Here is a 54,571-nt window from a genome sequence, read left to right as displayed (position 1 = left end):
AGTGGGCTGCAACTCACAGTATGACAGTACAAGATTATGTGGATGCATTCATGTGGGCCAAAAATGGACAAAGCTTTGAACACTTTCCTGAAAGCGGGCGTTGGACAGTGGCGGAAGAACTTTTTAACCAGGAAGATAAAGACTTCGCAAAACTGTTTTACAACTTTGGCACGGAAGTTGAACCTAAAATCGTTAATCCATTTTGGAAAGAAATAGGAACCGACCTTGTTAAGGAGATTAAGGAAGGAAAAGCGTTCCAGGGAACAGCGTTTAAAGAAATGGACTTTAATACCCCTCCGTTAAGCGAGCAAAAACAAGATCTGGTGAATCAAGCCACTTTTATTATTGCCAATCCCGATGACGTGGAAATTGAAGCGAAAGTAAGGAAATTGTTTACTGATTATTTAGAGCTCATGCCTGGAATGAAACTTGATATAGAAGAAGACCAAGAGCAACGATACAGAGTATATGCGCGCAGTATTCCCGTTCTAAAAAAAGGTTATGTGCAAGATGCGGTCAGTGATTGGGATCAGCCACTTTATAAATCAAGCAACACCGCATTGCTGGATAAAGAGGCTTCAAAATTCCTCGCTTTGGAACGCGGGAAAAATATTGGTGGCGGCAAAGCGATGATGTTGCATGACGAGCCCGGCACAAAACTGATAGAATCGCCTAATGCTGTTCTCTATAAGATGATGAAAGCTGAAAAAAGCAGCAACAATAGAGAGGTTTACAAAATTGGCAAGGCATACCTTGATAAAAATCCTCAAACAGCCTTTGCTGATCCATTTTCAGCATCCCTTATTGAAAGAATAGAAATAATGACAAAATCACATGCGCCCAAGTCTGCACGCAAACCAATGTGGGCCATATTGTCTGATATTGGTGGTTTCAAGCCAGGAACTGTTGCTGCTCCTATATTTAGAGTAGCCGATCAACTTGAAAAGTTAAGTAAAACAAACCCAAGACAGGCAATTAAATCTGGAGAAGATTATTTGGAATGGAAAGGACACAAAAAAGATACAGAATATGTTCGCAGAATACAGAGTTTTGTTGATAAATTAAAATCAGAACAATCCTTAAAATCAATAAAAGGTGATTTGCATAAATTTAAGGAAGATCAAATTCCGAAAAATGAAGAGAGCCAATATAAGGCTAAGTAGTAGCGAGTCAAACCAGGTCTAATACCACCCATTTTTCAGTATAGCTGTCAGACCTGGTTTGAACTGCTTCTTGAACCCCTCCCACTATAGGCCTAGATGCGGTTATGTTCATTATCCTCTGAAACTCATCCACCTCTTTTTAAGCTGCTCAATCTGAGCTTTAAAGTTTAAAGTCATCAAGTTAAGTTATTTTGGACATCGGTATCATTTTTTATGATTACAGGGGCTATGGCTTGCGCCAGTTAAAATACATCATGATGTGAGTCAATTTTTTTATGGGCGTTTGCAAACAAATATGGAGATGTTTCTTTGAAACAGCACTTGCAAAAGTCATCAATATCACAGAATATTTCTACTAAAGTCGCTAACATCTTGCTTACAAAATTGAGGGGATGAATTTTAAACTGGCATAATGTATCTGACAAAGGTATTTTCAATCATTTCATCAACATACGCTCAGCCTTATGTCGAGTTGAAATAAAAAAAATTTGCATCCAAGGAGGGTTTAATATAGTTTCTCCATGAGCACAGAAAAACAACCATTCATCATTGGAATTAATTTAGGATATGGAATGAAACAGATAATTAAATTTGGATTTATTTTAAGCTTTCTAAGCAATAGTGCTTTTAGTGCAGAGCCCGTGCAAGGGTTTTACTTTGGTTTATTGGGTCAAATTAGCCATGCGCCTAATCCAGATCTTACTTTTACGATTAACAACGTGCCTTATACTGGACAAGTAACCTTGGGGCCTGTTGGTGGAGGAGTAGGTACCTCTATTGGTTATAAAATACACAACTTCAGGCTTGAAGCGGAGTTCCTCTATAATATAAACAATTATGGGGAGCTGCAAGTAGGTACGTGTACCCTCATTAGCCCTACTGTCGTTGGGCCTGAAGGAGTATGTCCTGCGTACATTCAAGATAATGGGCTAGGCTTTAACGGTAACACCATGGGTTTTTATGGATTGTTCAATGCATTTTATGATTTTACGTCCTCTAATCCGGATGTTAATTTTGTTCCTTATTTAGGATTAGGTCTTGGGGCTGCGCTCATCAGAAATCAAGGCAATATCGAATCCACGGAGTATTCTGGAATTGTTCCTGCAATCCAATTCACCTCCAATAACTCGCAGGGTGGTTTTGCCCTACAAGGAATAGTAGGCTTTAATTATTACCTGGATGACTTTACAACCATGGGTCTTGATTTTAGATACGTTTCAACCATGATGAGTAACAATAACAATAATAGCAGCAGTAGTAGTTCTCAATTTGGCATAAGTACCATCAATCTCGTATTCAATTTTGCCCTTGAGAAAGGAGATAGTTGAGTTGCAGAATGCAGCTCAACCTTTTCCTCAGCAACAAGCAGTTTGCCGCAGATTTTAGCTCTTTTCACCAAAATCACAATCAAGTTAACTCTCTTTGCCATCCTAAACAAAGCATTTCCAATTCTCTTAAGTATCTGTTGATAGGACATCGACATACCGTAGCCTGTGCACTCCATCCAATAATCAGCTCAAGAGACGTGTATCGATTTACCACAGACGACAGGATAAGGTAGAAAATTACATGAAGAAAAAAAACGATTGTTGTAAATTATTTATTCATATGTTAGGATTTTTAAAAGATCATATCCTTTTGGAATTGCAATAGAGTTCTTCATGACAAATGCAAACAGCACTACAAAGTTATTTTGTACCAGTAACAACTGGTGTGCTGTGATGTCTCTTATTTTCCCCTCTTCTTTTAAAAGAATTATTCAAATTATTAACATTATTCGCCTGTCTTAACGGTGAGCGAATAAGACCATAAGCCCGTTAAGACAGGGTCTCTCCAAGGCCACGCCCGCTCAGTGAGTCTTCCATTCAGCGCACACTTTAACCTATTTGAAGAGAGATAATTATGTTAATGTCTATAGAAAAAAACAATACAAGGCCTGTTTTAGTCTATCCTATTATTGTTATCAGTTTAGCTGCTTGCTTTCTTTTTTATAAATATGTGTTACAAATTTTTCCCAGTATCATCACCGCCCCTTTAATGAAACAATTTGATTTGACAGGCGCAGGACTTGGAAACCTGGCTGCTACTTTTTATTATTCTTATATGATTACTCAATTATTTGTCGGTATTTTGCTTGATAAGTACGGTACTCGTCGCTTTACATCAGCCGCTATTTTTTGCAGTGCCCTAGGAGTGCTTTTATTTTCAAACGCAGAGACCTTATATGTAGCAATTACAGCCCGTGCATTGATGGGCGTTGGGGTTGCCTTTGCGACAGTCGCTTATATGAAACTCGCAGCAGACTGGTTTTCTCCAAAACAATATGCCTTCGTGAGCGGGCTTTTAGCTACAGCGGCCATGGCTGGTGCAGTTTTTGGTCAAGCTCCTTTGGCTTGGCTTATTGATCATTTTGGGTGGCGTCACTGCCTATTCAGTGTAGGGGCTTCTGGGGTTATCCTATCTTGTTTGTTTTTTATAGTAGTACGCGATCGTTCATGCTCTTTAAACAGGATGACAACCACCAAAACAACCATTTCATTTCAAGATGTAGTTGGGGTGCTTAAGAGCAAACAAAATTGGCTGCTCACTTTATACAGTGGGCTTGCTTTCTCACCTGTTGCCGTATTTGGCGGACTTTGGGGAAACCCATTCTTAGCGGAAGCGTATCACTTAAGTAAAACCCAATCAGCCTCTCTGTTATCACTGGTTTTTATAGGTTTAGGTCTAGGAAGTCCTATTTTGGGGATGTTATCCGATCGTTTAGGTAATCGACGTTATGTCATGTTTTTTAGTACCCTGGCATCAACTGCAGCGCTTATCTTAGTTCTATATTGCCAAGTATTATCCACTGTAACTTTAAGTGTATTGTTATTTATATTTGGTTTTGGGCTTGGAGCATTTATGTTGGTTTTTGCTATGGGAAAAGAAATTAACTCCGTAGCATTGACAGCAACGGTTATAGCCATGATCAATACCAGTGATGCGGTTTTTGATGCCTTAACAGAACCCCTTATTGGAAAATTATTGGATATGGGATGGGAGGGCCATATCGTAAATGGTGTGCACCAGTTTTCTCTCTCTAGCTATCAGATGGCTCTATCGCTATTGCCTATTTATTTAATAGCAGGTTCTCTTTTATTGCTTTGGGTTAAGGAGCCTGCTCAAAAAGCATAGAATCTTAGGCAGTAATTGATGTATTTAAGAATGGTTTTTAATCTGTATAGTTCGATATAATCTTTCTTATATCGAACTACTTTGCATTGATGTTTTCAGCGAACAGATTCATTGATATTGGTTAATGCGTTGTTTTTTCTTGAGCCTCACCCATTAGCCAATCCATACTTACTTCAAGTTCATTAGCGATTTTTTGCATAGACTCAGAATCTAAAACGACAACTCCATTTAACAGAGCTTCGATTTTAAATTTTGGAACTTGGAACAGTGTAGAACATACTTGAACTCGCTCTGTCATTAAGACAGGGACACCAAGCTCATCTAGCTCATTGTTCAAACGTTCAGTTAGTTTTTTGTTTGACATTGTAGTCTCCTCTTGGCTTTTTTTCAGTTTAAGTCAATAAAGCTTAAGGATTAATTAACAAATTAAATCTTTACAGAAAAATTACGAATTTAAAAATAATCAAGGCATCTATTTGAATTTAAAGGAAAATTAAAATAAGTCATTTCTTATAAAAAATGACAAATACGTCAATTTTTCTCTTTCGATTTTAGTTTGTAAACAAAATCAAACTTAAAAATAGGTTTAAACCGATTTTTTGGCGAGCCGATTGAAAATATATTTGGGCAATAATAACCAATATTGACCTTCATTCTTCATATGTTCGCCTAAAAATGTGGCAAGCTTTCCTGAACCCCAATAAATGTCGCCTCGCATGAAACCACGAATTGCCCCACCTGTATCTTGAGCAATCATGAGGCGTTGTAATTGCTTTTCATCTTCTTGATTTTTATCGGGCCGAGTTGTATCTAACCAAAGTGGAGCACCAAGCGGAATCCATTTTTTATCCACAGCTAAAGAATAACCCGGGGTAAGAGCCATACCTTGAGCACCAAGAGCCATAGGTTTTTTTACATCCTCAAAAAAAACGAAGGACTTGTTTTTATGGAGAATATCTTTAGCCTTTTTAGGGTGCTCCTCCAAATAGCGTATAATAGCTGCTTTAGATGCTGTATCTCGACTCATAATTCCCTGGTTTATCATAACCTTGGCAATAGAAGTATAAGGAGCCCCATTCTCACCTGCATATCCCAAATAGATATTCTCGCCATTAGGCAGCTGAATAACACCGGCACCTTCGATTTCTAAAAAAAGACGCTCGGCAGGACTATGAATCCAGGCAATCACTGGCGCTTTCTTCTTAAGAGCACCATTGTCTATTTGTGCACGAGTATATGAAGTGGTAAATCCACCTTTAGGCATCCCATAAATTGGTGTATTGTACTTAGGACTTTTCTTTAGGTTGCCCTTTATTTGTGGCATATAATAGCCAGTAAATAAACTTTGAGAAGGGTTTCGTTGTTTTAACTCAATAGGGTGGAACCATTTTTCGAAAAAGATTTTTGCTGAATCTTCCGAAGTAGAATCAAGAGCCAAAGCTGCCTTACAAACTGGATACCAATCTCGAGCTTTTAGGTTGATATGTCGAGTACCAATTGGGCGGGATGGTTCCTGCTTTAAAAAAACCTTGCATGAAGTTTGAAATGCCAATAATGATTTTTTGACATCTGCCTGATCCCACCCAGGTAACTCTTCAAAAGATACTTTTGTTAGGGCTATATTTTTTCTTCTTATAACCACTTTCTTCGAAGCAACTGTTTGGGGGGTGGTTTTTTCTGCACTAACTTTTTTTGAATCAATCTTTTCTGCACTAACCTTTTTTAAGGTGTGCCCATACGGAGTGCTTTCAACAATTTGTTTAGCACTCTTAAGTGCATTATCTTCCACCGCAGCTGTCTTTACAGGCCCGGTTTTAATAATCACTTTCTTAGTATTCTGCGGTTTCTCTTGAACTTGAAGCCCATTATGCTTATAAAGCGACAGTCCAACGAAACTTATCGTAAGACAACTAATACCGCATATTGTGTAAATTAATTTCCTACTCATAGGGGCACAAGGTTTACATAAGATGGGATCTAAATCAACAAATTTTCATCATTTTTTCACAAAACCAATCTATTATTTGCTCTTTTTTGCAAATTTTAACACTACTTGAAATAAAATCACCCAAATTTGCAGTAGATTTATACTTTCACCCAGTATAGATGACCAGCAAAAAAAACATCAATTTGAACAAAAAAAGATTTGACTGTGTGGATTATTCGACTTTTTTTAAAAAAATCCATCTTTCATTAGGAGGACAAAAAAGAAAGATCATCGCTATTTGATTTGAGATATAATCTTATTTTCAACAATTAATCCACTATTCAATTTTTATTTATTGATATAAGGAAATACTATGCCACATTCAACTGCAAAAATAGTCCGTTTTCATGAAACGGGTAATCCTGAAGTATTAAAATTAGAAGAAATGGCCTTACCAGAGCCTGACAATGGAGAAGTACGATTACGAGTACATGCGATTGGTTTAAATCGAGCAGAAGTTATGTTTCGCCGTGGACACTACCTGGTAGCACCTAAATTTCCCTCTAAAATTGGTTATGAAGCATCAGGGATTGTTGAGGCTGTAGGACCTGGCGTTGATCAAAAAATTCTGGGCATGAAATTGAGCTCTGTACCCTGCTTTGATTTAGGGAAATATGGTGTTTATGGTGAAGTAGCTATTTTACCTGCTTATGCGCTTGCCGCCTATCCTGAAAAACTATCTTTCGTCGAGGCAACTTCTATTTGGATGCAATACATGACCGCATATGGTGCGCTTGTTCACTATGGCAAGGTATCAAAAGGAGACTATGTTTTAATCACAGCAGCCAGTAGTAGCGTTGGCATAGCTGCAATTGAGATTACACGAGCCCAGGGAGCAATAAGTATTGCAACAACTAGAACCCAGGCGAAGAAAGAAGAATTACTCAAGCTTGGGGCAGATCATGTGATTGTTACAAATGATGAAAATTTACCAACTCGTATAAAAGAGATCACTAAAGGTCAAGGGGCACGAATCATTTTCGATCCTGTTGCAGGGAAGGATATCGAAAAGCTTGCAGAAGCAGCCGCAGACAAGGGAATTATTTTTGTTTATGGTAATTTAGCCAACGAACCCATGCCTTACCCACTTTTTACCGCTTTAAGCAAAGGCCTTACAATACGTGGTTATACTTTATTTGAACTCAGTACCGACCTTAATTTAAGGAAAGAAGCAGAAAAGTATATTTTCGATCATATTACACAAGGAGATTTTAAACCACGTATTGCACGTATTTTTTCTTTGGATCAAATTGTTGCGGCTCATCAATACATGGAGTCTAATGAGCAAATCGGAAAAATCGTAGTAAAAGTATAACGTCATCCATCAAGCTTCAAACTAGATGCAAGTCAGGGGAAGTGCACCCAAGTAAATGAACTGAACGAACTTGCAACAATGTATAAAAATTCATGAACTTGTCAAACAGTACCTAATGCATTAGCTACTGTTTCTAATTCATATTGTTCAGTAAAAGCAACTATTTATCCTGAGTGATCCTCAAGAATGATATTACTGCAGATTCCCTATAAATAAGGATCTCACATGAAAATTTCAAAAAAATGGACCATAATAAAATTACATATTGAATATACTTTATGCAATTATGGGATAATTACATGCGAGGGGAAACTAATAGTGAATTAAGAATAATAATTATTGATGATAACTCAGCAATTCATAGAGACTTCAAAAAAATACTAACCTTTGAACCGCCTAATTCTAAATTAGAAAAGTTGAATGGGATGTTGTTTGGTGACGACTGTAAAAAAACACAAACTAAACTCCCCGCATTCAGAATTGATATTGCCTCTCAAGGAAAGGAAGGTGTTAAAAGAATTCAAGAAGCGCAGGCTCGAGGCACCCCATATGCACTTGCGTTTGTCGATATCCGTATGCCACCTGGATGGGATGGTATTGAAACCATCAAACATATCTGGGGATTGGATAAAGATATTCAAATTGTAATCTGTACCGCTTATTCAGATTATTCCTGGGAAGAAACAATAGAAAAATTAGGTATGACTGACAGTTTGTTAATTCTAAAAAAACCATTTGATTCAGTAGCGGTACGACAATTGACTTATGCTCTCACCAAGAAATGGGAATTAATGCAAAATATTAAAGCCAACATAAATGTCCTTGAAAAAACAGTTAAAGATCGCACCATTATGCTAGAAAAATCACTTTCATTAACACGAGCTACGTTGGAATCTTCCATCAATGGGATTGTAGTAGTCAACAATGAAAATAAAGTTGTAGATTGGAATCAAAACTTCATCGATATGTGGTCATTATCTCACGAACTCATTGATGGTAAAGACTATGATAAGATCCAAATATATATTCAGGATAAATTACTTGACGCAAATAAGTTTCACGAACAAATTCAAAAAATACAACTAAATCCAGAAACCACTGAAATAACCACCTTACAATTAAAAGATGGCCGATTTTTTGAATGCTATTCACAACTCCAAAAAATGAATAAAAAAATAGTGGGACGAGTTTGGTCTTTTCAAGACATCAGTGAAAGAATCAGTTTGACAGCGAAGTTGGAGTTCCAGGCTACCCATGATGCGTTAACTGAATTACCCAATCGGATACTGCTTTTTGACAGAATTCACCATGCTATTACGCATGCACAACGAATAAATAGCTTATTCGCCGTAATATTTATTGATTTAGATCGATTTAAACTAATAAATGATAGTTTTAGTCATGCAGCTGGAGATTCATTACTCAAGGAAATTTCTTCACGATTAAAAAAAATTATGCGCGAAGAAGATACGATCGCACGCTTAAGTGGTGATGAATTTATTTTCATCTTATTATCTGAATCATTAAAAAAGCCTGAAGATATCATGGCAATATGTGACAAGATATTAGCTGCTATTACAAAAGCAATTACGATAAGCAAAAGAGAGATTTTGATTACTGCAAGTATGGGTATCAGTATTTATCCACAAGATGGTTCGAATGTAGATGAGTTAATTCGCAATGCCGATTTAGCGATGTATAATGCAAAAGCCTTAGGAGGCAATCAATACCAATTTTATTCTGCAAAGCTTAATCAGCAATCTCTCGAGAGGTTAGATAAAGAATCTGCATTACGAAAAGCATTACTTTCCAATGAACTTTATTTGGAATATCAACCTCAATATGATGTTAAAACAGAACAGCTAATTGCTGTCGAAGCTTTAATCCGCTGGAAACATCCCAAAAAGGGAATATTGCTCCCTATGGATTTTATTCCCTTAGCTGAGGAAACTGGCTTAATTGTTCCTATTGGAGAATGGGTGTTAAGAACAGCTTGTATTCAAAATAAGGCATGGCAAGACAAAGGATTTCCTCCATTTTCTGTAGCAGTAAATGTCGCAACCAAACAATTCATGCAACCAGATTTTGTTCAAATGGTAAAAAGAGTCCTAAATGAATCCGGACTTTTACCAGAATATCTGGAAATTGAAGTCACTGAAAATATCCTTATCAGAAATATTGCGGTAACCGAATCGATTAAAGAACTCAAAAATTTAGGCATTAGAATTGTATTAGATGATTTTGGGACTGGAAACTCCTGTTTAAGTTATTTACGTGCACTGCCAATTGACCAATTAAAAATTGACCAATCATTTATACATGATATTGAGGAAAACAACAGCGATGCCCTTGTAGTTAAAGCGATCATTTCTCTTGCAAACAGCTTATCATTTGATGTAGTAGCCGAAGGAGTTGAGAACCTTCTTCAGGTAGATTTTTTAAAAAACCAACATTGCGATAAACTCCAGGGATATTATTTTAGTCAGCCTGTCAGTGCTGAAGAATTGGAATCCTTGATTAAAAATAATAAATTCTAAACATGCAGGGGTATTTCTATAACAAAAATTAAACCTTGATTGATTCTGGCACTTCGAGCAGAGGAAATTTGCCCTATATACACCTATGGCTCAGGGCATGACCTTATTTTCCTGTAAGTATCCTGTGCTTTATTGTTTTTCAGGGTTTGGGCAATCCAATCCATCAGTACGTAGGTTTTGGTCATTTTGAACATAGTCGCTGCACTGTCTTTGTACACCCCCACAATAAAAGCAAAAAGTTCATCAATATGCGTATTCCTGAGCTTTGTTACATCGCATCCAGCGGCAAGAATTCATCTTATCTAACAAAGCCCCATACTTTTTCCCAATTTAATGTAACTGATGAGTAGGGACTTCTTCATGTTCCTCTGCTGCAGCTTCACCTTGATTCATATGCATGATAAACATCTGTAACAATATTTGAGTTGGCTCTCCTTCGTCATCAACTGACTGCGGTATCATATGGAATACTGCAAGAGCAGGAATAAGTTCACCAAGACGTTGCTCTTCCTGAGGTGCATTATTTGCACGGACTTCTCGAAGCAATAGAGGACGGTAGAAAAAAGTATGGGGAATTGCACCCTCTTGTCTTAGTAAATCCCGCATTGTCTGTTCAGCCCATTCATTTTTTAATTCTTCTTTAATGGCATCATTAAATAAATTTGGCTTTAACTTGGTAGGATCAAAATCAAAAAATTTTATAACTTGTTCTAGTGACAAAGGTTTTGTAGTTAGTTTATCGCCTTCAAAAAGAATCTGGTTCTCTAAAAGCCCCATTAGCGTTTTTATTGGAACAGGCCAATACTCAGTTGCTTGAGTCGTTGGATCACCAGGTAGTTTTTCTAATCCTGACGAAATTGCTTTAATACTAAAAGTATTATCACTGAGCTTCACCAAATAAACGCAGGTGCTTTCTTCCAATAAGATATCATCTTGCATAATCGGATCGAAATAAGTTGGCATAATATTATTCCTTTAGTTATTATTTGACCTAAAATGTAATTTATACGATCAAATTGGTGCGCGCAATACTTTTGTGACAGAATAAAATCAAAAAGTATTTATTATGAAATATATTGATATTAAAACTCTTGCCCAAATAGCTTATAAGTTCATAACTTATTTACCGTAAATGGAGTATGCTTAAGGGTGTAATGCAACTAATGGGAAATATAAAAGAAGCGATATGGAAACAAATTGGTTCACCCTACTTATGGTAGGCCGATATCATTTAACGTGGTTATTATAAATGCGATCAAACACCCCAAGAAATATTAAAATTTGACCTTTTAGTTTATTTTTTGATATATTCGTCCCTTTTACAGAGAGCAGGGATCCTTTCTATGTTTGAATTTTTTTCTGGAGCCATTAAAGCAGGGCTTAACACAGCAGAAGCACTTATCTTAGGCCCGTCCAAAACACGGGATGAGATGTATGCTGCACAAAAAAGTCGTTATTATGCATTCGCTGATTTTGCATCAACCCTTCACTATAAACCCCATCAAATTTTAGCAAGAAAACAGTACTGGTGCAGTCAAATTTACTTCCTGGGGCAATTAATTAAAAACAATTCGGAAAAGATTAAGGAGATGACCCAATTCACTGCTTCCGTTGCATCTGAACCAAACTTGCTTGAGACAATCAATCAATTGATCTCTGCCTTAGATGATACAAACAATGTAATCAAATTTTTGAATCTTCTGAAATACGACATTGAGGTCATCGAATCGACCCTTGTTCAAACAAATACATACGAATCCTCCTTTCAATCCGGGGTGCAATTGTTTCATGGGGATGTTATTCAGTTAATCCAACATTTGCATGATAAAGGGAGCATTGTGGTGGCTGATAATGCACCAAACTCACACAGGGATGGAGCCGCAAAATATTCAAGTGGTTCTGTAGAGGAATTATTTTCTCGATATACTGATTCTGCTTTAAAAATGGCACTACAATTTTGCAATGTCCATCAACGTAACATTGAAAGCAATCAATATGCATTTTCGGATGTTCCGCACCCTGTTGATGTTGTCGATTACCAAAAGCGATACTTAAAAATGGTACTTACAATTTGTGCCAAATGGGTCGAAAAAAAAGAAGCCTATCTTGAGTCAGAAGAATTCTTCAAAGATTTATTTAAATCTTATCCCAATCCACACAATGGGCTACCTATCTACTTTGATATGCAAAATAATGTCTACGAAGTACCTGTTGTTGGGGATTCTATTTCACATTGGTTCACCGATACAACTGAATTAACTACTATAGAAAAAACAGTAAAAAAGTTGCAAAAAAATGAAAGGACGCCAATGACTCTCGTGGGCTATGCGGCTCCTGATTTGCGCAAAGTGGAAACCTCCCCCTTAGATGCCCGCGCTACGTCCAATAAAGTATTACAACATCCTGAAGCAGAAGGGACACTAGGTATCTTATTGACTTCAGGAATCGCTGTTCAATGTCAAACAGCAATTAAGCGAGCAAAATACTTTAAAGAGCAAGGAATCAACCAAGCTGTAGCGGCTGTTTTTGTCATGCCCGGATGTGGTGCTTTTAATAACCCCGAAAAGCAAAGCGCAGCTCAATTTATCAGTGCCATCAAATATTATTATCCCGAGTTAGAAAAGCTGGGAATCCACTGCTACATCGCTGAATACAATCAAAAAGTCTATAAAGCACTTGAAGAGGCAAATGATTTTTTCAATTCAGAATTAGGCCAACTTAATGAAACCATCACCAAAATGACTCAGCCGGAACTTCGTGCCAAAGCCATTGCCGTTAAAGAAAAAATTCTTGACCTTTATGCAAAAGGGGAAAAATCAGAAATATTGATCAAACATATTCTGCAAACCACGCAACTATTAACAATGTCTCCAGGCCCCAGGCGTCATGCACTTGCACTTGAATATCAAAAAAATGCTCATCTTCTTTCCAAAAATAATAATCCATTTTTGCAATCTTTAGGTTTTGCAATGATGATTTTGGGTATGGCAGTGATAATGACAGGAGTTTCTTTTGCATTAACGGGAGTGGGTCTTTTAGCATTTGGAGCGACTACAGCGGGAGGTTTGGGATTTTTAGTGACTGGCGCAGGTTTGTTTTCTAATGAAAAAAAGAAAAATATTGCTACTTTATCCGAAGATTTAAAACTTTCTTGTGTCTAGTACATGATATGATCCATCCGCATTTTATATCGAGCTAAAGTATGAAAACGAAACGTATTATAATTGGTATCACTGGTGCTTCAGGAATTATTTATGGGATACGGCTCCTTGAGTTGTTGGCCCAGACCGAATATGAAACGCACCTTATTATTTCAAAAGCGGCTCAACAAACCCGTGCGTGTGAAACCGAGCTTTCTGCAGCCGAACTTAGCAAACTTGCTGATAAACATTACCCAATTTACGATATTTCCGCATGTATTTCGAGTGGCTCCTACCTCACTGCAGGTATGATTATCGCACCTTGTTCCATGCGAACCTTGGCAGAGATTGCTTGTGGAACAACCTCAAATTTATTGACTCGAGCTGCAGATGTTATTTTGAAAGAACGCAGACGCCTTGTATTAATGGTTCGAGAAACACCACTACATCTTGGCCATATTGAAAATATGAAACGAGCAACAGAAATAGGCGCCATTATTGCCCCCCCTACACCTGCATTTTACAATAACCCACAAACTATCGATGATATTGTAAACCATAGCATAGGACGTGTTCTCGATTTATTTGATATTGAGATCGATGGTATTAAGCGTTGGCAAGGAAGTAAAAATAATGATGCACCCTAAACCAAGCTAATACAGGGTTAACCTCTACTTAAAGGGTTTTTAATTAGAGAAAACGAATCCTGGCATTTATTCTCATGGAGTCGTGTAGTAAGTAAACATTTTTGTTGCCAGGGTTGTGTCAACAATTGCTGTCTATGCCAATGATGAATTCGCGGTTCGCATTCACTCCTAAACTCATCTAAAAGTTGCTCTAAAACTTGTCTTGCTTTTTGCCAAAGAAAGGGCTTTGCAAGGTGATGCTCTACTGCTAAACAATGAATCCCATAAGCTAAATTACTGAGCAAATTGCTATCAATGAATTTATTGGTTAGTTCAGCAAGCTCAGGACCAATGATTGTAGAATCAGGATGAAGTGTTGGTTTACTCACCTTATCATAAAGTGAATGGCTGCAAATTTTAATGCCCCTTAAATCACGGATCACAAGACCTGAAGGACGATTTGCTTGAAAAATCACCAAAGTATTTTGCTGATGGGCTTCAAAAACAATTCCATAACACAATGAAAAATGCAACTGGCTTGCCAAAACACAACGGCAATAATCCAAAAAATAATCCACAGGATTACCATGACTAAGCTCTATAAGTTCACTCAATAACGATTTTTTGCTTAATGGCGAACGTTTAAAGAGAGCTGCCAGAGGGATCAATTTCTGGTTTAGTCTAATCCATTGTAAAGGATTTTCACGTATAAGAAGCGCCAAATGCTTCTTTTCATCATCCGGAATTGATGGATCTGATGTATTAATCCCCGCAAAATCACGTGCTAAAAATAATTGTCCTTTATAGTATTGATTTTGTGCAAGTAATTCGTTAATCCATTGTGAGAGAATGGACGAGTTACTTACAGAAGCAGGAGAAACAGTACACAAGGATGATGTAGTATGCACACCAACAGCTAATTTAAGATGAGGACCATGTTTTGTTAATGGCATCATGGTTCGAAATGACATAGAGGGTTTTGTGGGTTGATATACAGAATTCACCACAAACTGATGCGTATCAAGCAACGGTTTAGCAAGCATTTTTAATTTATTTTTCCATTGCCAAGGGTGTATCGGAAATGGATAATATTCTTTGGGGTTTAATTGTTTTGATCGGAGTGCATCACTCCATAAGCCATACTCCTTAGGAAAATGATTGCTAAATATCCAATGAAAAGCAGTCTTGGTTGTAGAGGTAAATGCACGTGAATGATGGACTGCTGCCCAGCAAATATTCACTTCAGAATTAAATTCAGGTGAATATTGCAACACCTCTTTTCGATTAAAGCCTATTTTGGCACGGAAATTAGGATGAGATGGATGCCCAATACACCCCCATTGTTCTAAAAAATGGAGTATCTGCTGCTGATTAAAGTGTTCGATTAACCAAGACCACAAATTTGTATGTTTTTTTGCATGCTGCTTAATCTTTTTATCCCATTGATGTTGGTAGGCAAGAGCCAGGGCTTGATTGGCAATACTTTCGTTTAATTCTTCATATAACAAGCGCCAATGTTTGGCATGGTTCTTCTGATTTGCAGAATAAAACCGCAGAAAATCAAGATAAGAAGTAATTGATTGCCCTGTTATTTTTTTATCAATTAATCCCTCTAAAAAAGCCACCCTTTGTAAACGATTAAAACATTGGTGATAAGAAACAAGAAGGAAATGCCCCATTTGCCTGGACGACAAAGGAAGACCTATCTCTAATAATAATGAATGCAATTGGTAGCGTAACTCATTAAAATGTGAATTAGATAAAATCATAGATACACCATCCTTCCATTTGTTTTCTGTTTAAGTAGTTGTTCAAGGTAATGAATGGCTCATTGCAGTACTCAAATCATCGCAAATGAGAATCATTATCATTAAAATATAAACGATAATGATTCCCATTTGCAATAAAAGCAACTATTTAATTTTGTATTTGCTAAATATGGAGGTAAAAATAAACACGCGACTCGAAGAGAGTTAGCTTTTTATACATTTTTTTATCGAAGGCCGGGTTAAAATGGAATGGAGCTTAGGGGGTATGCGGCATAAAATGTATAATTTATGCCGACAGGGATGGGGTTTAAGCTTTATTACTTAGAATATTAAGCACTTTTTTTAAAGCGTTTCATCTTAGACCAGTCTGGATAAGTAAGCTCCCAAACTCGATAGAGTTTATCCTTTTTATATTCAGCAATTAGTATGACTTCAATTTCTACTTCTGCCTCATTAGGTTTTTTAGTTGTAATAAATAATCTCCCTGCGACTTTATTCTGTTGCGCTACAAACGCTTTCTCATCATATCGAATTTTATATTGAATGGGGGTTTTATAGATTGCTTGATGTGACTGCAAAAGTTCTTGATATCCCATAGTTTTTCCATTGGAGTATAGTTCAAAGTCTTTGTCATAATATAACGGAATAGCATGAGCATTTTTTTCTACAGTTACCTTGGCAAACATTTCTTTTAATAAAGAAATGTAATGATTGGGTTGTTCTGCGAAAGTAATCTCAGGCAACAATTGCAATACTAAAAGACAAATACCACAAAATAAACGAACAACAATATTCTTTTTCATTCCCAGCCCCCTTATTAACCATCGCTATCGATTATAACCGATAGCGATGATAAGACAACTTTGATTGTCCATACTTGTATTTTACCAAAACAGTGTTTTATTTAGCCGTGGTGACATCTTTCAAAATGAAATCAACGCCTTACAGTATTTTCACATCAGCTTAACAATTTCTTAACGATTACTTAACAATTCCTTAACATTTGTCTGGCATAATGCCCTCAAAAATAAACAGGGGATCTGTCACTTAAAAAATTAGTATTCCGTGCTATCAGGCGCTCCCAATTCACCTGGGTAGTCGCTTCAACAATTAGTATTTAATTCGTTAATAATATTATTACTGAGGAGTCACGAGTCATGGCATTATCAGAAATCGTTATCAATGATATAGTTCAATCTCAAACAAAAGCAGTCATTAGCGAATCCAATTACCACCTTCTTAGGCAATACCTTCTAGAAAGAAAACCCCTTTTAAGAATACTTAATCCAATCAGCTCCTTACTTTTCGAGCACTGTAACTCCGATAAACAAGCAATGATAAATTACTTAACTCAGCGTGCCTGTGAATCGCAAATAAATCATGATGCTCAAGAAACTATCAACGATGAACGAGAACAAGAAAATGAAAATGCTCTAAAAATCAATTTCGAGAGAGAGTTAAATCATTTAGAAACTGCACTTCAGCAACTTGAAACAAAATGTGCGCAACAAGAGCACATCTATAACCAAATAAATAGACAATATAATGAATTTAAAATAAGCATTTCCCGAATTAATAGCAATCTTGAGAGAATTCGTAATGAGCGTCAAATACGATACCCCGAGGGTATTATTCACGCTCACACGACAATGACGCAGCCATTACCGGATCAACACACTTGGGATAGACTTTTACAAGAGGAAAATAGACTAATTGAAGAACGTCAAAGACTGACTTATCTCCTTACTTCAAAAGAAATCGAACGAACCAAAGAAGAACAAAATTTAACTCAGTTTCTTCAAGAGAAAAAAGAGTCCGAAAGACGCTATCAGGAAATAAAACATCAAATGGAGATTGTTTTTCCTGAAAATGAACAACAACGTCATCTAAGAAGCGAAGAGCGTCTCACCAGAAACAGGGCCCGTAATGCCTATGATCCTCATCTTCAGCAATTATCTCCTAAAAGCATTGAAGCATTGAAACAACAAATCGAGTACCAAGCCCGTGAATTAGATAATCAACGTACCCAATTAATGAGTGAAGCAACAGAAATGAGTTATAAGACTTATTTAACTCAGCTGGAATTAGCATTACAACACCCTGAAAACACTCGGCAAATAACGTTTAATGAGCAAACCGCATTAAAGATGATTGTAGGCATAATGAAAAAGCTAACAGAAATGGCAGAAAAAGAAAAAGCTTTGATCCATTCATTAGATGAGGAGCAAAATAATTTACGCTCATTGCATAAAAGCCTTCTGGAGTGCACACGACAACTACAGAACCATCTTACCTCTAAACCTCATCTGGTGAAACAAAATAAAGAACTGACCGAAGAAAATGATCGTTTGCGGTTAAAAAGTGAAACCGCAGCAAGTTATAAAAAAAGTGCTCTTTATGTCTCTCTTTTTAGTATGGCCGGTAGTCTTGTAAGTACTGGTATAGTAAGTGCGTTAATTATTAGTCCTGTATTTTTTACCATTCCAGGAGCTCTAGCGATGCTTTCGCTTGTTGCAGTAGTAGTTGCTCTGGGATTTCAGTATCAAAAATACGTCAGTGAGATTCAAATGGAACAAAACAGTCAGGTCATGGAAAAAAATGATGTCCTTCTCATGAAAGATTGGAAAAAGGCTAATGAATTATGTGTAACCACGATGACACAGCTCAATACCAAGATAGAAAAATCTGAAAAATCTTTAGTTGAACTGGATCAGAAATTGAAAGAGCAGCAACATGTTATCAGTCTTGTATTGAATAAGGCACAGAGTGTATCGACAACTTATAGTGGAAATAGTAACTTTTTTGCTAACACTACGGGTAACGTCGTTTATTTACCTTCTGCTCCACCTCAAGACGAATTATTATATCCACCTATCGAAGAAGATACAGTAAACTATGGTTACTAATCAGTAGATAATAATGTCTATTCATAATAAATTCTCTACCTTAGATTGTTCAGCCGGGCTCCTCAGGCTGAACAATCAATAATAGTGCTTCCGATTATAAAATAAGTTGCGGCTTATTTTACATAAAAGCCTATCCAATCTTTAATTCTTTGCAAACGGTCCATTTCAAAATCATAACGGTCTAATGAATGAGATTGTTGAGGATAAATTATGAGTTCGGTAGGTATATTTTGTGACCTTAAGGCTTGATATAACTGCTCGGATCCGATACAAGGCACATTAAAATCCATTCTGGCACACATAAATAATGTTGGTGTTTTAATTCGATTTGCCTTCATTAAAGGATAACTGAGTTTCATATAAACTTGTGGATTAGACCAAGGTTTCCCTAACTCTAATTCGTATTGAAGTGTATATTGATCCACCCCATAGTTACCCCAAATATTACCTGTACCTGCACCACTAATCGCTGCTTTAAAACGGCTTGTGCTCGCAATAACATAATCAGTCAGCATAGCCCCATAACTCCAGCCCGCTACAACCAGTTTATTGGGATCAACGATGCCTTGTTTTATTACATAATCTACCCCAGCTAAAACATCTTTCACATCCAGATTACCCCAGTCGGCATAAATGGCTTTAGCAAAATTGAAGCCTCTTCCAGAACTTCCTCTTGGATTAGGGGCTATAACAACGTATCCCTGGGCGGCCAACCATTGCCATTCAAAATTAAACTCGTGAGTAAATTGATCTACCGGTCCACCATGTAAATTTAAAATACCAAGATATCGGTTTCCAGGCTTATAATTTGCAGGTTTTACCAATAAGCCCTCTATTCGAGTACCATCAAAACTATCAAATTCAATGTCCTCGACGGGTACAAAATGCACCTCTTCTAAAAGTTTTTGATTATGGTGTGTTAATTGTCTTAGGCCATTTTTTTCAAGTGCAAACAATTCACTTGGATGTTGATCATCAGAAGAAACAAGCACTATTTTTTGAGGTGCTACTGAAAAATACTCATCAACTCGAGAACCTTGAGTTAAGCGTTGTACCTTGCCAGTATGTACATCAACTGCACTAAGATGAATATTTCTACTGGTTTCCATTAATACATAAATTATTTTACCATCTTCAGACCATTGTGGATCAGTAAACCACTGATCTACAGGCCCTACAACCCGCTCCTGGCCAGTAGCAACATCAACCACTGCGAGTTGCGTAGGTGCGTAGTCATAATACATTGCTTGCGAATTAGCGCTGCGTATATATGCTATTTGAGAATTATCCGAACTCCATGAAGGTACAGAATCCCATTCTTGATCCAGATCTGTTCCAGGAAAATGGGTGAGTTGTATGGCTTTACTTCCCGAAGCTGGACTTATTAAATAAATATCCGAATTGAAATTTCTATCTGGATCTTTCCCTCTTTTAGTGACGAAAGCGATATACTTGCCGTTGGGAGACCAAGCAGGAGCCCATTCATCATAAGGCCCGGAAGTTAACAGTTCTACTTTCTTTTTTTGGATTGATATACGATAAAGGTGACTTCTATCTGAACCTAAATAGCCTTCTTCATCTTTTTTAAATACATATCGGGTAATAACCAAAGGTTCATTTTCTGATTGGCTTTCATCCTTTGCGGTACTCGCAATAAACACGATATTTTTAGAATCAGGAGCCCAAACAAAGTCACTTACTTCATAGTGGGGATTGGTTAACCGAATCACTTTTCCACTTTGTTTGGAGAATAACTTCAAGATTGGCGTTTTATCATCACCACTTTCAGATAAAAAAGCAATCCACTGGCCATCAGGACTCCATTTAGGAAGATAATTGCTGTTTTTCTTACTGTATGTAAGTTGTTTTGCTATCGTACCATCATAGGACACAAGCCAAATATTTTTAATCCCCTGTGTCTTGCTCTTGCCCTCCTCTACACTATAAACCACCCAATCTCCGTTTTTCGAGAGATCGGGTTCACTGATCGTTTTAATTCGCAAAAAATCATTCAAAATAGGGGATCTTTGGGCAAAAACAATTTCTTCACAAAAAGATAAAGAAATAAATAAGAGAATAACCTGTGTATAGAAATTGTAATTCTTCATGTTAAGTAGGTTATTTATATTTTGAGGTAGTTAATTGTTAGTGTAGCTACCCTCTTGAAAAATACAAATTAAGTCTGTTTTTGCTTCATCTATCTATACATCTTTACTTTGAGAAATTTCTTACACGAATTTGAGAGAATAGAGGAATGACAATTTGGGACGTTTTGTTATGATTACAACAACGAGGAATGACAGTGGATGTCTTAAAAGGAATTAATAGCATTATGGATGATGCTTTGCCACATGGATGTGGTTAACCTCCTCGTATGCTACCTGAATCTTTATCTTTTTTTGTATGAGAATGTACAAGTTTATCATTCCAATTGCTTTCCCTATAAATTATTAATTGATTGATATTTAAGTAAAAATTAAATAAGCTTTTATGTCCTATCACAAAAGCCCTAATGTTATGATTACATTAAGAAAAATAATTTTCTTCCTTTTATGCTCCTTTTTAAACAGCTTTTCCTATAGTCAACCCATGAAGAATGGGAAGCAAATCTTGGTTAGTTATGTTCCTGTAGGCAAACTCTCCAAAGATATCGCTCAAACAGCATTAAATAAAATGCCTCCTCTTGATGCATTTTCAGCAAATTACGAAGTGTCTCTTTATAAAATCCATTATAAGACTCCGGCACCAGATGGCCACATTACCATTGCCTCTGGCTTAGTTGCTGTACCCTCAACAAGAGCTAAAACAGGAATCGTCAGCTATCAACATGGAACTCGTTTTAATCGCGAAGAAGTTCCCTCTCGAATGAATGAGGGGGATTATATTTATCCGGCTTTATTTGCGAGCCATGGCGGTTATTTGACGATTATGCCTGATTACCTAGGCCTGGGAGATAATGAATTAGTATTACATCCTTACGTACAATATGAGACATTAGCCAGTAGTAGTGTGGATATGCTTGTGGCGGCTAAAGAGTTTGCAAAAAAAATAAATTTTGAAACCAATGATCAGCTTTATATTGCCGGTTATTCAGAAGGAGGCTTTTCTTCTCTAGTCATGTTTGAGTTGCTCGCGACCCGAGAGGCAAAACAACCAATTACCGCCGTTGCCTTAGGTTCATCGCCTTATGACTGGGATGAAACCATGAAATTTATTATGCTCAATCCCGGGCCAAGAGCGACCGCGTATTTAGCCTATTTTTTCTATTCGCTACAAACCTACAAAAATTATTGGACTGATTTAAATCAAATATTTGTCAGCCCTTATAGTACCCTGATTCCTGAATTATTTGATGGGTTACATTCCAATAATGAAATACTTAATGCGTTACCTCAAAATCCCGCATTAATTTTTCAATCAGAATTCTTTTATGCCATCTTAAATCATACTGAAAAAAATTCCGAGAAACTAAAACACTATTTCAATCATTATGATTTTACGCCAACGGCACCCTTATTAATTGTCGGCACAAAAGGAGATAAAGATGTGCCTTATTATGGAGCGGAAATTGCTTATAACCAATTTGTACAGCGCAATAGTTCCGTCTTTATTAAATCTGTCAGTGACCATCTCGATCATAAAGAAGCTGCGCCTTATGTCTTAGCTGAAATGATCCGGTTTTTTAAACAATACCCCCATCAGGAAAGATCTTAAAACCCACTGCCATTTTGTAAAGTCCTGGCTTGCCCATCACAGAGCTGCAAGATAGAATCCTTAACATAATGGCAAGGAGAATAAGGCCAAATAGGTAAAAGGATACATTTATGCATTGTAAGTTCACAATTGCACGATAAAATTGTTGCTCATATAAAGTACCGAAAAGAATTCTTTAACTAAATTGAACTTCACATTATTATTCTACTTTAAAGCTACGATACAATAATAGGATGACAATTAATATGAGCTCATTTCACCAAACTTCAGGAATTCTGTTATGAAAAAAATCTTCTTTTCTTCTGTTCTACTTATTGCCTTAAGTTTGTTAACAGGATGCTGGACCGTACAAAAAGGGCAAAAATCAGGAATTATTGTTAAGGTTGCAAAAGAAGGTAAATTTTGGGGAACCTATGAAGGAGAAATGATTCTGGGTGGTCTGGAAAATGCCACTGGAGCAAGCGGCCGTGCTTTTCATTTTACGCTAGGGCAATTCAACACCGATTTAGTAAAACAAGCTGATTTTGCTATGGAAAATAATAAGCATGTAATTATCAGCTATCATTGTGATGCCTACACCCTCCCATGGAGCGGTGAGACTAAGTGTTTTATCAGTAAAATTGATATATTACCGGAAAAATAGATAACCAGGCATTCAAGTATCCTATTATTTTACAAGAAATTTTTAATCCGTTCGTAAATCGAGGTTTGTATCCCGATCTGGACAACCCCCCTAAATATATGTAATGGGATGTCCATAACTTGAGAAAAAGTATGATAAATTGAATTACTGTTAATCGTAGATGACCAAGGAATACTAAATCCACCTGGAGGATAATCAAGATCCAAATTATTAATTACTTCTAATGCAGCTTTTATTCGCAACCAATGTTCCAGGCAATCTTTATTTGTATATACAGTGTGAAAGGCATGGATAGGTAGCGCAAAAGAGCCTAATTGTAATCCATGTAAGTCCGCAAAATCAGCATCATAAGTGATACAATGAGCTTTTAAACTATGCTCACGACTGTAGCCAATAGCTACTATGTTACCGGTCTTCCTTGAAGTGGCAAGTCCATGCAATTGAGCCACTACCTTCTTACTTTCAACTTCTCTTAAAATCCAAAAGTCATGTACAAAACGATTAACAAACAGAAAAGGGAGCTGAAACATTGCTGCTTGAATGCAGTATTCTGGCATACAAGACTCCTACCTAATATCTTTTAAGCTCTATCCCTTTAGCATAGCTTGTTACAACAAAAGTAGACAGAATGCCACTTCAGCATCAGGTACCTGCATCTTCAGAAATAAAAACCGAACAACCGATACAGCCCCCCCCTATTCAATGTCATAGAGATAAAATTGTTGTATAATTTTAATACATGGAAGTAAACAAGGAGTGTAAAATGGGATACCGTGACGGATTAAAGTTCCAATTTACTAAAATGGATGCATTGCAAGCGTTAAGTCAACCTGTTTCAACCTTACTGGGAGTATCGAACCAAACAGAACAAACCCTAAACAAATTAGGTATTAAAACCATTTACGATTTAGCAACCTGCCCTCTATTCTTGATTGCCCAAGATATTGCTTCTGCAGCAAACGGAGAAGGTCATTCAATTATTGCCCGATCAGGTCGCATTTCATCAAGTATTATTAATCCAGATTCACCACAAACCCCCGATGCTTTAGTAGGAGCCGACATTGCTGTTTTTAGAGATATAACAAATACGATTGCCAATGAAATAAAAAATAATCTGCAAATTGATACAGTCGGTGATTTAGGGCGCTGGCCTCCTTTTTGCGCCTCTCAAGTGATATTAGATGTAGGAATTCCAGAATTAAACCAAGAGAGAGAAGAAAAAGGGAGTGAACTGGTTCCCAGGCTAGGTGAATATCCGACAGAACGACACTATTATCGTTCAGTAGTTATTGATCAGGTTAGCCCCCAGGAAACCACTGATTTAAATACTGCAGGCCCAATTGACATTGCCCCCACGGTATCTTCTGATTTTGGTTTTAAAGCACCTGCAGTTGGAGCGATGCTGACCTTCTCCCAATCCTGGTTTGCACAAGGAGTAACCCTGGGTAATCTATTGCATAGTGTTGCACTGGCTCCTGGCGAAAGTACTCGTATTGCTGTCATGGATTGGTCGCGACAAGTTAAAGCTTCAGACCAGGAAACAATCACTGAAGCAGAAAATTTAACGAATACTACCACCCATAATCGCGCGATCAGTGAAGTACAAAATGCGGTTGCCTCAGAAGTTCAAACGGGATTTTCTAAAACCAGTGGTAGTTCCACTACTTCTGCAGGGGGTGGCGGTTTAGGATTAAGTTTGGGTCCTTTAACCTTAGGTGGAAGTGGATCTTCCGCTACATCAAGCTCTAATGCTGAAAGCTTTTCAACTTCATCAGGGACCCGTAACCTTGCTGCCACGATGAATCAGCGTGTTGCTGATGCAACCCAACAAGCAGCATCCTCAGTACGGGATCGTCGCGCATCAGTAGTGAAAGAAGTTTCAGAAGAGGAACATCAATCTGTCTCTACTCGAATTATCGCCAACTACAACCATATGCATGCTTTAACAATTCAATATTATGAAGTGATAGAAATTTACCGGGTAAATGTGCAATTACAACAAGTAGAGCGCTGTCTTTTTGTGCCCATGAAATTACTCCAGTTTAACCAGGCAACAATTAAACGCTATCAAGGAGTACTTGCCAATGCAGCAATTAGTCAACGGGCAAGAGAATTATTAAGTAGTGTGTTCGGCGCGGTAATGATTCAACCTATCCTGCCCCTTAGACCAATACGTACCATATTTGATAATGTAGCTGCAATCGACAGAATGAGCAGCATTTCCATGCGTATGTCTACCACAACAAACAGCCCGGAGGGCAATGCCAATACAACGCTTCCTCAAGCAGAACCAACAACGCCAGCTGCATCGCCACAAGCTAGCGGACCTTATTGGATCAATGATGAATTAATCAGAGCTTCTCGTATCACTCTAGCAAGCATAACAAAACCAAACACGAACAATGTATCACTACCGGGTGAAACCGAATTTTATGGAGTTTCCCTGGATCTGACGGCTCAAAATCGTTCCTCCATTTCCATTACTGCAGTGAACATAGATTTGCAATCTGGCAATATAGTTAAATTAACCAGCATTAGTCCGGTCAATTGGATTACCAGTGAAGCAATTCCCATTCAAGAGCTTGCGGCAATTAGGATTACCTCAGCGAATACAAGTTATTTAACAGGGCGGTTAACACTACAACTCAGTTACAACAGCGCTAAATTCCCTATTAGTTTACCCGTTGAAATTAGTCCTAATGCAGTAGAGGTGCAACTCTGTCGCTTTTTAGTTAACCAAAGTGACGAAACCGAATTAGAAATGCACCTGGAGCAAAATCGACTGCATTATAGCCAAGCAATTTGGCGCGCCCTGGATCCGTCACAAATCGCTCTTCTTTTATCTTCCTATACTTTCGAAGGAAAACCCATAGGAGATTTGATCGATCCCAATCCGGTCATGGTTGCAAGCAATTATTTAGTATTTCGTATGCCAAGCTTTATTGAAGCTGTGGGGGTAGCAGCCAATGTATCTGATACAGATGATGAAGCGCATAAAAATTGGCGTGGGTGGTTAAAAGATCGTGGTTTAATATTAGGTACAGACACAGCAATAGAACAATTGCTCCCCATTCCAACTGGCGGGGTTTTTGCTGAAGCAGTACTGGGCCGATCTAACTGCGCAGAACTACTTGATGCCACTCGTTTTTGGAATTGGCAAGATTCGCCTATACCACTACAACCGCCTGAAATTGCAGCGATTCAGATGGAGTCTCGTTCTCAACCCGTTGATGTTACCCCAGGACAGCTAGGGGCTCCCGTGTTAAATATTATGAATCCCACAGCCTTGCCTGATCCAACAGGAGTAGGAGCGATATTAAATGCTGTCCAAAACGGTAGCATGTTTCGTGACATGGCAGGTCTTGCATCTACTGCAGCACTAGCGCAAGCATTAGGCTCTAATTCAACCACAGCAGGTGTTGAGGCCGGGAAACAAGCTGCAGCTAATTTGGTTGTTGCAGCCCAAAAAGATATTGAAGAAAAGAAAATCGCAGCCCAGCTCGCTTTGGCAGCTATGGGGTTACCTACAGCAAACGCAGGTTCTACGAAAAACATTTCTGAAGGTGGCGCATTATTAAATACTGCCAGGGAAATGGATAAGCAATCACCAAGAACCGCCCCCTCCTCTACGTCTTCCAGTCCAGGAAATGATGGTTCTACTATAGATGGTTCTGGGGATAATAACTCCGGGATGAGTGATCCAACTATGCCGGGAGTACCCGCTAATATGCGCAATCTCTTTGATGGCACGAGTCGAGCAGATGAAGTATTGTCCAAAATGAACTGGGGAAGTTTAGGGCAATCAGGAGCTTCGATTATTCCTGCCAGTTATCAAGATAAAGGTGGCGGAAGTAGTGGTTCCACCACAAGTGGAGCGGTCATTAGTTACGAACTCGCCTGTTATGCCAATTTTCCAAAACCATGGGCCACTGAAGCTGATGAAGTACAAGGCTTAGTGAATAATAAATGGCTCCCATCAACTGAGGATTTTGACAGTATCAGCCCTGCTGCTACTAGTGCCAATAACCAAGCTACCAAACCCTTTGGCCAAGTCATTATCTCTCTGGAAGATTTAATTAATACAGTGAATTATTTTGCACCAAAAGTGGCTGGATTTGGGACATCCTATACATCAAGAGTGCTCAGACTTAATCTGTTTCTATACGCACAAAGTGGAAACGTTGGATTTCAAGGAATATTAACCACTAATGGAAAGTGGGACGCGGTACTTGGCAATGATGTAAAATCAGCCGGACTGGATTCAGCCCTTATCACAGCTATCAGCAAAAAATCTGCCACTAAAACCTTACTTGCCAAGCTCAAAAAAGCCTGGGTTCCAGCTACTGAAATCTGGTTATATACCTGTTCTGATGTTGTCAGTGATGCTTTTGGAAAAAAATTGGCAAAATTACTCGGAGCCAAGATCCGGGCCTTTGATGAACCATTTTGGGTATTACCTGCTTATGATACTACACAACAAAAAATCTTGTCACGAGAGGAGTTTGGCATAGGCACTGATTTTGCAGCAGCTGCCGCAACCCGAACAAAAGATCTACACAGTTTGGATGTCTTATCAAAGAGGACGTTTAAACCATAATCATGTATGCAGGTTCATTATAGTCGATCTGCTAGTGTTGAACTTCCTCGCCCAGCTACACTGGCGGGGATCTATGCTCTTTCAGTGCAATCTGCTGCTATTGCAAAGGATGGCGCTTTCCCAACCGTCACCTTCCGCAAAAGCGGAAGGTCTAAAATGCAATATACCTTGCAAGTAACCTCATCCTGCCGCATACCGTCAATACACTCCCGCTATTGCAAAAGATGGCGCTTTCCCAACCGTCACCTTCCGCAAAAGCGGGAGGTCTAAAATGCAATATTCCTTGCAAGTAACCTCATCCTGCCGCATACCGTCAATACCCTCCCGCTATTACAAAGGATGGCGCTTTCCCAACCGTCACCTTCCGCAAAAGCGGGAGGTCCATAATGCAACAATCTTGCAAGAAACTTCATTTTGCCGCATACCGTCAATACCCTCCCGCTATTACAAAGGATGGCGCTTTCCCAACCGTCACCTTCCGCAAAAGCGGGAGGTCTAAAATGCAATATTCCTTGCAAGTAACCTCATCCTGCCGCATACCATCAATACCCTCCTGCTATTGCAAAGGATGGCGCTTTCCCAACCGTCACCTTCCGCAAAAGCGGAAGGTCTAAAATGCAATATACTTTGCAAGTAACCTCATCCTGCCGCATGCATTCAATAGCTCCAAGTGCTCATGGTAAATATTATTTTAATATGCAAGAAACCGGGCCGTTGTCTAATTGCAATTGATTGCCGCCCATATCTGTCATAAATTGCCCAATATAAGTTTGATCAGGTTGATTAAGTTGAGCTGAAATGAAAATTCTCGGGCGATCGCGCTCATCTTGATCCATAGCCACCAAGAGTAGATTGCCATTTCTCATACTAAATTGGGCCACTTTAACTGGATAAGCAAAATCAACTTCAGGAAAATCCCCCATTTTACCAGGGACGGTAAAAGAGAGAGGGTCTGCGATACCTTGCATGTGACATATGACAGATTTTTGTGACGCCAGAGCTGTCACACAACCAGCAAGCATCAATATCAATGAAAAAATGACACATTTCATAAGTCAGATCCTTATCCCCTATTTTTTTAAAAGAATAACTGAATCTGAAAAAATTCACCATTAATTAAATCCTGTCAAGAGCATAGACAGAAAGTTTTAGTTATACTATTAAATAAGGACTATTTAGGGATACATAAGGAATAAAATGATGATCAAAGGTGCTGAACTCCTAGTCGCTGCCCTGGAAAATGAGGGTGTAGAACATATTTTCGGAATCCCTGGTGAAGAAAACCTTGACGTAGTTGAAGCACTTCGCAACTCTTCAATCAAACTTGTCTTAACTCGACACGAACAAGCAGCTGCCTTTATGGCAGCAACCTATGGAAGGTTAACGGGAAAACCTGGTGTGTGCATCACCACACTAGGCCCTGGAGCACTTAACCTTACAACTGGAGCCGCATATGCCTTACTTGGTGGCATGCCAATGATCATGATTACAGGACAAAAGGGAGTTTTATCCTCGCATCAAGCACGTTTTCAGATGGTGAATACTGTAGCGACAATGCAACCCCTCACTAAAATGTCGCGTCAAATTATTTCACCTTCGATGATTCCTACCCTGGTACGAGAAGCGTTTCACCTCGCGCAAGAAGAAAGCCCAGGCCCAGTTCATCTAGAACTTCCTGAAGACATTGCTGCTGAAAAAAGTAAAAAAATCCCCCTCATTCCACCTCATCCCATTGAATATCCTGTTGCGAGCGAGACAGCTATAAATCGTGCCGCAGAAATGATTATGCAGGCTAAGAGCCCCTTAGTCATGCTTGGTGCAGTGGCTTCACGACCCAGAGCAACTAATGCTCTTGCCGAATTTATTGTGCGTACCCAACTCCCCTATTTCACGACGCAAATGGGAAAGGGAACAGTTTCTGGAGCTACAGAATTATACATGGGTACCGCAGCACTCTCAGCACGAGATTATGTGCATGAAGCAATAGAAAAAGCGGATCTCATTATTACGATTGGACACAGTACCGTCGAAAAACCTCCTTTTATCATGGAACAATCAAACCTCAAAGTGATCCATGTAGGATATCAATCGGCTACTGTGGAACAAGTTTATTTTCCCCAAGCAGAAGTTATCGGTGATATGGGTCCTTCATTAAAATTACTTGCCGATAAAATAGAAGGAAAAATTCCTCATGCAAATGCACTTCTTCCTTTACGGGAAGGTATTTTGAGTAAAATTGCTGCCCGGGCTACTGAAAATCGATTTACCCCCCAACGAATGGTGCATGATGTTCGACAGGTCATGCCTCATGATGGAATTCTTGCACTGGATAATGGTATGTACAAAATCTGGTTTGCTCGAAATTATCGAACTCAAATGGCTAATACAATTTTACTCGATAATGCGCTTGCAACGATGGGAGCAGGCCTTCCTTCAGCAATTATGGCCTCCTTATTATATCCTAATCGTCGAGTGATGGCTGTTTGTGGCGACGGTGGTTTTATGATGAACAGTCAAGAATTAGAAACTGCTGTACGGCTTAAATTAAACCTAGTGGTACTCATCATAGAAGATAATGCATTTGGTATGATACGCTGGAAGCAGGCCATTGATCATTTCCCGGATTTTGGTATGACATTTAGCAATCCTGATTTAATTAAATATGCTGAATCCTATGGGGCACGTGGCACAAGAGTCGAAAACATTGAAAGTTTTCAATCCATTCTAGAAAATGCATTCTCAACTGGAGGAGTTCACCTTATTGTTTTCCCAATTGATTATTCAGAAAATAAACGTGTTCTTGTAGATGAACTACAACAACGACTACCTCCATCTAAATAGGAATAATGATGAAAAAAACACTGCAAATAGTGCGTGCTTTCGACCGCTCATTAATCATCGAAATTCCTACTGATGATGCTCAAGCACTTGAAATAAAGCTTAATACGGCCGTGGCGGCGCTAAAAAATCGAGATGGCTGGCTCAAGTCGCATGAGCGAATAAAGATATTGAGGCACACTGCTCAATTATTGGCATCTCAGCAAGAACGATTCGCAAAAATGATTGCTCAAGAAGGGGGAAAACCCATCACAGATGCAGCAGTTGAAGTATCTCGCGCTGTTGATGGCATAAATAATGCTGCTGACGAATTACGCCACTTTGCCGGTAAAGAAATTCCTATGGGGCTGACACCTGCAAGCGAGCATCGCTGGGCTTTCACAATCAAAGAACCCATTGGCGTTGTCGCGGCAATCTCGGCTTTTAATCATCCCTTAAATCTTATTGTGCATCAGGTAGCCCCGGCAATTGCAGTAGGATGCCCGGTGATCATTAAACCTGCAGCACCAACGCCCTTATCCTGTTTAGAATTTGTTAAGTTACTACGGCAAGCTGGCCTTGAAGAACCCTGGTGTCAAACGCTTATTACAGACGACAATAATTTATCAGAGCAATTAGTAATCGACAAACGTATCTCATTTTTAAGTTTTATTGGTTCTGCTAAAGTTGGTTGGTACTTACGTAGTAAACTTGCCCCTGGGACGCGTTGTGCCCTAGAGCATGGAGGGGCAGCACCAGTGATTGTAGATCGCAGTGCCCACTTGTCTAAAACGATTCAATCACTGGTCAAAGGTGGATATTATCACGCGGGACAGGTGTGTGTTTCAGTGCAGAGGATTTTTGTTCACCAAGATATTGCCTCTTCGTTCATGGATGAATTTGTTAAACAGATCAAGGGCCTACGAGTTGGAGACCCACAATTAAAGGAAACGGATGTAGGACCGCTTATTCACCCTCGAGAAACAGATCGTGTTCTTTCTTGGATCAATGAAGCAGTTGAAAAAGGGGCACTCTTATTTGGCGGAGGCCGTCTTTCTGAAACAACGCTGATACCGGCAGTATTATTCAATCCTCCTGCAGACGCTAAGGTATCACAATTAGAAATTTTTGGCCCAGTAACCTGTGTTTACGAATATGAAAATCTTGAACACGCTATCAATATCGCAAATTCATTGCCCTTTGCCTTCCAAGCCAGTGTATTTTCTGAGGACTTAGCGCCAGCGCTTAGAGCGGCAGAATGTCTCAGTGCCTCGGCAGTGCTTATTAATGATCACACTGCTTTTCGCACTGATTGGATGCCTTTTGCTGGATTAAATCAATCTGGTTATGGCATTGGGGGAATACCCTCAACAATGAAGGACATGTCGCAAGAGAAAATGATTATTCTAAAACGAAACTGACCCTTAGGATTAAAAAAATGTATCTGTTTAGGGCTATTTTTGACTTCTGGTCAGCCAAATCAATGCGATAACTGAGGCAGGTACTTTATTAGCCCTGTCCTTAGGCATGCTCATAACATTTTTCCGGTTTATTGATTAGTTACTGTCCCGTCATCACCACCAGCGAAACCTGCACCACCTACTGCATTTGATGTTGAAAAAATAAATTAAGATAATTGCAGCTCCCTGGAAGAAATAAAAATTTCTTATCTGCAAGTCAAAACCATCAACGGGATAGTGATTGAAATAAGTTAACTATTCCTCAAGTAGTACAATTTGGAATGCACTGTTAATCGGTTTGTCACTAATTTATATCAATCAACTCGGCTTTCTGATTCCAATACGCTCAGAAACCAAGCTCATACAAGTAACAAAATAATTAAAATCAGAATCAGTACCCCCACTCCACTACTCGGGTAGTATCCCCATTCTCTACTATAAGGCCATCTGGGAAGCAAACCAATTAATAGTAAAATTAATATAACAAGTAAAAGTAAGTGCATGATTAAATTCCTTTTTTATAGGACTTCGAGCTCAAAATAAATATTCTGGCTCCTGCCTCTATTAACTAAAGTTGGACACGTATTCCCTTAAAATTATTAAAGTACATAAGTCAAGTTTTGTAAAGATTGGTGAATTTTTATAACAATATCATGTGATAATCTGTAAAAAATTTGAAAATAAAGGAGATCTTACCTAATATTTTCTTAATAATTGATAAGTATACTTGCGCTAAAATAAAGCCTTGGAGAATATGCATGTCTGCAACTAGATCATTAACTAACTTTTATGGTTCTTTTTTTTGGAAGTGTGGCGAAGTAGCCATATATCCATATTTATTGACTATGGGAGCTTTCATTGATTCTAAACCCAAGGAAGAAGATCTTATTTTAGGAATCGGTGTTTGTCTGTTTTTATCAACAGTTGTTCCGGTTTTACCTGCAATTACCTCCATAACATTTGCAATTGCTTCATTTGGCATAAGCCTTGCACTCGCATCAATGTTTGTCACGTATCCTCTCGCCCTAATTTCCGATGCATTAGACTCTACTAATTCAGAGCATCGCATGGCAATTTGAGAGTAGCTCTACCGATCTACTTTGGAACCTTACTCAAAAGAGAGGGGGTTCCAAATATCACATCAAGTAGTTAAGGCAAGGCAAAATGCCAATTCAATGCCCTGGATAAACCTTCCAACATAATTTCACCCCGGATACTATTTCCTTTAGCATTAACTTTTGGGCTTAATACCACAATACCCGCTTTTCCAGGAACAACCGCAATCGTATAGCCAGACACCCCGCTTTTTGCAGGCATCCCAGTTTTAACCATATGTGTACCGGTTTCATCATATAAGCCACAAGTTGCCATAATTGCTAAGGCAATCTTACAGGTTTCAACAGAAATAATTTGCTCGCCACTATCAAAATCTACGCCCCCATTTGCGAGCAAAGTAGGTAAGAAAAGCATTTGCTCTAATTTTGCCTCATAGGAACATAACGTAAAATACAAATCTAATGTTTCCTGAATGTCCGCCCCAAGATTATTTCTGCTCTTTAAAATATATGCAAGCGCACGGTTACGATCACCGGTTCGTTTTTCTGAGGCAAAAACCAAAGGATTAATACTGAGGCGTTGATTAAATAATTTTCGCACCCAATTCTCTAACCATCGAAATTGTTGCTCCCCTGTGCCTGGAATGTGAGAACATAAAGTGATAGCACCGGCATTCAACATAGGGTTTGACGGTTTTGGACCAAATTGTTCCAAGCGAGTAATGGAAGCGAAATCATCACCTGATGGTTCAACCTTAACCCATTCAAACAATTCCTCCCCATATTCTTCAAGAAGCCCTATCAATGGGATCATTTTAGCTGTACTTTGCAAGGTTATCGGGAACAGAGTGCTATTACTATAAGAAACAGACTCTTTCCCTATAGGTTGCACAGCTATTGCTGTCAACTCTTGGTTCACATTTGCAAGTTCAGGAATATAATCTGCGGTTTTACCTTCTTGATTTAATTCAGCAAGGCGGACCAGATCTTCTAATAAGCTGAGTGTAAGTAATTTTGTTGCCATAAGACTCTTAAAATGAAAAATAACTAATTATGCTAAATTTAGCATATGAAGCAAATAAATTTACAAAATGCAAAATTTTATTTTGATAAAATAAGGTGCATTGATAATTCATACTCCTTAAAAAGAAAATATTGGTTTAAATTAAATTTTTATATAAAGTATTTTTTCGAGACTCTTGAGCCCGTTATAGCATAATAACTTAACGTCAGTTATGGATAAGAATTTTATTAGAACCAGAGTCTACCCGGCTCCAGCAGGACTGAGGAAATGCATCAGCATCGTCATGAAACCTTAATACGAGCATTCCTCGGCCAGAACGAGCTGAAGGCATAATTCTCTTTCTTATCCATAACTCCGTAACTTAGGGTAAAAAATGAAATTAATAATCAAAATTTTTATCTTGTTCTTGGTAACATTTTATACATATGCCCAGAAAGTGAATGTCTATTTACTTTTTGATGCCCCAAATCTCTCCAAATCTATTGAAGAATTTAATATTTATTTAAAAAAAAATAAATTTCTAACTCGTTATCACATCGAGCCTTTTTTATCTCATCATCCCTTACATATTACCTTATTTTTAGCAGATTACCCTGAAGAGCATATCAATGAACTCCAAAAACGGGTTTCCAAAATAGCGAGGCACTGGCATCCAATCCAAATTAAAACAACCCAGCTCGTTGTCGTTGGGGGATATGTGATGTTGGATGTTGACAATTCAAATCAAGCCAATGGCCACAATCCTGAATTACAGCGATTAAGTGACCAAATAACTATGGAATTAACTGAGTTGCGTAATTTCAAGGCGCCAACACCAGGTTGGACAACATCAATGCCTGACAAAAGAAAAGCTTTTTTACGCTATGGTAGTCCAAATGTATTTTTTGAATACAACCCTCATTTTACATTAATGGCAAAACATTTCATCGATCCAATCCAGGCAAAACAATTTCAACAGGAAATGTCCCAACTTATTCAATCCTATAACTTTCCCAAAATTCTCTCGCAATCATCTGTAATTGCCATTGGCTACGTTGATTCTTTTGGCCAAATTACCCAAGAAATCCAAAGGATTAATTTAAATACCCTATCAGAACCAACCAAAACAAATCTGAAGTCTTTTCCCTAAATGAAATAGTTAATTGCAAAAACTCCAGATACGAATTTAGAGGAATTAGGCCCGGTTACAGAAAACCATACTCCACCAATAACACCCAAGTTTGAGGTAAAATTATATTCAAGGGCGGGGGCAAATGAAACTTGATCATTAGCGCCTCCCCCTACACCCGCTGTTGCAGTACCTCCAGGAGTGAAACCAGGGCTACCCTCAAATTGACTTTCTGGGCTATGTGCATACAATACTTCAAAAACAGGTACCCAATTTTGGTTTAATGTATATTCAATAGCAAAGTCAACAGAATATGCATTTTTAAGTCTTACCCTGCCTTGGGTTTTAGACCCTCCACCGAAAACATTTGAACCGTGGACAATAACATCGCTGAACTTTACGCCAACCAGGCTCAATCGCGTACGTAAAAAATGTTCGTTTTTTAACTGCATCAACTTTTGGAAATTAAACCCAAACAGTGTTTGAAAAGCACCTAAGCCCGTCTGATCTGTACCCAGCTTCTTAGGATCTAAATTTTCGTAACGTCCCGTAGGAAAAACTTCCTGTACCACAAAACGCAAATCAGGAAGCCAAGAGTTGTCTTGTTGTCGCAAGACCTGCATTCCTAAAGCCAAACTGTAGTCGCCTATACCGTTCCCATGTACACCATTAACCCAACTATAATCATAAGGAATAGAGGTTTGTAAGTCTAAAAAACTAGCAATTCCCACACTAATAATTGGAACCCCCTCAATATTTCTATAGCCTTTAGGATAGCCAGTAAAAAAACCATAAGGCTCAATATTAACATGCCCCAGGGGTATTGTTTTACCTGCTGGCGCGAGCAAAGGCCCGGTAAACCATGGACTTGCAAAAGCTATATTCACCACAGACAATAAAAATATGAGTCTTATAAAATACATAGTGAGTTGATCTCATTAAAAAGTTAGAATTTATAGGGTTTATTGATCGCTTTGATCTAAATCAAATTGCCAACAGCCCCCCTTCCCTAAATTAAAGGAGTGTATTTTCAGTGTATTACATAAAAATTCAGTTAAGGTTTTACTAGACGTAAAACATTTTTGCAATGCTGTCAACAGCTTTTAAAAATCAATTTATCAGCATCCACCAAATAGATTCTATTTTTTACAATGAAGCAATCATTCATGTTGATACATGTTATCTTTAACTTCATGTAAATAGGCCATCACATTCTCAAATTCATCTCCATTAAAAGGGAAACCAAAATAATGTGATACTTTGATTGCCAAATCATAAAACAGTTCACACATTTTGAATAATGAGGCCCACATATTTTTAAAATCTGCATCAACATAGGTCTGTAAAAAAGTTTGCCATACTTTGGGCTCAAGATAGTTTTCAATATATTTTCCATAAACGCCTAACGATTTATTAAAACCAGTTTGGATTCCTATATACCAGGTTAACATCCGAATGAGCTCTTCTTTTAATACCTGCTCTGAAACATGTTTTGTGTAGGTGATCTGTTTTCTCCAAAGCCCCTTGGCTACATAAGTGCTTACCCATAAAAATTCATTACAACAATCAAAATAATCCTTTGCTGTAGGCGGTTTTGGTAAATAATCATTATCTGATGGATCAAAAGACTCAATCAACTGATCTTTATCAAGTAGTAAAATACTTTGACTGTCCCGAGGCATGGTTTTTAGGCGATTGATATGCAATAACGTGAGATCTATTCTATTCCAATCTTTAAATTGCATTAAATAAACATATTTGTCTTTAGACCTAGGCCAGTTCCCATCCATTTCCTCAGGCATTTGCATGATGAGTAACTCACCAAAATGCCGTACCCAGTTTTTATCATCAACAAAGGGTTCTACATCTGTGACTAAATATACGATATCATAATCTTGAAAAATATCTTTTTTTGCAGACGGGCTTGCTCTTGAGCCGTTCATAATCACTGCTCTAATTCTTTTATCATTTTTTGCTGCCTGGACAATGAGATTCAGCATTGTTTTTTCATCGCGTCTATTTTTCATAGTCATTGAGTCAAATCTGTTTATAAAGAGAGGTGTCTTAAAAGGATTGGTTCTATGAGATGATTATTCTAACTTATTCTAAAAAACTAATCTGCCCCCTTTAACCTATTTGTATACTCCATGCAAAAAACTCGGGGTTCGAAAAGGGGTAATGACCATTAGCACCTGACCCCCGTGTTAAAGTGCATACCCTTAGGATACTGATTGCCAACACACTCCTATCCTTTTAAAACAATTATCCAAATTCTTGTTCCAAACCCTGAGCTTGGATTTATGCAATTGAAGCTTATCCAGCGATGTTGTATCCTGAACCTTGGAATATAATTGTTTTTATAGGATATTTTCTCTCATAGGGTTAGAGAGGTAATTGTCAATATCTTTAGTTTGTGAACAGGGAAAAGTAATGACTGCGATTAAAATATACAAAAAAATTACTATAATTATCTATTTTTTAGGATCCACACTCCTTCTTTGCTCTTGTGCAAAAACAACAAATCCTAACACGCAGAATGTGGGTGTTGGTGAAGAATATGGCAGCAGCGATTATGGATGGCGCTAACTTCCAAACCATCCTGTTTTTTATATTAAAACCTTAATTGAGCAATAAGTGTTTTAGCAAGACCAATGAGAAAGACTTTAAAAAATATGCCATCTGTCAGTCAAAGCTGTTGGTTGGAAAAATTAAAAGAGTTCTCACCTGCCAACAGCCCCTAAGTATTTGTTTAAATTAAGCCTTTGGGTAAGCTTGAGGGCTCCTCTCGTTTTAGATTTATTTCTGAAGTATTCTCTTGCTGTTGTGTTCCCTGTAATTCAACATCCCTACTGACTCTTGCATCTCTAAATGTTTTATCTAACATAGCAAGTTTTAAACTTTCTAAAGTTAACGATCCCGGTTTAAAATACATCCCTATGTTTTGACGTATATCGGGCGGAAGTTTTTTTAAAACTCCTGCCGCTTGCTTATAATCCCGTTTATCTAAATGCTCTTCGAGTATGGACATATTGTCCCATTGTTCTTTACTGAGAGCCCCCCACCTCATATTAATTTCAGCGTCACTGTCATACGCATCAAATATTGGTCTAGATACATTACTTAATGTAGATTGGTAGGCTAAATTAATCAAATGATCGGGAGTATCCATAGTAAATTTTGCTAGAGCATTTTCAATTTGCTCCTGGGTAGCCCCCTCATTTCGTAATTCACCTTTAGTTTTTTCATGAATTCGGGCAAGTTTCTCTTCTTTGGAAACAGACATTTTCTTATCTTTGGCCATTAATTGCTGTATCATTTGGGCTTGATTAGATACCCCAGTTGCTAATAATAGTCTTTCATTTTTTGAAGCTTTAATTTGCTCCTCTGCTTTTTTACGCTCAGATGGAGAATCAACATCTAGTGGTTTCATCGTCCTTTGCTGCCTCTCTTGTTCGATTTGCCTGTTGATTAGCAGTTCGCCAGCAGTTATTGCCGCTGTGATCTGCTTTGCTTTTTTTCCATCTGATACACCTTTTGCAGCAAATCCAGCAGCGATTAATGCAGTAACTCCAGCAGCAATACCTAAGGGAGGCAAGAAGAGTATTGCAGAAGCAATCAGCGCTACAGTTGCAACAGCTGCAACGACAGATAGTATTTTAAATGCGATGCTGCTTTTATTTTTTGAAGCAACCATTGCCCCCGTGGCCGCTTTAAAATCATTAAGCGCTTGCTGCTTTAAAGAAGATCTTGAGTTAGAGTCTAAAGCTTGATTCGTTGCCTTAAGTAAAGGGTCAATATTTTTATTCGGATTTTGATTCAATTCATTGATTAATTTAGCCTGCATCACATAAGGGCTGGTATAAATTACATAAGTAAATTCTCCTTTACTATTTTTTGTTTCTTCCAGGTATGGAAACTCTTTTGCAAGTTCATTAATGATATTTTTTTTGGATTTAATGGTTACTCGAGACACATTATAAATATTTTTCTCAAGTGACATTGAATCCATCTCAATGTTCAATCTGGAAATTTTTTCATGGTATCCATCCAGATAATAATTTTTAGGAAAAATACATTCTTGAAAAGTATCACTTGCCAAAGCTTCAGCAACCGTTACGTCGCGCCGGTTGGCAATATGGCCTGTTTGCTCATCGATGATTTTTGATCCCAATCGGACTATTTGCCCATCTCTAAATGTAAAGCCGCCATCCGTACAATCATATTCTTCAAGTGAATTAAAATTGTTATTTCCAGTACCATTATGATGAAATCCATCATCAAGAGGTGGAAGACGGCGATTAAAATCACCACAAAAAAAATGATTTGTAGTGTCCTGTAACGTTTCAATTACAACCGGCTCACCCTCTTCAGCAGTAGTTGCATGAGGGATATGACCATTGGAGATAGTAATGGCCTCACCTTGATAGTTAAAATTTGTTGAGCTTATTGTATTTTTAGGATTTTCTTCATTTTGCTCATCAGCTAAAGTAAGCTTGCCCATATCCCATAAAGTTGCAATATTTTTACCATTACCCGAAAATATAAGCCCCCAACCATCCCCTAATTCTTTTTTTAATTTATTAGCAAAATCTTCGGAAGTTTCCTGTAATAAAAGAATTGGCTTTCCCGACATTGCTTGATTTTTTAACGTTCTAATGAGCCTTTGTTCTCGCTCAGCATGCATTCGAACCATTATTTCCTTGGCATCCTCACTTTGTGATTCGTTTGCTTCTTTAAAGCTATTAAGATTATATTTTGTTTCCACAACCCCCTTCCATAAACTGCTTTGCACCGTATTATCTTTATCACGAATATTATTAACCATTAAGGGACCGGTTAATGCAACATTATAAGTCACTAAGTCAAGTGTATTACCTTTTTCCGTAGTACAACTAACAAGTTGGGGTTTATGATCGGAATATACTTCATCCCAAGTCGATACCTGTGGATGGGCGATAAAATCCTTAAGTCTTAAATCTGCCCTATTTTTGGGATGAACATAAAAGGGTAATAAATTTGATGTTGGCTCTGCCCCAGTCGGGATTTTAAAGTCATGCTTCTTAAAAATATCCAAGATAGACTTAATGCGGCCATCTTTTTGAGCCTTCGACAATTGGACCAGCCATTTTTCTTGTTCTATCATTAATTTTAGTTCGGATCGTTGAACCTCATTTTTTGATAATTCATTCAATATACTATCAAATAGTACAAGATTATTTAGCTTTGGATTTGATAAATAATTATCAATAGCAACCATGAGATCTTTAATTGTGGCCATACGTCATACAGTTTGTTAATTAAGATTCACAAATTATAACACTTAGTGCTGCATTATTAATCAAAATATTTGAATTTTTTACACTGCTTTAAAATACCCCAGATAATTTTAGAACGAAAAACAAGCGCTTAAAAACGTTTAATGTTCGCAAGTATCTATGATGCAATTTATTTTGTGAAATAAACTAAGCGTGTTGACCATTTACCCCCACCTCCTGGAAACCCTGCTATGCAATTTAGTCATTCGCATATCCTGAAATATAGTGTCTCTATTTGAGTTCTTACCCAATAGAGAATTTTCCAAAAATTTTTTAAAGGCTTACAAATAATCTTTCAAGGTGATATCTTATTACTTAACGTTAGGTCACCCAATGTGAAATAGGGCTTTTATTCGATTATTGCGCTTAAAAATGATCTTTTAACACCCAAACCCCATCCATTGAACGAGCCTAATATAGAGAAGCAAGCATATTTTGTTGGCACCGCGCCTAAAATATAATGACATTTCTCTCATTCTATTTACCCTGGAAAAAAAACAGGATTCGAAAGAGAATAGTTTTTTCCAGATCATACACATGAGTTAAGGAACAATATGGCATGGATCTATTTATTTCTAGCGGGACTTTTGGAAGTAGTATGGGCAGTAAAATTAAAAGATACTGAAGGTTTTTCCAAGCTTTATCCTTCACTGATAACCCTTGTTGCCATGGTGTTAAGTTTTGCATTCCTTGCCCAATCCTTAAAAACATTACCTATTGGCACAGCTTATGCAATTTGGACAGGGATAGGGGCAGTTGGCGCAGTTATTTATGGCATTTATTTTCTTGGGGAACCCACTTCTTTCATACGCATTGGCTGCATTGGCTTAATCATCATTGCTATAATTGGGTTAAAGCTATCCCACGGCTCCTAAGAAAGTGAGCCTTTGTGCATCCCTGGAATTTGTTAGCCACAAACCGATGCTTGATTTAATCGTGGGTTTTCAGCTTGGTACCTAAGACCACATGCATCAATGAATAATCGATAGGTATATGAAACAAAAATGGCTTTACTTTTACATAGTTGCTTCATAGAATAAATAACTCTTAAACTATATTTTTAGCCTCTTTACGGAAGTGGTATTCTCATAAGGAAATAAAAAATGCTACAACCAGTCATCATGGCAGGGGGAAATGGCACTCGTTTATGGCCATTATCTCGCGAGCTATACCCCAAGCAGTTTTTAAATTTAGATGGCCAATATTCATTGCTGCAACAAACGGTCTTGCGATTAGATAATTTGAATTGTCACGCCCCTCTTTTTATCTGTAATGAAGAGCATCGTTTCTTGGTTGCCGAACAACTCAGACAAATTGAAAGCGGTAATTGTTCCATTATTTTGGAACCATTTGGCAGAAATACTGCCCCGGCATTGACATTAGCTGCTTTGCAAGTCAGTTTACAGGGTGACGATCCTATTTTATTAGTACTGGCAGCGGATCATCTAATTAAAGATACTACTGCATTTTATCACTCAATACATATAGCAAAAGATCTTGCCGAAAAAAATAAACTCCTGACCTTTGGTATTAAACCTACCTATCCGGAGACAGGCTATGGATATATACATCGAGGCGAACAATTAGCATCTCATGCCTACCTTGTGAATCAATTTATAGAAAAACCTGATCAAGAGACCGCCACAAAACTCATAAATGCACAAACTTATTTTTGGAACAGTGGCATTTTTATGTTTCGAGCCAGTGTTTATCTGCAAGAAATAGAAAAGTTTTCTCCCGAAATTTTTAATGCCTGTAAAGCTGCTTTTGAAAAAAGGCGGCAAGATATGGATTTCTTAAGAATTGATAAAGCAAAATTTAAAACTTGCCCAAGTAATTCAATTGACTATGCCGTGATGGAAAAAACGTCCCATGCTGCTGTTGTTGAGCTTGATGCGGGTTGGAGTGATGTTGGTTCCTGGTCAACTGTATGGGACATTGGAGAAAAAGATGAGCATGGAAATGTAGTGCAGGGTGATGTGTTAACTCATAATTCTTCAAATTGCCTCATTAAGGCAGAAAATCGACTGGTTGCAACTGTTGGGTTGGATAATATTGCCATTATTGAAACCGCTGATGCGGTACTGGTTGTGAAGAAAGAACAAGTCCAATCAGTCAAGCATTTGGTATCCTATTTAAAAGATAAAAACCGATCCGAACATGTAAACCACCGTGAAGTATTCCGCCCCTGGGGCCAGTTCGATTCTATTGATAACGGCCATCGCTATCAGGTTAAACGAATTACCGTAAAACCGGGCAAGAAACTGTCGGTGCAAATGCATCATCACCGGGCCGAACATTGGATTGTTGTTCGTGGAACCGCCAAAGTAACTAATGGGGATAAAACTTATTTGGTCAGTGAAAATGAGTCTACTTATATCCCAATTGGCCAAGTCCATGCTTTGGAAAATCCAGGAAAAATTCCTCTGGAGATTATAGAAATTCAATCTGGTGCTTACCTTGGTGAGGATGACATCATTCGCTTCGAAGATAGATATGGTCGAGAAACAGCGCAGGAATTAGTGAGCATAGATTATAACGCAATTTTCTCAAAAAACGATCAGATAGAATCTGTGTAACGAGCTCGATTGCGATTAACTTAACGAACTGGTATGGAGCGCCCCACTTAAAGAAAGTCCTTAGTTGAGCCAGAATGAAGTTGTACACGTCATTCATAAGTGGGGGATCCATAATGAGCCATAATAAAATATCAGCATCAAGTTGTAGATGAAGTAAAGAACAGCGCCAGGTGAATCGATGCCAAGCTTGCTGGTAGCAATAAAAACCTTATCATTCCCAAAGATAGAAACAAGCTCATCCGTTTGCCTGAAAATTGAGAAAGGTATACAGAGAAACATAGCCACACAGCCCAGGAAGTACTCACACATCTACATAATCATTAAAAATTCATATCCAACTATTTACCCATAATGGCTGTAAAATAAGCAGCATGACAGGAGCGGTTTGCGTTGCCTTGCAATCCAAAAGCTTGCGGGTATTAAGCCAATAACGAGTCAGTTATAGTAACGAGTATTAGTGATCCTGATGTGTTTAAAAATGGTTGATGGATATTTAACTGGATTACTGGTGTCAAAATTCATCTGGACATACGGCTACTAACAAAGCTTTATTAGGGCGTGGTGACACGCCCTAATAGTCGATAGTAAAAATTTCCCCCTAAGCCCTTATAACCTGTGTTGCAAAGAATATAGGGGATGAAATAGAAACCAGCATATTGAAAAACTTCTGAACCTCTGTAATTGGAGCATTCGATACATATAAAATATCGTGATCTTTGATTGGAAAGGATTGGGCCAAAAATAAACTTCCAGGATCTTTTAAATCGATACGATATATAACGGGTAGTTTACCATCAGGGCCAACAACTAATGGTTTTTTTGGCCAGTTTTTTAAAGCTGATACAGGTTCAAAACGAAAGATAAATACCCCCTTGGGATTAGCGCGATTGTCATCAAGCCCTCCAACACGCCCTAAAGCCTGGGCCAGGGAAATACCTTGGGCTTCAAATGGGACCTCTTGATGTTTTCCTGTAGCCCCTAATACGGTGAAACTTAAGGATTGGAAAAGTGCGGTTATTACATCTCCAGATTGTAAAACAATATTTTGTCTTGGATCACGAATCACCGTATCCAAAGGCAAAGAATATACTTTAGGGCCACGTGTAATTTGTATGGTTGTTTTTTCTATGGGCTGCTTTGTACCGTGAGCAGCGGCAAGAGCATCCAGCAACCGCTCCTTAGCGGGAGTAAGCGGCATGCGCATGCTTGAAACCACTTCACCTACTACAGTCACATTCGACGAGGCATTATTGGCAAGGCGGGCAAGAACTTGTGGTTTATGCGCTTTATCTTTTAGTTGACGTTCGATTTTTTTATTGATTTGCTGTAAATCAAGTCCAGTTACCCGCATTTGGCCTGCAAAAGGAATACTGATAATTCCCCTTTCATTGACAACTTGTCCTGGTAAAGCTGTAACTTGGCTGGTTGGCACCCCAGGAACAATCGATGTATTACTAAATAAAGTTGCAGGAGGAACCTCCCAAACATACAATTCCAGCAAATCCCCAGCGCCAATTTTATAACGATTACCTGAGTTGGATTTTAAAACATCAGAAAATAATGGCTTATGATTGTGGCGATAGAGTTGTTGGGTTATATTTTCATTTACATCTACGATTTGGATGTTGTTATAGAGTGATTGCCCTTGGCGTTCAATTTTACTGTAACTGGGGCCATTAGAAGGCATCACCGAACAACCGGTCATCATGATGGCAAATAAGCTTGAAAAAATTGGCGTTTTCCGATGTATTGTAACCTTAGCCTGGTTTTTACATGTTCGGTATTTTGAAAACTTTATCACTTTAAAAATTAACTCCTGTAAAAACTTATTTAAGTTTGCTTGTTGTAAAATTCGTAAGCTTCCCCAATATTTTCAAATGCATATAGTTTACCATTAAGCAGTACTGCTGCTGAATCGCAATGGTCCTTAATGTATCGTGAGTCATGTGATACGATTATTAAGCTACGATCTTTACGTTTTTCAAACAACTCAAATCGGCATTTATCATGAAAACGGCTATCGCCTACAGCCACTACTTCATCAATAAGAAAACAATCAAACTCTACAGCCATAGACACAGCAAAAGCCAACCGGGCACGCATCCCAGAGGAATAAGATTTGATAGGTTCCCGTAAATATTTCCCGAGTTCAGTGAAGTCTTCGACAAAAGGAATTTTCTCTTTTGCGTTGAGTCCATAAACCCTGCAAACAAACTTTAGACAATCAAGCCCGCTTTGGTTACCTTGAAAAGCCCCCCCAAAGGCTAATGGCCAGGAAACACTCATTTCTCGTTTAATTTTCCCTTTGGTTGGGCGCTCAGCGCCACTTATTAAACGAATTAATGTTGATTTTCCTGCTCCATTACGGCCAAGAATTCCAAGTTTTTTCCCCGGTTGAATCGTGAAACTAATATTGTCAATCACAGTGCGAGGACCATGACGTAAGGAATAGATTTTAGTTAAATTCTCAACGTGTATCATTCTGTACCTACATGATGACTGGCTTCATTTGTCATAGCCAAACCAATTAACAGGATAAAAGAGCACGAAAAAATTAGATAAGAAATGGAGTAATGAGTGTGCACATGGGTACCAAATGCTCCTTGGCGAAGCAGTTCCAAACCATTGACCATAGGCAAATAGAGAATCAATTTTTGGGCTGCTGGTGGGAGCCAGTCCACCATAAAAGCAGCTCCAGACAAGGGAAAAAGCACATAGGAAATAGTATGCCATACACGTTCAATGGCCTCATTTCGCTCACTAATTGAGCCAATTACAAGAGCAAGCCCTGTACCAAACCACGCTAAAAAAAACCAGCCTAATATTACTAACAAAATGTCTGCCGGAGGTGCCATCCAGCCTATACTGATAAATAAAATAGAGAGGGCAACAAAAGAAATGGTAGCCCCCGCGATCTCTATTAATATCCGCCCTAAAAATATATGGATAATTTGCACATAACAGTGGTACAGTAATCCTCCATTGGCTTTAATGGCCATGGAGCATCTGCTTGATGTATTGCGCCATAATAATACTGATGCATAGCCTGTTAGCGCAAAAGCGGTTATTGGCAAATTTGACGCGTGCATTCCCTTCATTAAAGACCAAAGACTGGTAACCGCCAGGGTAAACATCATAGGCTCAAGAGCAAACCATAAAAAACCAATATTATTACGTCCGTAACGAATGATAATTTCACGCAATAACAAAGCACTAATCACTCTTTTTTGTATTGTTAGGAAATGCACATTTTGCATAAGATGTTACTCTCTAATCAAGATGCTCTCGGAGATTAGCAATCAATAAAGTTAAAATGCCCCAAGCCATAAGTCCTAAGATAAAAACAGCAAGGATAATCTTAAATCGATGCGGCTCAAGGGGTGTATCAGGTATATTGGGTTGTGCGATATGCTCTAGATAAAGCTGTTTGCGTAACGCTTCATTCTTGGCATGATCAAAAGTAGCAAGGGCACTGATTAGCTGCTTGTCGGCAAAATCTCTATCAAGAATCAAACGCTGATATTCTTTAGCTTGGCTGGTAAAAGAGTTGCTATCCTCACTTGCAATTTTAGCCATTTCTTGGGTAATGGCGTTTCTTAACGTTTCTGAGCGTTTTCCCAAAGAAGCTATTTGAGGGTTATTCGGAGTTAAACTCTTTACGTGATATAATTGATTTTCATTTTGAACAAGCTCTTGTTGCAACCTGGAAATTCCTTCTAATTGCATCTGGGACTGGCTTTGTATATCAAATACGCCATTTCTTTGTTGAAAAGATGATAAGGACAATTTCGCCATTTTTGCTTTATTTTCTGCATCCATAAGTTCATTTCGTGCAAACCGAATCAAATCCTCTCTGGATCTGAAATTGAGTTGATTGATGAACTCCTCGCTCATTTCAAGCAACATCTTATTGATCTTATAGGTATCTTGAGGAGTAAAGGCACGAGTTTTTAATAAGGAAATTCCCGAGACACTGTCCACATCAATCTCAACATGCTTCAGATAATAATCATATAAAGCTTCAAAACTATGATCTAACCCCAGAGAATCAAAACGACTGAAAAAATCGATTTGCCTTGATTTAAAAAGCTTATCAAGAGCATAACGGTTATTAAGGATCCTTAAAGCATCGCGTGATAGAATAAAATCACGTACCGCAAAACTATCCTCACCTGAACTCGAGGTCACTGAATTCATGAGAAACGAGCCTAAATCGGTAGGTGTAGCGCGTTGTTTCGAGCTATGAACCGTAAATTTCGCTTCAGAGATATAAACATCAGAAGCCCAAAATATGTAATAGCCAATAGCGATGATGGTCGGGACTACCACAGTCCATAGTAGAATTGGATTAACCTTTCTTACATGATGGACTCTTCGCTCAATCCATGGCCAAAATTTTTTCGCTCGTGATAATTGCACCGTATTTAAAGCAAGATTCCTTGCTTTTGCCGTTAAAGCTTTCCTCGATTCCTTGCTTAACATATCATTGTTCTTTCCAATATTCTTTCTCTTTCCTGGTTATAGCTGTTGTCCAGTATAAGACTTGTTTTCTCTTCCAGATGAGTTAGTTGTATTTTAGATAATTGCTGATAACGAGCGATGGCAAGCTTACGTTTCTCCTCATAAAAGCCAGGGTCGCGATAAAATTTAATAATCTTCGAACAAAACTCCAGTGAGTTACCTAGCCCAAAATATTCTGCAGCCTCGCCTCCAACCTCAATCAGCGGCGACAAAGCAGTACATAAAACTGGCGTACCATGTTCCATAGCCTCAAGAATTGGCATACCAAATCCTTCAGAGCGAGTAGGATAAATAAATAAATAGGCATATTTATAAAGTACCCGTAACTCCTTTTCAGGAACATAACCCGTCACTATTATATGCGCTTTTTTCTTTAAACGATCAACTAAAAAATTTCTCTTGGTCTCTCCGCAAGCAATCGTTTCAAACGGAATATTATGCTTCATGCATGTCTGATGAAGATGATTAAGAGCAAAATAGATGTTTTTTTCCAATCTTCCTAAAGAGACGAGCAAAAAATATTTATAAGGCACAAGATTAAATTTTTTTAAAATACGCTGTTCCTCTTCTATCTGAAATGGAATAGAGGAAGGACATGGGGTTTTTTGAGATGTATATAAGGTATGAATATCATTATTTTTTAACTGGGGACACATTACCAGAATTTTGTTTTTTGTATCTTGAGAAGTGGCAACGAGATGTACGTGTTCAGGCCGCTGAGATATTAATTTTTGGTGTTGTTTTTCGATATTCTTTTTCATCCACCAGCGTACAAAATAATTTTTGATAATGAAGACTTTGTCCCTGGGGCGATTAGGTAATAATAAGTCATGAAGATAAACCTGGAGCTCATATCGACGAATCCCATGAATTACTATAAGGCTAAGAACACTTTTTAAATTGTACTTTTGCAGCCACTCCAATCCCATTAAATCGCTAGAGTAAATACCTTGAAATACTGTGTTGACACTCAAGTCCTGCAACTCTTTTCCAGTGATTAATGTAAAATTACTATACGTCGCCAGCAGGGATTGAATATCATGCACAAAAGACTTATCCGGTAAATAATAACCATAAACATGCCAGTCCGGATCATTTCCAATATACTTTAAAACAGACAACAAAACGGTAAAATCATTTTCACTGCCACCGTGATACACGGCCCACTTTTTAGACTGTATGAATTGCAAGTTAAACAACACTGACTTCGTCATAAGCATCTTCCTGTTGGAGTGACTCTGAACAGCTAAAACAGTGCAAACAGTGCATAACCGTTTTCTGCAAATTAAAATGTTGCATAACAAATTTATAACCTTCCTGGCCTAATTCTTTTGCCAATTCCAAATCTTGAAGTAAGGTTTCAATCGCCCTGGCCAATTGTTCACTATTTCCGGGATCGACTAATAAACCGGTTTTAAAATCTCGCACCACTTCAGGAATTCCTGATAGCCTACTGGCTATAACAGGGCGTTGCATTGCCATGGCTTCAAGTACAACATTTGGAATGCCATCCATATTATTTTTTTTATCAAGAATGGATGGCATGATTAGGGCATACGACTTTCCCATTATGCCTAAAACTTCCGGATGTGGTAAATAATTTAATAATTGCACTTGATTCTGCAATCCATGTTCTTTTATTTTGTGCTTAAGTCGTTTAAGCTCTGAACCTTCGCCTGAGGTTATCCGATCTAAAAATGGACGCTGGAAACCAACCAGATTAAGTTTCACTATAATGCCCTTTTGTTTAAGTAACCCGAGGGCATCAAGCAAATAACAAAAACCTTTCTTGGGTATTAGTCTCCCTACTGCTAATAATGGAAAATTCGATGCTATCTTGGCCGATTTAGGAAGATCCCTGAAATCAACACCATGATAAATACATTTTAATTTATTTTTGTTAATCCCAGTTGGCTGGATAATTGATTGTAAATATTTTAGATTATATTGCGTACACGTCACTATTTGTTCCGCATGGGCAATTTTTTCTACAAGAATATTTCCATCACGCCAAATATCAAATGCATGCCAAGTAGCTCCATACGGAATACCCGTAATCCGTGACAAACACATGGCTATTTCTGTAGGATAAGATGCAAAATGGGCATGAATGTATTCCATTTTTTCCTGAACTACAAACTTTTGTACCCCATAAGCAACCAATAATGCGGAAAAAGCTCTTAAACGATAAATTATATTTTTGTGATTTAAGCGAGTAATCCAAATCACATTGCTAAAAAACATGCGTGGCTTTTTGAGCCCGACAAATAACCCCTTTAACCATATTAAATAACCAAGTGAGCAAAAATGACGAGTAACAATTTCTTTTAAAGAGGCGCTCTGAACCCAGTTAGATGAAGCACGCAGAAGGGAGATAACTTTAAAGTCAACATTTTTTTCAAGAAGACCAATGAGCTCATTGTGAATAAAAGTTTCTGTCTTACGTGGAAAAAAACTCAAGAAAAATACAGTTCGTTTACTCATCGACACCAATCCTTAATGTCAAAATTTCCACAGATTACAGGCAAGAGGATTTATCAATTATCCAAAAACATATTATTGAAGAACAATAACCTAGCCTCTTTAAACAATCCAAAGGGTAATTGAAGCAACCTGGCAAGTCAAGTACTGTCATTGAAGCTCGAATTCTCATAGAATAAAGTGTACACTCCGATTTTACCTCCGTGCCTGCGCTTTCTTGCTGCGTTGCAGTAAGTTTCGAAAGGAATCTGGCATATTAAAACATTATTATTTATCCTGATTGATTCAGGTTATTTACTAGCTGTAGCAGATTTGCCAATATTATAGATAAAAATGGATATATCATTGATTGTGTAAAAAAACACTACAATATACCGCCGTAAAGGGAGAGAGTATGAAAATTGCTGTTGTAGGAACCGGCTATACGGGGTTATCAAATGCTCTTCTACTTGCTCAAAATAATGAAGTAGTTGCCCTTGATATTGTTTCTGAACGGGTGGAAATGCTTAATCAATTAGCGTCTCCTATCATGGATCCTGGGATTGTAGATTATTTAAAAAATAAAAACCTGAATTTTCGTTGTACACTTGACAAAGAAGATGCTTATTTGGATGCAGAGTATATCCTGATTTCTATCCCAACTGATTATGATCCAGCGACCCATTGTTTTAATACTCAATCAATCATTGCCGTTATTAAAGAGATTATGGAGATAAATTCAAGAGCAATTATAATCATTAAATCGACAGTACCGATTGGTTTTACCAGAAAAGCACGTGAAGAACTCAATTGTAACAACTTGATATTCTCTCCGGAGTTTTTACGCGAGGGCCATGCATTACACGATAATCTTTACCCATCAAGGATTATAGTAGGCGAACGTTCAGAGCGCGCCCAGTTTTTTGCTAATTTATTACGGGAAGGGGCACTTAAAAAAGAGATTCCTGTGCTTTTGGTTGATTCGGACGAGGCAGAGGCCATCAAGCTGTTTTCTAATACTTATCTGGCCATGCGTGTTGCTTTCTTCAATGAACTGGATAATTATGCGTTATCCTTTGGTCTAAATAGTCGTGACATTATAGAAGGGATAGTACTTGACCCACGAATCGGAGATCAGTATAAGAATCCGTCTTTTGGTTATGGCGGTTATTGTTTACCAAAAGATACAAAACAATTACTCACCGATTATGAAAATGTTCCGCAAAATCTTATCGAGGCTATAATAGCTTCAAATGCCACTCGCAAGAATTTTATTGCCAAATTAATCCTTCAGAAAAAACCTGCTGTAGTCGGCCTCTATCGATTAATTATGAAAAGTAATTCTGACAATTACCGCTCTTCGAGTATTCTTGACATCCTCGAGCAAATCAACCAGCAAAATATCAAAGTAATCATCTATGAGCCCTTACTTGATGCAGATGAATTTTGTCAAGCAAAGGTTGTAACTGATTTATCCGCTTTCAAAAACGAAGCAGAGCTAATTATTACAAATCGAAAAACAAAAGATCTCGCTGATGTTCACGATAAAGTGTTCACGCGTGACCTTTTTGACAGTGATTAACGATTTTTTCTCGAAACACAAATTTTTGCGTAGCACATGCATTGGAGCGTTTTAAATGGATTTAAACAACCCTATAAACCACTTTGTGACTTCAGGTTTACAAAATTACAAACAGCCAATTAGTCTACCCTTCGAATTACCGACAAGAATATATGGCTGTATGCTGATCATTTGGCTTTTGCGGCCACATTTGCAGCAAAAATTCCCACTTCATAAAAATAGGCCTATAGATTACCTACGCTTTCTTGCCTGGTGTGTCTTGTTTGGGCGCAGCGAGTATGCCATTCTTCGAGAACTGGATAAATGGGATGCAGAGTTATATGCCCCAATACAGCTCCCCCGTACCAAGATGGATCAATGGGGAGGGACTTTTTGTGTAGGCATGTATCTTATTGGTATAGCTCGTAATGGTTTTAGCCTCGCGCCTATGTTAAGCAGCCCAATTATCCGCAACAGAGTCGCAACCTGGTACTGGCGTGGGGGCAGACAAACTACTTATCTCATCGAAATCCCCCAATGGCAATATGCTTATTTAATGCATTTATTTGGTTCATCACAAAATTTTTTCCGTTATTTGCTCAAGAAAAAAAAATATAGGAAAAAAAATGTTATCAAGTGTGTTTATAAGAGTAATAAAGATGTACTTAGAGGATTACCATCCCAAATTCAATTTGATGCGTTATCACCAAAGCCACCTAAAATTAGTTTATTGACTCAATTTAGCGCCTTCGTCTTATCGGGTTTTTGGAAAAAAATAATGCGATTACTCCCTGCACGAATAACTCCTCCCCCCTCCCTGGCAGAAATTTCTCAAGTAATACGGCACATTAATCTTAACCGGCAAACAATTGTTCTCAATACATCCCTACATCCGTTTGGGGTCAACCTGTTTGGATATGCAAATGGAGAACTGGGGATAGGTGAAGATGTAAGGATGCTTGCACATGCATTGCACGAGGCACAAATTCCTTTTTGTGTCGTTAATATAAAGCCTGGAAAAGATGTAAGCCAATGCGATAATACTATTGATAACTGGCTTAGCGAACGGCCTCAATATGCCATTAATATTTTTTGTATGACAGGCATAGAATATACCCGTTTGATTTGCGAGCAAGGATCAATTATCTTAAATCATCGTTACAATATAGGCTTATGGCCGTGGGAATTACCAGAATGGCCTGAAAGTTGGCATCATGCCTGGAACGGTATCCAAGAAATTTGGGGTATCAGCCAATTTACCTCAAAAGCATACCATCGCGCTCCCGTTCAAGTCAGAACAATGCCTTTGCCGGTTCAAATTGATAAAATTTCATCGCACACCAGAAGGGATTTTCGATTGCCTGAAGATGCTTATCTATTTATCTTTTCCTTTGATTTTAACTCGACATTAACCCGCAAAAATCCTGCCGCACTTATAGCTGCCTTTATAGAGGCATTCCCCCTAGAAATGACTGATGTCGGCTTGGTCATTAAAGTCCACCATGCACGTGCAAATGATCCACAATGGCGAAAAATCAAACGTCAAATTTTATCCGATTCGCGAATCCACCTTGTCGAACAATCATTACGTAAACATGAGGTATTAGCCCTGTACAAGTGCTGTAACTGTTTTGTTTCACTGCATCGATCTGAAGGTTTTGGCCGAAGTATTGCTGAAGCGATGTTGCTTAATATGGAAGTGATCACCACAGGGTTTTCTGGGAATATGGATTTTTGCACCCAGGAAAAAACCGAATTAGTAGATTTTAAAATACGGCCACTTACTTCTACGGAATATTTTTTTTCCGAGGGACAACGCTGGGCGGAACCTAATGTGGAGCACGCGGCAGTATTAATGCGTAAGGTATACAATCGACACCACCATCAATCAGTTTCCCCTTCATATGACACCACGCAGTTTAGTACTTCCTATTGTGGTGAACAATACAAGCAACGATTAAAAACGATCTGGCAAAAATCACAGTGCAGACTTACACCCGAATAGTTAAATAAACTTTGGGATTGGCTTTTTGCCATTTCCGCACTTTCTTGCCAGGGTTAGAGATAGAAGATCATCACCCCCGGTAATAACAAGGAGCTTTTGAAGGTATGCTGCAAAGTCAATTTCCCAGCAAGGTTTGTTCTATTTTAGACCTTGCGCTGTTGTGATAGGTGACCATCATCTATAGATCCCATGCTTGCGCAAGGATACTCTAAGAGGCTTAAGTCGATGGCATTGAAACTCATAACATAGACGTTTTATATGCTATTGATTGTTTATGTTTTTATGATTAAAGTAAGTAGACATTTTCGAGTCTCCCCAAATTTTAAAGAAGGATCTGATGAAAAAAATTATTGTAACGGGACACCCAAAAACAGGCTATAAAGAAATTTACAACCTGCTTAAACCTTTACTGGCAAATCATGAAAATATCAAACTGGAAAAAGTTGTTTATAAGGATGAAATCCTATTAGAAGATGAAGCAGCGTTTATTTTTGTTTATTGTGCTCCTGAAATAGCCATTAATAATATTTTAGGTAAGCAGCCCGTTAATCAACAGGCATTGGAAACTTCGTCGGCCCAGCTCAGGCAAACTTATTCCAAAATATTATGGTTTTATTATCGAAATCAAGAGCGTTGTTTTTTATTAAATCCTGAAGCAATTTCAAACAATGAAGCTGATTTAATTAATCAATTAAATACCCAATTTAACATCAAATTGTCTCATGAACATTTGTCATTTGTACCAGAAGAAGAACGTTTTTCAAGTGTGGGCGCGGTATTAACTCATTTCCTGTTAGAAGATCATGCAAGACCAATTCAGGCTATTTATGACGAGCTCGAAAGTATCGCTCATATTCCTGCTATTCATGATAATATGGGATTTGAAACCAAATCAGCTGCGTATAAAGCTTATCAGGATTTACAACATCAATTAGCGCACCAAACGGCAGAAATCCAAAGGCTTGAAGAAAACACGAATCACACGCAAAAAATAGAACAAATACAACAGCAATACCAGGAACAAATTAAAAAAAATGAAGAGCAAACTCAGGAAAATAAATTGCTCGAACTGCAATTGCATCAGATTCAAGAAGA

The 54,571-nt window shown here is 38.1% G+C and carries 39 protein-coding genes and 1 pseudogene; 21 read left to right on the top strand and 19 right to left on the bottom strand.

The window, feature by feature from the left end:
- The 3 genes from EKG34_RS12545 to EKG34_RS12535 all read left to right on the top strand — a co-directional run.
- On the top strand, positions 1-1,163 hold a 1,163-nt coding region (locus tag EKG34_RS12545), incomplete at its 5' end, for a hypothetical protein (RefSeq protein ID WP_242616753.1).
- Positions 1,164-1,735: 572 nt separating this feature from the next.
- Positions 1,736-2,491 carry an outer membrane beta-barrel protein gene (locus tag EKG34_RS12540; protein WP_012979486.1) on the top strand — a complete coding sequence of 252 codons (756 nt, stop codon included), beginning with the start codon at positions 1,736-1,738 and terminating at the stop codon, positions 2,489-2,491.
- Between the two features lie 574 nt (positions 2,492-3,065).
- Entirely contained in the window at positions 3,066-4,337 is a 1,272-nt protein-coding gene (locus EKG34_RS12535) for an MFS transporter (protein ID WP_003634554.1), read from the top strand.
- A gap of 121 nt (positions 4,338-4,458) precedes the next feature.
- On the opposite strand, the gene EKG34_RS12530 is transcribed toward EKG34_RS12535, so the two are convergent.
- Together EKG34_RS12530 and mltA are read right to left on the bottom strand one after the other, a co-directional pair.
- The gene (locus EKG34_RS12530; protein ID WP_003634552.1) at positions 4,459-4,701 is read right to left on the bottom strand and encodes a hypothetical protein; all 243 of its coding nucleotides are present in this window, start codon (positions 4,699-4,701) and stop codon (positions 4,459-4,461) included.
- Between the two features lie 222 nt (positions 4,702-4,923).
- Positions 4,924-6,285 carry a murein transglycosylase A gene (gene mltA / locus EKG34_RS12525; RefSeq protein WP_223800060.1) on the bottom strand — a complete coding sequence of 454 codons (1,362 nt, stop codon included), beginning with the start codon at positions 6,283-6,285 and terminating at the stop codon, positions 4,924-4,926.
- Positions 6,286-6,637: 352 nt separating this feature from the next.
- Between mltA and EKG34_RS12520 the strand changes: the two genes are divergently transcribed.
- Positions 6,638-7,639, top strand: coding sequence for a zinc-dependent alcohol dehydrogenase family protein (locus EKG34_RS12520; protein WP_003634547.1), 1,002 nt, complete (start codon positions 6,638-6,640; stop codon positions 7,637-7,639).
- Positions 7,640-7,938: 299 nt separating this feature from the next.
- A complete protein-coding gene (locus EKG34_RS12515; protein WP_035904835.1) occupies positions 7,939-10,176 on the top strand; it encodes a two-component system response regulator in 2,238 nt (745 codons plus the stop codon).
- A gap of 330 nt (positions 10,177-10,506) precedes the next feature.
- On the opposite strand, the gene EKG34_RS12510 is transcribed toward EKG34_RS12515, so the two are convergent.
- Entirely contained in the window at positions 10,507-11,139 is a 633-nt protein-coding gene (locus EKG34_RS12510) for a hypothetical protein (RefSeq protein WP_003634543.1), read from the bottom strand.
- Between the two features lie 380 nt (positions 11,140-11,519).
- On the opposite strand from EKG34_RS12510, the gene EKG34_RS12505 reads away from it, so the two are divergent.
- Positions 11,520-13,337: a hypothetical protein gene (locus tag EKG34_RS12505; protein WP_003634541.1), complete on the top strand. Its 1,818-nt coding sequence runs from the start codon at positions 11,520-11,522 to the stop codon at positions 13,335-13,337.
- A 41-nt stretch (positions 13,338-13,378) separates the two neighbouring features.
- Positions 13,379-13,963 carry a UbiX family flavin prenyltransferase gene (locus EKG34_RS12500; RefSeq protein WP_003634539.1) on the top strand — a complete coding sequence of 195 codons (585 nt, stop codon included), beginning with the start codon at positions 13,379-13,381 and terminating at the stop codon, positions 13,961-13,963.
- Positions 13,964-13,980: 17 nt separating this feature from the next.
- Here EKG34_RS12500 and EKG34_RS12495 read toward each other — a convergent pair whose 3' ends face one another.
- Both EKG34_RS12495 and EKG34_RS12490 read right to left on the bottom strand, forming a co-directional pair.
- Positions 13,981-15,711 carry an IucA/IucC family protein gene (locus EKG34_RS12495; protein ID WP_003634538.1) on the bottom strand — a complete coding sequence of 577 codons (1,731 nt, stop codon included), beginning with the start codon at positions 15,709-15,711 and terminating at the stop codon, positions 13,981-13,983.
- Between the two features lie 329 nt (positions 15,712-16,040).
- Positions 16,041-16,514: a hypothetical protein gene (locus EKG34_RS12490; protein WP_003634536.1), complete on the bottom strand. Its 474-nt coding sequence runs from the start codon at positions 16,512-16,514 to the stop codon at positions 16,041-16,043.
- Positions 16,515-16,868: 354 nt separating this feature from the next.
- Between EKG34_RS12490 and EKG34_RS12485 the strand changes: the two genes are divergently transcribed.
- Complete coding sequence (locus EKG34_RS12485; protein ID WP_003634534.1) at positions 16,869-18,617, top strand: hypothetical protein; 1,749 nt, start codon at positions 16,869-16,871, stop codon at positions 18,615-18,617.
- Between the two features lie 113 nt (positions 18,618-18,730).
- Here EKG34_RS12485 and EKG34_RS12480 read toward each other — a convergent pair whose 3' ends face one another.
- Complete coding sequence (locus EKG34_RS12480) at positions 18,731-20,632, bottom strand: S9 family peptidase (protein WP_226910777.1); 1,902 nt, start codon at positions 20,630-20,632, stop codon at positions 18,731-18,733.
- Between the two features lie 502 nt (positions 20,633-21,134).
- Between EKG34_RS12480 and EKG34_RS12475 the strand changes: the two genes are divergently transcribed.
- Positions 21,135-22,331 carry an alpha/beta hydrolase family protein gene (locus tag EKG34_RS12475; RefSeq protein ID WP_003634529.1) on the top strand — a complete coding sequence of 399 codons (1,197 nt, stop codon included), beginning with the start codon at positions 21,135-21,137 and terminating at the stop codon, positions 22,329-22,331.
- 280 nt (positions 22,332-22,611) lie between these two features.
- Positions 22,612-22,974: a hypothetical protein gene (locus EKG34_RS12470; protein ID WP_003634526.1), complete on the top strand. Its 363-nt coding sequence runs from the start codon at positions 22,612-22,614 to the stop codon at positions 22,972-22,974.
- Positions 22,975-23,003: 29 nt separating this feature from the next.
- Here the strand turns inward: EKG34_RS12470 and EKG34_RS12465 are convergent, their stop codons facing one another.
- Complete coding sequence (locus tag EKG34_RS12465; RefSeq protein WP_003634524.1) at positions 23,004-23,531, bottom strand: hypothetical protein; 528 nt, start codon at positions 23,529-23,531, stop codon at positions 23,004-23,006.
- Positions 23,532-23,737: 206 nt separating this feature from the next.
- Here EKG34_RS12465 and EKG34_RS12460 point away from each other — a divergent pair, with 206 nt between their 5' ends.
- The gene (locus tag EKG34_RS12460; protein ID WP_003634523.1) at positions 23,738-27,571 is read left to right on the top strand and encodes a hypothetical protein; all 3,834 of its coding nucleotides are present in this window, start codon (positions 23,738-23,740) and stop codon (positions 27,569-27,571) included.
- Positions 27,572-28,257: 686 nt separating this feature from the next.
- Here the strand turns inward: EKG34_RS12460 and EKG34_RS12455 are convergent.
- Positions 28,258-28,623 carry a hypothetical protein gene (locus EKG34_RS12455; RefSeq protein ID WP_003634521.1) on the bottom strand — a complete coding sequence of 122 codons (366 nt, stop codon included), beginning with the start codon at positions 28,621-28,623 and terminating at the stop codon, positions 28,258-28,260.
- Positions 28,624-28,768: 145 nt separating this feature from the next.
- Between EKG34_RS12455 and EKG34_RS12450 the strand changes: the two genes are divergently transcribed.
- Positions 28,769-30,412 carry an acetolactate synthase large subunit gene (locus EKG34_RS12450; protein ID WP_223800061.1) on the top strand — a complete coding sequence of 548 codons (1,644 nt, stop codon included), beginning with the start codon at positions 28,769-28,771 and terminating at the stop codon, positions 30,410-30,412.
- Positions 30,413-30,417: 5 nt separating this feature from the next.
- Positions 30,418-31,809 (top strand): aldehyde dehydrogenase family protein, encoded by a 1,392-nt coding sequence (locus tag EKG34_RS12445; protein WP_226910775.1) that lies wholly within the window; start codon positions 30,418-30,420, stop codon positions 31,807-31,809.
- Between the two features lie 398 nt (positions 31,810-32,207).
- On the opposite strand, the gene EKG34_RS12440 is transcribed toward EKG34_RS12445, so the two are convergent.
- On the bottom strand, positions 32,208-32,351 hold the full coding sequence (locus EKG34_RS12440; protein ID WP_035904674.1) for a DUF3309 family protein: 144 nt from the start codon (positions 32,349-32,351) through the stop codon (positions 32,208-32,210).
- A gap of 255 nt (positions 32,352-32,606) precedes the next feature.
- Between EKG34_RS12440 and EKG34_RS12435 the strand changes: the two genes are divergently transcribed.
- Positions 32,607-32,927, top strand: a complete 321-nt coding sequence (locus EKG34_RS12435) for a hypothetical protein (protein WP_003634512.1) — start codon at positions 32,607-32,609, stop codon at positions 32,925-32,927.
- Between the two features lie 70 nt (positions 32,928-32,997).
- On the opposite strand, the gene glsA is transcribed toward EKG34_RS12435, so the two are convergent.
- Positions 32,998-33,927 carry a glutaminase A gene (glsA, locus tag EKG34_RS12430; RefSeq protein ID WP_080619937.1) on the bottom strand — a complete coding sequence of 310 codons (930 nt, stop codon included), beginning with the start codon at positions 33,925-33,927 and terminating at the stop codon, positions 32,998-33,000.
- Between the two features lie 373 nt (positions 33,928-34,300).
- Here glsA and EKG34_RS12425 point away from each other — a divergent pair, with 373 nt between their 5' ends.
- The gene (locus tag EKG34_RS12425) at positions 34,301-35,056 is read left to right on the top strand and encodes a 2'-5' RNA ligase family protein (protein WP_080619936.1); all 756 of its coding nucleotides are present in this window, start codon (positions 34,301-34,303) and stop codon (positions 35,054-35,056) included.
- Here EKG34_RS12425 and EKG34_RS12420 read toward each other — a convergent pair.
- Both EKG34_RS12420 and EKG34_RS12415 read right to left on the bottom strand, forming a co-directional pair.
- Complete coding sequence (locus tag EKG34_RS12420; protein WP_003634503.1) at positions 35,053-35,958, bottom strand: hypothetical protein; 906 nt, start codon at positions 35,956-35,958, stop codon at positions 35,053-35,055. The genes EKG34_RS12425 and EKG34_RS12420 overlap by 4 nt on opposite strands.
- Before the next feature lie 237 nt (positions 35,959-36,195).
- Positions 36,196-37,062 carry an aminoglycoside 6-adenylyltransferase gene (locus tag EKG34_RS12415; RefSeq protein WP_080619983.1) on the bottom strand — a complete coding sequence of 289 codons (867 nt, stop codon included), beginning with the start codon at positions 37,060-37,062 and terminating at the stop codon, positions 36,196-36,198.
- A gap of 403 nt (positions 37,063-37,465) precedes the next feature.
- Here EKG34_RS12415 and EKG34_RS18250 point away from each other — a divergent pair, with 403 nt between their 5' ends.
- Positions 37,466-37,621 carry a hypothetical protein gene (locus tag EKG34_RS18250; RefSeq protein WP_003634496.1) on the top strand — a complete coding sequence of 52 codons (156 nt, stop codon included), beginning with the start codon at positions 37,466-37,468 and terminating at the stop codon, positions 37,619-37,621.
- 163 nt (positions 37,622-37,784) lie between these two features.
- On the opposite strand, the gene EKG34_RS12410 is transcribed toward EKG34_RS18250, so the two are convergent.
- Positions 37,785-40,313, bottom strand: coding sequence for an exonuclease/endonuclease/phosphatase family protein (locus tag EKG34_RS12410; protein ID WP_080619935.1), 2,529 nt, complete (start codon positions 40,311-40,313; stop codon positions 37,785-37,787).
- Positions 40,314-40,904: 591 nt separating this feature from the next.
- On the opposite strand from EKG34_RS12410, the gene sugE reads away from it, so the two are divergent.
- Positions 40,905-41,225 (top strand): quaternary ammonium compound efflux SMR transporter SugE, encoded by a 321-nt coding sequence (gene sugE, locus EKG34_RS12405; RefSeq protein WP_003634490.1) that lies wholly within the window; start codon positions 40,905-40,907, stop codon positions 41,223-41,225.
- A 228-nt stretch (positions 41,226-41,453) separates the two neighbouring features.
- Positions 41,454-42,929, top strand: coding sequence for a mannose-1-phosphate guanylyltransferase/mannose-6-phosphate isomerase (locus tag EKG34_RS12400; RefSeq protein ID WP_003634487.1), 1,476 nt, complete (start codon positions 41,454-41,456; stop codon positions 42,927-42,929).
- Positions 42,930-43,527: 598 nt separating this feature from the next.
- On the opposite strand, the gene EKG34_RS12395 is transcribed toward EKG34_RS12400, so the two are convergent.
- The 6 genes from EKG34_RS12395 to EKG34_RS12370 are packed head-to-tail and all read right to left on the bottom strand — an operon-like array spanning position 43,528 to position 49,934.
- A complete protein-coding gene (locus EKG34_RS12395) occupies positions 43,528-44,730 on the bottom strand; it encodes a polysaccharide biosynthesis/export family protein (protein WP_202795531.1) in 1,203 nt (400 codons plus the stop codon).
- Between the two features lie 29 nt (positions 44,731-44,759).
- Positions 44,760-45,410 carry an ABC transporter ATP-binding protein gene (locus tag EKG34_RS12390; protein ID WP_003634483.1) on the bottom strand — a complete coding sequence of 217 codons (651 nt, stop codon included), beginning with the start codon at positions 45,408-45,410 and terminating at the stop codon, positions 44,760-44,762.
- Positions 45,407-46,186: an ABC transporter permease gene (locus EKG34_RS12385; protein ID WP_003634481.1), complete on the bottom strand. Its 780-nt coding sequence runs from the start codon at positions 46,184-46,186 to the stop codon at positions 45,407-45,409. The genes EKG34_RS12390 and EKG34_RS12385 overlap by 4 nt, the downstream gene beginning before the upstream one ends.
- Positions 46,187-46,199: 13 nt before the next feature.
- A complete protein-coding gene (locus EKG34_RS12380) occupies positions 46,200-47,411 on the bottom strand; it encodes a KpsE/RkpR family capsule polysaccharide export protein (protein ID WP_003634479.1) in 1,212 nt (403 codons plus the stop codon).
- Positions 47,405-48,664 (bottom strand): glycosyltransferase, encoded by a 1,260-nt coding sequence (locus tag EKG34_RS12375; RefSeq protein ID WP_080619934.1) that lies wholly within the window; start codon positions 48,662-48,664, stop codon positions 47,405-47,407. Before EKG34_RS12375 ends, EKG34_RS12380 begins: the two co-directional genes overlap by 7 nt.
- The gene (locus tag EKG34_RS12370; protein ID WP_012979500.1) at positions 48,642-49,934 is read right to left on the bottom strand and encodes a glycosyltransferase family 4 protein; all 1,293 of its coding nucleotides are present in this window, start codon (positions 49,932-49,934) and stop codon (positions 48,642-48,644) included. Before EKG34_RS12370 ends, EKG34_RS12375 begins: the two co-directional genes overlap by 23 nt.
- 391 nt (positions 49,935-50,325) lie before the next feature.
- Between EKG34_RS12370 and EKG34_RS12365 the strand changes: the two genes are divergently transcribed.
- The 3 genes and pseudogenes from EKG34_RS12365 to EKG34_RS12355 all read left to right on the top strand — a co-directional run.
- On the top strand, positions 50,326-51,492 hold the full coding sequence (locus EKG34_RS12365; protein WP_003634473.1) for a nucleotide sugar dehydrogenase: 1,167 nt from the start codon (positions 50,326-50,328) through the stop codon (positions 51,490-51,492).
- A gap of 55 nt (positions 51,493-51,547) precedes the next feature.
- Complete coding sequence (locus EKG34_RS12360; RefSeq protein WP_003634472.1) at positions 51,548-53,476, top strand: glycosyltransferase; 1,929 nt, start codon at positions 51,548-51,550, stop codon at positions 53,474-53,476.
- 337 nt (positions 53,477-53,813) lie between these two features.
- A pseudogene (locus EKG34_RS12355) lies at positions 53,814-54,571 on the top strand (hypothetical protein); the annotation flags it as partial.

The sequence above is a fragment of the Legionella longbeachae genome (genome assembly GCF_004283175.1).
GTDB classification, from domain to species: Bacteria; Pseudomonadota; Gammaproteobacteria; order Legionellales; family Legionellaceae; genus Legionella; species Legionella longbeachae.
This window is presented reverse-complemented; position numbering and strand designations above follow the sequence as displayed.

What these genes read in the sequence shown, in the direction of transcription:
- EKG34_RS12420 (WP_003634503.1), bottom strand. Translation starts at nt 35,958, where the DNA reads ATGTATTTTATAAGACTCATATTTTTATTGTCTGTGGTGAATATAGCT.
- EKG34_RS12485 (WP_003634534.1), top strand. Translation starts at nt 16,869, where the DNA reads ATGGCATTATCAGAAATCGTTATCAATGATATAGTTCAATCTCAAACA.
- EKG34_RS12445 (WP_226910775.1), top strand. Translation starts at nt 30,418, where the DNA reads ATGATGAAAAAAACACTGCAAATAGTGCGTGCTTTCGACCGCTCATTA.
- glsA (WP_080619937.1), bottom strand. Translation starts at nt 33,927, where the DNA reads ATGGCAACAAAATTACTTACACTCAGCTTATTAGAAGATCTGGTCCGC.
- EKG34_RS12530 (WP_003634552.1), bottom strand. Translation starts at nt 4,701, where the DNA reads ATGTCAAACAAAAAACTAACTGAACGTTTGAACAATGAGCTAGATGAG.
- EKG34_RS12475 (WP_003634529.1), top strand. Translation starts at nt 21,135, where the DNA reads ATGATTACATTAAGAAAAATAATTTTCTTCCTTTTATGCTCCTTTTTA.
- EKG34_RS12510 (WP_003634543.1), bottom strand. Translation starts at nt 11,139, where the DNA reads ATGCCAACTTATTTCGATCCGATTATGCAAGATGATATCTTATTGGAA.
- EKG34_RS12470 (WP_003634526.1), top strand. Translation starts at nt 22,612, where the DNA reads ATGAAAAAAATCTTCTTTTCTTCTGTTCTACTTATTGCCTTAAGTTTG.
- EKG34_RS12415 (WP_080619983.1), bottom strand. Translation starts at nt 37,062, where the DNA reads ATGAAAAATAGACGCGATGAAAAAACAATGCTGAATCTCATTGTCCAG.
- EKG34_RS12535 (WP_003634554.1), top strand. Translation starts at nt 3,066, where the DNA reads ATGTTAATGTCTATAGAAAAAAACAATACAAGGCCTGTTTTAGTCTAT.
- EKG34_RS12360 (WP_003634472.1), top strand. Translation starts at nt 51,548, where the DNA reads ATGGATTTAAACAACCCTATAAACCACTTTGTGACTTCAGGTTTACAA.
- EKG34_RS12495 (WP_003634538.1), bottom strand. Translation starts at nt 15,711, where the DNA reads ATGATTTTATCTAATTCACATTTTAATGAGTTACGCTACCAATTGCAT.
- mltA (WP_223800060.1), bottom strand. Translation starts at nt 6,285, where the DNA reads ATGAGTAGGAAATTAATTTACACAATATGCGGTATTAGTTGTCTTACG.
- EKG34_RS12515 (WP_035904835.1), top strand. Translation starts at nt 7,939, where the DNA reads ATGCGAGGGGAAACTAATAGTGAATTAAGAATAATAATTATTGATGAT.
- sugE (WP_003634490.1), top strand. Translation starts at nt 40,905, where the DNA reads ATGGCATGGATCTATTTATTTCTAGCGGGACTTTTGGAAGTAGTATGG.
- EKG34_RS12400 (WP_003634487.1), top strand. Translation starts at nt 41,454, where the DNA reads ATGCTACAACCAGTCATCATGGCAGGGGGAAATGGCACTCGTTTATGG.
- EKG34_RS12375 (WP_080619934.1), bottom strand. Translation starts at nt 48,664, where the DNA reads ATGACGAAGTCAGTGTTGTTTAACTTGCAATTCATACAGTCTAAAAAG.
- EKG34_RS12500 (WP_003634539.1), top strand. Translation starts at nt 13,379, where the DNA reads ATGAAAACGAAACGTATTATAATTGGTATCACTGGTGCTTCAGGAATT.
- EKG34_RS12365 (WP_003634473.1), top strand. Translation starts at nt 50,326, where the DNA reads ATGAAAATTGCTGTTGTAGGAACCGGCTATACGGGGTTATCAAATGCT.
- EKG34_RS12540 (WP_012979486.1), top strand. Translation starts at nt 1,736, where the DNA reads ATGAAACAGATAATTAAATTTGGATTTATTTTAAGCTTTCTAAGCAAT.
- EKG34_RS12410 (WP_080619935.1), bottom strand. Translation starts at nt 40,313, where the DNA reads ATGGCCACAATTAAAGATCTCATGGTTGCTATTGATAATTATTTATCA.
- EKG34_RS12390 (WP_003634483.1), bottom strand. Translation starts at nt 45,410, where the DNA reads ATGATACACGTTGAGAATTTAACTAAAATCTATTCCTTACGTCATGGT.
- EKG34_RS12425 (WP_080619936.1), top strand. Translation starts at nt 34,301, where the DNA reads ATGAAATTAATAATCAAAATTTTTATCTTGTTCTTGGTAACATTTTAT.
- EKG34_RS12465 (WP_003634524.1), bottom strand. Translation starts at nt 23,531, where the DNA reads ATGCCAGAATACTGCATTCAAGCAGCAATGTTTCAGCTCCCTTTTCTG.
- EKG34_RS12385 (WP_003634481.1), bottom strand. Translation starts at nt 46,186, where the DNA reads ATGCAAAATGTGCATTTCCTAACAATACAAAAAAGAGTGATTAGTGCT.
- EKG34_RS12460 (WP_003634523.1), top strand. Translation starts at nt 23,738, where the DNA reads ATGGGATACCGTGACGGATTAAAGTTCCAATTTACTAAAATGGATGCA.
- EKG34_RS12455 (WP_003634521.1), bottom strand. Translation starts at nt 28,623, where the DNA reads ATGAAATGTGTCATTTTTTCATTGATATTGATGCTTGCTGGTTGTGTG.
- EKG34_RS12440 (WP_035904674.1), bottom strand. Translation starts at nt 32,351, where the DNA reads ATGCACTTACTTTTACTTGTTATATTAATTTTACTATTAATTGGTTTG.
- EKG34_RS12380 (WP_003634479.1), bottom strand. Translation starts at nt 47,411, where the DNA reads ATGTTAAGCAAGGAATCGAGGAAAGCTTTAACGGCAAAAGCAAGGAAT.
- EKG34_RS12370 (WP_012979500.1), bottom strand. Translation starts at nt 49,934, where the DNA reads ATGAGTAAACGAACTGTATTTTTCTTGAGTTTTTTTCCACGTAAGACA.
- EKG34_RS12490 (WP_003634536.1), bottom strand. Translation starts at nt 16,514, where the DNA reads ATGAAAAAGAATATTGTTGTTCGTTTATTTTGTGGTATTTGTCTTTTA.
- EKG34_RS12435 (WP_003634512.1), top strand. Translation starts at nt 32,607, where the DNA reads ATGTCTGCAACTAGATCATTAACTAACTTTTATGGTTCTTTTTTTTGG.
- EKG34_RS18250 (WP_003634496.1), top strand. Translation starts at nt 37,466, where the DNA reads ATGACTGCGATTAAAATATACAAAAAAATTACTATAATTATCTATTTT.
- EKG34_RS12520 (WP_003634547.1), top strand. Translation starts at nt 6,638, where the DNA reads ATGCCACATTCAACTGCAAAAATAGTCCGTTTTCATGAAACGGGTAAT.
- EKG34_RS12450 (WP_223800061.1), top strand. Translation starts at nt 28,769, where the DNA reads ATGATGATCAAAGGTGCTGAACTCCTAGTCGCTGCCCTGGAAAATGAG.
- EKG34_RS12505 (WP_003634541.1), top strand. Translation starts at nt 11,520, where the DNA reads ATGTTTGAATTTTTTTCTGGAGCCATTAAAGCAGGGCTTAACACAGCA.